This window comes from Sulfitobacter sp. W002 (genome assembly GCF_025142135.1).
Classification (GTDB): Bacteria; Pseudomonadota; Alphaproteobacteria; order Rhodobacterales; family Rhodobacteraceae; genus Sulfitobacter; species Sulfitobacter profundi.
Genome location: NZ_CP081126.1, coordinates 2,561,150 through 2,615,664 on the forward strand (window position 1 = coordinate 2,561,150; position 54,515 = coordinate 2,615,664).

General features: G+C 62.6%; 58 protein-coding genes and 1 other RNA gene (1 of these 59 cut by a window edge). 24 read left to right on the forward strand and 35 right to left on the reverse strand.

The window, feature by feature from the left end:
• The 4 genes in view from K3758_RS12575 to scpA are tightly spaced (at most 51 nt apart) and all read right to left on the reverse strand, a layout consistent with a single transcriptional unit that may run on beyond the window.
• A protein-coding gene (locus tag K3758_RS12575; RefSeq protein ID WP_259945470.1) for an endonuclease/exonuclease/phosphatase family protein crosses the window boundary here: on the reverse strand, window positions 1–307 show its 5' end (the start). The gene continues 695 nt to the left of window position 1, outside the view; 307 of the gene's 1,002 nt are visible here — the first part of the coding sequence; the start codon lies at window positions 305–307; the stop codon falls past the left edge of the window.
• On the reverse strand, window positions 307–987 hold the full coding sequence (locus K3758_RS12580) for a molecular chaperone DjiA (protein WP_120351538.1): 681 nt from the start codon (window positions 985–987) through the stop codon (window positions 307–309). Before K3758_RS12580 ends, K3758_RS12575 begins: the two co-directional genes overlap by 1 nt.
• A 51-nt stretch (window positions 988–1,038) precedes the next feature.
• Window positions 1,039–1,560: a GNAT family N-acetyltransferase gene (locus K3758_RS12585; RefSeq protein WP_259950088.1), complete on the reverse strand. Its 522-nt coding sequence runs from the start codon at window positions 1,558–1,560 to the stop codon at window positions 1,039–1,041.
• Window positions 1,560–3,701 carry a methylmalonyl-CoA mutase gene (gene scpA / locus K3758_RS12590; RefSeq protein ID WP_259945473.1) on the reverse strand — a complete coding sequence of 714 codons (2,142 nt, stop codon included), beginning with the start codon at window positions 3,699–3,701 and terminating at the stop codon, window positions 1,560–1,562. The genes K3758_RS12585 and scpA overlap by 1 nt, the downstream gene beginning before the upstream one ends.
• A 165-nt stretch (window positions 3,702–3,866) precedes the next feature.
• On the opposite strand from scpA, the gene K3758_RS12595 reads away from it, so the two are divergent.
• Window positions 3,867–4,322 (forward strand): DUF4174 domain-containing protein, encoded by a 456-nt coding sequence (locus tag K3758_RS12595; RefSeq protein WP_259945476.1) that lies wholly within the window; start codon window positions 3,867–3,869, stop codon window positions 4,320–4,322.
• 42 nt (window positions 4,323–4,364) lie between these two features.
• On the opposite strand, the gene K3758_RS12600 is transcribed toward K3758_RS12595, so the two are convergent.
• From K3758_RS12600 to K3758_RS12630, 7 genes are all read right to left on the reverse strand, one after another.
• The gene (locus K3758_RS12600; protein ID WP_259945478.1) at window positions 4,365–6,410 is read right to left on the reverse strand and encodes an acetyl/propionyl/methylcrotonyl-CoA carboxylase subunit alpha; all 2,046 of its coding nucleotides are present in this window, start codon (window positions 6,408–6,410) and stop codon (window positions 4,365–4,367) included.
• Window positions 6,411–6,548: 138 nt separating this feature from the next.
• Window positions 6,549–6,755, reverse strand: a complete 207-nt coding sequence (locus tag K3758_RS12605) for a hypothetical protein (RefSeq protein WP_067630227.1) — start codon at window positions 6,753–6,755, stop codon at window positions 6,549–6,551.
• Between the two features lie 322 nt (window positions 6,756–7,077).
• Window positions 7,078–7,425: a hypothetical protein gene (locus K3758_RS12610; protein ID WP_067941107.1), complete on the reverse strand. Its 348-nt coding sequence runs from the start codon at window positions 7,423–7,425 to the stop codon at window positions 7,078–7,080.
• 81 nt (window positions 7,426–7,506) lie between these two features.
• Entirely contained in the window at window positions 7,507–7,647 is a 141-nt protein-coding gene (locus K3758_RS12615; protein WP_162931863.1) for a hypothetical protein, read from the reverse strand.
• 214 nt (window positions 7,648–7,861) lie between these two features.
• Window positions 7,862–8,227 carry a DUF6497 family protein gene (locus K3758_RS12620; protein ID WP_259945484.1) on the reverse strand — a complete coding sequence of 122 codons (366 nt, stop codon included), beginning with the start codon at window positions 8,225–8,227 and terminating at the stop codon, window positions 7,862–7,864.
• A gap of 32 nt (window positions 8,228–8,259) precedes the next feature.
• A complete protein-coding gene (locus K3758_RS12625; RefSeq protein WP_067630224.1) occupies window positions 8,260–8,514 on the reverse strand; it encodes a Rho termination factor in 255 nt (84 codons plus the stop codon).
• A 105-nt stretch (window positions 8,515–8,619) separates the two neighbouring features.
• On the reverse strand, window positions 8,620–10,152 hold the full coding sequence (locus K3758_RS12630) for an acyl-CoA carboxylase subunit beta (RefSeq protein ID WP_259945486.1): 1,533 nt from the start codon (window positions 10,150–10,152) through the stop codon (window positions 8,620–8,622).
• A 169-nt stretch (window positions 10,153–10,321) separates the two neighbouring features.
• On the opposite strand from K3758_RS12630, the gene K3758_RS12635 reads away from it, so the two are divergent.
• On the forward strand, window positions 10,322–11,536 hold the full coding sequence (locus K3758_RS12635) for a multidrug effflux MFS transporter (RefSeq protein ID WP_259950097.1): 1,215 nt from the start codon (window positions 10,322–10,324) through the stop codon (window positions 11,534–11,536).
• Window positions 11,537–11,621: 85 nt separating this feature from the next.
• The gene (locus K3758_RS12640; RefSeq protein WP_259945488.1) at window positions 11,622–13,022 is read left to right on the forward strand and encodes a short-chain fatty acyl-CoA regulator family protein; all 1,401 of its coding nucleotides are present in this window, start codon (window positions 11,622–11,624) and stop codon (window positions 13,020–13,022) included.
• Here the strand turns inward: K3758_RS12640 and K3758_RS12645 are convergent, their stop codons facing one another.
• The 6 genes from K3758_RS12645 to K3758_RS12670 form a co-directional block, all read right to left on the reverse strand.
• On the reverse strand, window positions 13,023–13,697 hold the full coding sequence (locus K3758_RS12645; RefSeq protein ID WP_259945490.1) for a thermonuclease family protein: 675 nt from the start codon (window positions 13,695–13,697) through the stop codon (window positions 13,023–13,025).
• Window positions 13,698–13,758: 61 nt separating this feature from the next.
• Window positions 13,759–15,417: a choline dehydrogenase gene (gene betA / locus K3758_RS12650; protein WP_259945492.1), complete on the reverse strand. Its 1,659-nt coding sequence runs from the start codon at window positions 15,415–15,417 to the stop codon at window positions 13,759–13,761.
• Window positions 15,418–15,503: 86 nt separating this feature from the next.
• Window positions 15,504–16,961: a betaine-aldehyde dehydrogenase gene (gene betB, locus K3758_RS12655; protein ID WP_259945494.1), complete on the reverse strand. Its 1,458-nt coding sequence runs from the start codon at window positions 16,959–16,961 to the stop codon at window positions 15,504–15,506.
• A 76-nt stretch (window positions 16,962–17,037) separates the two neighbouring features.
• The gene (gene betI / locus K3758_RS12660; protein ID WP_093926810.1) at window positions 17,038–17,613 is read right to left on the reverse strand and encodes a choline-responsive transcriptional repressor BetI; all 576 of its coding nucleotides are present in this window, start codon (window positions 17,611–17,613) and stop codon (window positions 17,038–17,040) included.
• A gap of 92 nt (window positions 17,614–17,705) precedes the next feature.
• A complete protein-coding gene (locus K3758_RS12665) occupies window positions 17,706–18,635 on the reverse strand; it encodes a DMT family transporter (RefSeq protein WP_120351551.1) in 930 nt (309 codons plus the stop codon).
• A 55-nt stretch (window positions 18,636–18,690) separates the two neighbouring features.
• A complete protein-coding gene (locus tag K3758_RS12670; protein WP_067936692.1) occupies window positions 18,691–19,290 on the reverse strand; it encodes a LysE/ArgO family amino acid transporter in 600 nt (199 codons plus the stop codon).
• 89 nt (window positions 19,291–19,379) lie between these two features.
• Between K3758_RS12670 and K3758_RS12675 the strand changes: the two genes are divergently transcribed.
• Window positions 19,380–20,261 carry a LysR family transcriptional regulator ArgP gene (locus K3758_RS12675; protein WP_259945502.1) on the forward strand — a complete coding sequence of 294 codons (882 nt, stop codon included), beginning with the start codon at window positions 19,380–19,382 and terminating at the stop codon, window positions 20,259–20,261.
• On the opposite strand, the gene K3758_RS12680 is transcribed toward K3758_RS12675, so the two are convergent.
• Window positions 20,258–20,998, reverse strand: a complete 741-nt coding sequence (locus K3758_RS12680) for a YebC/PmpR family DNA-binding transcriptional regulator (protein ID WP_259945504.1) — start codon at window positions 20,996–20,998, stop codon at window positions 20,258–20,260. The genes K3758_RS12675 and K3758_RS12680 overlap by 4 nt on opposite strands.
• Before the next feature lie 119 nt (window positions 20,999–21,117).
• Between K3758_RS12680 and K3758_RS12685 the strand changes: the two genes are divergently transcribed.
• Together K3758_RS12685 and K3758_RS12690 are read left to right on the forward strand one after the other, a co-directional pair.
• A complete protein-coding gene (locus tag K3758_RS12685; protein WP_259945506.1) occupies window positions 21,118–22,890 on the forward strand; it encodes an SLC13 family permease in 1,773 nt (590 codons plus the stop codon).
• A gap of 79 nt (window positions 22,891–22,969) precedes the next feature.
• Complete coding sequence (locus K3758_RS12690; RefSeq protein WP_259945508.1) at window positions 22,970–23,827, forward strand: bile acid:sodium symporter family protein; 858 nt, start codon at window positions 22,970–22,972, stop codon at window positions 23,825–23,827.
• 70 nt (window positions 23,828–23,897) lie between these two features.
• Here the strand turns inward: K3758_RS12690 and K3758_RS12695 are convergent, their stop codons facing one another.
• Entirely contained in the window at window positions 23,898–25,655 is a 1,758-nt protein-coding gene (locus K3758_RS12695) for a hypothetical protein (protein WP_259945510.1), read from the reverse strand.
• A 319-nt stretch (window positions 25,656–25,974) separates the two neighbouring features.
• On the opposite strand from K3758_RS12695, the gene K3758_RS12700 reads away from it, so the two are divergent.
• A complete protein-coding gene (locus K3758_RS12700; RefSeq protein WP_259945514.1) occupies window positions 25,975–27,009 on the forward strand; it encodes a hypothetical protein in 1,035 nt (344 codons plus the stop codon).
• A gap of 1 nt (window position 27,010) precedes the next feature.
• Here K3758_RS12700 and K3758_RS12705 read toward each other — a convergent pair whose 3' ends face one another.
• From K3758_RS12705 to mgtE, 4 genes are all read right to left on the reverse strand, one after another.
• Window positions 27,011–28,783 carry an SLC13 family permease gene (locus K3758_RS12705; protein WP_259945517.1) on the reverse strand — a complete coding sequence of 591 codons (1,773 nt, stop codon included), beginning with the start codon at window positions 28,781–28,783 and terminating at the stop codon, window positions 27,011–27,013.
• Between the two features lie 94 nt (window positions 28,784–28,877).
• On the reverse strand, window positions 28,878–29,690 hold the full coding sequence (locus K3758_RS12710; RefSeq protein ID WP_093926816.1) for a TIGR00282 family metallophosphoesterase: 813 nt from the start codon (window positions 29,688–29,690) through the stop codon (window positions 28,878–28,880).
• 108 nt (window positions 29,691–29,798) lie between these two features.
• On the reverse strand, window positions 29,799–30,365 hold the full coding sequence (locus K3758_RS12715) for a 5-formyltetrahydrofolate cyclo-ligase (protein ID WP_259945521.1): 567 nt from the start codon (window positions 30,363–30,365) through the stop codon (window positions 29,799–29,801).
• A complete protein-coding gene (gene mgtE / locus K3758_RS12720; protein WP_093926818.1) occupies window positions 30,362–31,765 on the reverse strand; it encodes a magnesium transporter in 1,404 nt (467 codons plus the stop codon). The genes K3758_RS12715 and mgtE overlap by 4 nt, the downstream gene beginning before the upstream one ends.
• A 121-nt stretch (window positions 31,766–31,886) precedes the next feature.
• Between mgtE and guaD the strand changes: the two genes are divergently transcribed.
• Window positions 31,887–33,188 (forward strand): guanine deaminase, encoded by a 1,302-nt coding sequence (gene guaD / locus K3758_RS12725; RefSeq protein ID WP_259945524.1) that lies wholly within the window; start codon window positions 31,887–31,889, stop codon window positions 33,186–33,188.
• A gap of 24 nt (window positions 33,189–33,212) precedes the next feature.
• Here the strand turns inward: guaD and K3758_RS12730 are convergent, their stop codons facing one another.
• The 4 genes from K3758_RS12730 to K3758_RS12745 form a co-directional block, all read right to left on the reverse strand.
• Complete coding sequence (locus K3758_RS12730) at window positions 33,213–33,632, reverse strand: CAP domain-containing protein (protein WP_120351562.1); 420 nt, start codon at window positions 33,630–33,632, stop codon at window positions 33,213–33,215.
• Complete coding sequence (locus tag K3758_RS12735; protein ID WP_259945527.1) at window positions 33,629–34,963, reverse strand: 8-oxoguanine deaminase; 1,335 nt, start codon at window positions 34,961–34,963, stop codon at window positions 33,629–33,631. Before K3758_RS12735 ends, K3758_RS12730 begins: the two co-directional genes overlap by 4 nt.
• Before the next feature lie 133 nt (window positions 34,964–35,096).
• A complete protein-coding gene (gene hisN / locus K3758_RS12740; protein ID WP_259945529.1) occupies window positions 35,097–35,897 on the reverse strand; it encodes a histidinol-phosphatase in 801 nt (266 codons plus the stop codon).
• Window positions 35,898–36,012: 115 nt separating this feature from the next.
• Window positions 36,013–36,387 (reverse strand): helix-turn-helix domain-containing protein, encoded by a 375-nt coding sequence (locus K3758_RS12745; RefSeq protein ID WP_120351565.1) that lies wholly within the window; start codon window positions 36,385–36,387, stop codon window positions 36,013–36,015.
• Window positions 36,388–37,012: 625 nt separating this feature from the next.
• Between K3758_RS12745 and K3758_RS12750 the strand changes: the two genes are divergently transcribed.
• Entirely contained in the window at window positions 37,013–37,789 is a 777-nt protein-coding gene (locus K3758_RS12750; RefSeq protein WP_067627480.1) for a Bax inhibitor-1/YccA family protein, read from the forward strand.
• Window positions 37,790–37,867: 78 nt separating this feature from the next.
• On the opposite strand, the gene K3758_RS12755 is transcribed toward K3758_RS12750, so the two are convergent.
• The 3 genes from K3758_RS12755 to K3758_RS12765 all read right to left on the reverse strand — a co-directional run bounded on the left by K3758_RS12755 (window position 37,868) and on the right by K3758_RS12765 (window position 39,496).
• Window positions 37,868–38,557, reverse strand: coding sequence for a VIT family protein (locus K3758_RS12755; protein ID WP_259945533.1), 690 nt, complete (start codon window positions 38,555–38,557; stop codon window positions 37,868–37,870).
• Between the two features lie 16 nt (window positions 38,558–38,573).
• Entirely contained in the window at window positions 38,574–38,732 is a 159-nt protein-coding gene (locus K3758_RS12760) for a hypothetical protein (RefSeq protein WP_165935557.1), read from the reverse strand.
• A gap of 71 nt (window positions 38,733–38,803) precedes the next feature.
• Window positions 38,804–39,496 (reverse strand): metal-dependent hydrolase, encoded by a 693-nt coding sequence (locus K3758_RS12765; protein WP_259945537.1) that lies wholly within the window; start codon window positions 39,494–39,496, stop codon window positions 38,804–38,806.
• Between the two features lie 325 nt (window positions 39,497–39,821).
• On the opposite strand from K3758_RS12765, the gene gatC reads away from it, so the two are divergent.
• From gatC to rpmG, 6 genes are all read left to right on the forward strand, one after another.
• Window positions 39,822–40,109 carry an Asp-tRNA(Asn)/Glu-tRNA(Gln) amidotransferase subunit GatC gene (gene gatC, locus K3758_RS12770; RefSeq protein WP_067627510.1) on the forward strand — a complete coding sequence of 96 codons (288 nt, stop codon included), beginning with the start codon at window positions 39,822–39,824 and terminating at the stop codon, window positions 40,107–40,109.
• Complete coding sequence (gene gatA / locus K3758_RS12775) at window positions 40,109–41,596, forward strand: Asp-tRNA(Asn)/Glu-tRNA(Gln) amidotransferase subunit GatA (protein ID WP_259945539.1); 1,488 nt, start codon at window positions 40,109–40,111, stop codon at window positions 41,594–41,596. The genes gatC and gatA overlap by 1 nt, the downstream gene beginning before the upstream one ends.
• A 37-nt stretch (window positions 41,597–41,633) precedes the next feature.
• Entirely contained in the window at window positions 41,634–42,389 is a 756-nt protein-coding gene (locus K3758_RS12780; protein ID WP_259945541.1) for a hypothetical protein, read from the forward strand.
• A gap of 3 nt (window positions 42,390–42,392) precedes the next feature.
• Window positions 42,393–43,082, forward strand: a complete 690-nt coding sequence (locus K3758_RS12785) for an N-acetylmuramoyl-L-alanine amidase (RefSeq protein WP_259945543.1) — start codon at window positions 42,393–42,395, stop codon at window positions 43,080–43,082.
• A gap of 11 nt (window positions 43,083–43,093) precedes the next feature.
• An RNA gene (gene rnpB / locus K3758_RS12790) (RNase P RNA component class A) lies at window positions 43,094–43,573 on the forward strand.
• 159 nt (window positions 43,574–43,732) lie between these two features.
• Window positions 43,733–43,900: a 50S ribosomal protein L33 gene (rpmG, locus tag K3758_RS12795; protein ID WP_007119221.1), complete on the forward strand. Its 168-nt coding sequence runs from the start codon at window positions 43,733–43,735 to the stop codon at window positions 43,898–43,900.
• A gap of 147 nt (window positions 43,901–44,047) precedes the next feature.
• Here the strand turns inward: rpmG and K3758_RS12800 are convergent, their stop codons facing one another.
• The 3 genes from K3758_RS12800 to K3758_RS12810 are packed head-to-tail and all read right to left on the reverse strand — an operon-like array spanning window position 44,048 to window position 45,531.
• Complete coding sequence (locus K3758_RS12800) at window positions 44,048–44,455, reverse strand: hypothetical protein (protein ID WP_259945569.1); 408 nt, start codon at window positions 44,453–44,455, stop codon at window positions 44,048–44,050.
• On the reverse strand, window positions 44,452–45,072 hold the full coding sequence (locus K3758_RS12805; RefSeq protein ID WP_259945571.1) for a DUF5671 domain-containing protein: 621 nt from the start codon (window positions 45,070–45,072) through the stop codon (window positions 44,452–44,454). The genes K3758_RS12800 and K3758_RS12805 overlap by 4 nt, the downstream gene beginning before the upstream one ends.
• A gap of 3 nt (window positions 45,073–45,075) precedes the next feature.
• Entirely contained in the window at window positions 45,076–45,531 is a 456-nt protein-coding gene (locus tag K3758_RS12810) for a nucleoside deaminase (protein ID WP_120351572.1), read from the reverse strand.
• 62 nt (window positions 45,532–45,593) lie between these two features.
• Between K3758_RS12810 and K3758_RS12815 the strand changes: the two genes are divergently transcribed.
• The 9 genes from K3758_RS12815 (at window position 45,594) to dtd (ending at window position 53,635) form a co-directional block, all read left to right on the forward strand.
• On the forward strand, window positions 45,594–46,688 hold the full coding sequence (locus tag K3758_RS12815) for a pseudouridine synthase (protein ID WP_259945573.1): 1,095 nt from the start codon (window positions 45,594–45,596) through the stop codon (window positions 46,686–46,688).
• Between the two features lie 112 nt (window positions 46,689–46,800).
• Window positions 46,801–47,031 carry a hypothetical protein gene (locus K3758_RS12820; RefSeq protein ID WP_067627501.1) on the forward strand — a complete coding sequence of 77 codons (231 nt, stop codon included), beginning with the start codon at window positions 46,801–46,803 and terminating at the stop codon, window positions 47,029–47,031.
• Window positions 47,032–47,034: 3 nt separating this feature from the next.
• Window positions 47,035–47,949, forward strand: coding sequence for a 5-bromo-4-chloroindolyl phosphate hydrolysis family protein (locus K3758_RS12825; RefSeq protein WP_259945577.1), 915 nt, complete (start codon window positions 47,035–47,037; stop codon window positions 47,947–47,949).
• Entirely contained in the window at window positions 47,949–49,145 is a 1,197-nt protein-coding gene (locus K3758_RS12830) for a toxic anion resistance protein (RefSeq protein WP_259945579.1), read from the forward strand. The genes K3758_RS12825 and K3758_RS12830 overlap by 1 nt, the downstream gene beginning before the upstream one ends.
• Window positions 49,146–49,167: 22 nt before the next feature.
• Window positions 49,168–50,130, forward strand: coding sequence for a DUF2927 domain-containing protein (locus tag K3758_RS12835; RefSeq protein ID WP_120351576.1), 963 nt, complete (start codon window positions 49,168–49,170; stop codon window positions 50,128–50,130).
• Window positions 50,131–50,165: 35 nt separating this feature from the next.
• A complete protein-coding gene (locus K3758_RS12840) occupies window positions 50,166–51,281 on the forward strand; it encodes an SPFH domain-containing protein (RefSeq protein ID WP_259945582.1) in 1,116 nt (371 codons plus the stop codon).
• A 119-nt stretch (window positions 51,282–51,400) separates the two neighbouring features.
• A complete protein-coding gene (locus K3758_RS12845; protein WP_120351578.1) occupies window positions 51,401–52,513 on the forward strand; it encodes a TFIIB-type zinc finger domain-containing protein in 1,113 nt (370 codons plus the stop codon).
• The gene (locus K3758_RS12850; RefSeq protein WP_259945587.1) at window positions 52,510–53,187 is read left to right on the forward strand and encodes a nitroreductase; all 678 of its coding nucleotides are present in this window, start codon (window positions 52,510–52,512) and stop codon (window positions 53,185–53,187) included. The genes K3758_RS12845 and K3758_RS12850 overlap by 4 nt, the downstream gene beginning before the upstream one ends.
• A 1-nt stretch (window position 53,188) precedes the next feature.
• Window positions 53,189–53,635 carry a D-aminoacyl-tRNA deacylase gene (dtd, locus tag K3758_RS12855; RefSeq protein ID WP_259945590.1) on the forward strand — a complete coding sequence of 149 codons (447 nt, stop codon included), beginning with the start codon at window positions 53,189–53,191 and terminating at the stop codon, window positions 53,633–53,635.
• 193 nt (window positions 53,636–53,828) lie between these two features.
• On the opposite strand, the gene K3758_RS12860 is transcribed toward dtd, so the two are convergent.
• Window positions 53,829–54,089 carry a hypothetical protein gene (locus tag K3758_RS12860; RefSeq protein ID WP_120351580.1) on the reverse strand — a complete coding sequence of 87 codons (261 nt, stop codon included), beginning with the start codon at window positions 54,087–54,089 and terminating at the stop codon, window positions 53,829–53,831.
• A complete protein-coding gene (locus tag K3758_RS12865; protein ID WP_240791579.1) occupies window positions 54,079–54,321 on the reverse strand; it encodes a DUF1127 domain-containing protein in 243 nt (80 codons plus the stop codon). The genes K3758_RS12860 and K3758_RS12865 overlap by 11 nt, the downstream gene beginning before the upstream one ends.
• Window positions 54,322–54,515: the final 194 nt, after the last annotated feature.

Consider the following 54,515-nt stretch of genomic DNA (forward strand, 5'->3'; position numbering starts at 1 on the left):
CATAGAGCAGAGCAATCTCTTGCTCTGTATCGTTGGAAAACCCCATGACGGCCTCCCGCGTGCGCAGGGAAAACCGCGCGGCGAAATGCTTTAACGCTGCCACGGTGGACTGCCGCCGCCCGTGGTTCGGCGCTTCAATCACCATCACCGCATCAGCATCCAGCGCACTGAAAACCAGCCCCAAAGCCGCCGCCTGCTGCGCACGGGTCACCTGATAGCGCGAAGACCATTCACCGTCGTCGTAGAGCTGATTGTCATCGTCAAAAAGGCTCGCGAACCACTCAACATTGTAGGTCGCGATGCGCATCAAGCGTGTTTGCCCGAGATCGTTTCCCACGCGCGGTTGATGTCGATCATGCGTTTCTCGGCCATTTTGATGGCCTCTTGCGGCAAGCCACGCGCCACCAACGCATCGGGGTGGTTCTCCCGCACCAGCCGCCGCCATGCCTTACGGGCTTCTTCGAGCGTGGCATGGGGGCCGATGCCCAGAACCGTGCGCGGCAAGGGCGAGCTGTCGGGCACGAACCGCGCTTTGAGCGAGGCAAAGGCCTCCTCTCCCATGCCAAAGATCGCGGCGACATCTTCGAGAAAGGCGTTTTCATTCGGGTGATAGACGCCATCGGCCATGGCAATGTGAAACAGCCCCTCCATCAGATCATGCAGCATCTCGGGCTGGTCGTTGAACATGCTGGCGATGCGTTTGGCGTATTCCTCAAACCCGGTGACATCCTGCCGCGCAAGGTTAAAGACCCGCGCAGCGCCGTCCTGATCCCCTTCCGCAATTTGGAAGACCTCGCGAAAGGCCGTTACCTCATCGCGGGTCACCAGCCCATCGGCCTTGGCCATCTTCGCGCCCAAGGCGATGACTGCTATGGTAAAGGCGACCGAGCGTTCAGGCGGGCTGCGCAGACGGTCAAAGACAGCCGACAGCCCCTCGCCCGCGGTGAGGGCTGACAAAGCTTCGGAAATGCGCGTCCAGATCGACATGGGCTGACCCTTTGGTATTCGGCCCCAGCTTAACCGCTGGCACCGGGGAAGTCAGGATGCTGACAGGGTTTTTTGCATCAAGATCAGATCAAGCCATTGCCCGTGTTTGCGCCCGACTTCGGGCATCCGGCCCACCTGCGCAAAGCCCAGTTTTTCATGGAAAGTCACAGCCCCCGGATTGGCGCTGCTGATCGCGGCAACCATCACATGATGGCCCTGCCCCGCAGCCGCCTCCCCCGCCCGCGTCATCAAGCCGCGGCCCAGTCCCTGCCCCTGTGCCGCGTCCGCCATCACGATGCTATGTTCGACCGTCGCGCCGTAGCCCGGCCCGCCGCGAAAGCTGCCGTAGGTGACAAAACCCATGACTTGCCCTGCGTCTTCGGCCACCCAAAAGGCCTCGGCGCGGGTGGCGATCAGCGCGGTAATATCCTCTGCCGTCTTTTCGTCGGTGGTAAAGGTCGACAGGCTGTCGCGGATCATGCCGTTCCATAGGCCCGCCACGGCAGCGGCATCGCGCCGCTCTGCGTGGCGGAACGCGCGGCCCGTTTGGACCGCGCCGGTTTCAGCCTGCATCACTTCCGGGTCTCGCGGATCAGCTTGAGGATATCCTGCGCAGCCGTCGGGATATTCGTCCCCGGGCCAAAGATCGCCTTGACGCCCGCGTCCTCCAAGAACTTGTAATCCTGTTGCGGAATGACCCCGCCACAGATCACCAGAATATCTTCTGCCCCCGCATCTTTAAGCGCCTGAATAAGCTGCGGTGCCAATGTCTTATGCCCCGCCGCTTGGCTGGAGATGCCGACGACATGCACGTCGTTGTCCACCGCGTCCTGCGCCGCTTCGGCAGGGGTCTGGAACAGCGGGCCAACGTCCACGTCAAAGCCGATGTCGGCAAAAGCCGTGGCGATCACCTTGGCCCCGCGGTCGTGCCCATCTTGGCCCATTTTGACCACCAGCATGCGCGGGCGGCGGCCCTCGGCCTCGGCGAACTCGTCGACCGTTTTCTGGATGTCGGCAAAGCCCGCGTCGCCCTCATAGGCCGCGCCATAGACGCCAGAAAGCGTTTTGACCTCGGCCCGGTGCCGCCCGAATTCTTTTTCCATCGCCATGCTGATCTCTCCCACTGTGGCGCGCGCGCGGGCAGCTTCGACCGCCGCGTCGAGCAGGTTGCCGCCCTCGGCGGACCGCCGTGTCAGTTCCGCCAAGGCGGCAGTGCAGGCGTCCTCGTCCCGCTCGGCCCGGATACGCTCCAGCCGCGCCACCTGACCAGCGCGGACCTTGACGTTGTCGACATCCAAGATGTCGATCGGCTCTTCCTTGTCGCGGCGGTATTTGTTCACGCCGACGATCACCTCGGTGCCGCGGTCGATGCCCGCCTGACGCTGCGCCGCGGCTTCCTCGATACGCAGTTTCGGCATGCCAGAGGCCACGGCCTTGGTCATGCCGCCCATCTCTTCGACTTCTTCGATCAGCTGCCACGCGGCCTCGGCCAGATCGGCGGTCAGCTTTTCGACGTAGTAGCTGCCCGCGAGCGGATCGACGACGTTAGTGATGCCGGTCTCTTCCTGCAGGATCAGCTGGGTGTTGCGGGCGATACGGGCGGAGTGTTCCGTGGGCAGGCCAATGGCCTCGTCCAGCGAGTTGGTGTGCAGCGACTGGGTGCCGCCCAGCACCGCCGAAAGCGCCTCATAGGCCGTGCGCACCACGTTGTTATAGGGGTCCTGTTCGGCAAGGCTTACGCCCGACGTCTGGCAATGGGTCCGCAGCATCGATGACTTGGGGTTCTTTGGCTCAAATTCCGCCATGACCCGCGACCAAAGCAGGCGCGCGGCGCGCAGCTTGGCGGCTTCCATGAAGAAGTTCATGCCGATGGCAAAGAAGAAGCTCAGGCGCGGCGCAAAACGGTCCACATCCATGCCCGCTGCAATCGCCGTGCGCACATATTCGCGCCCATCGGCGATGGTAAAGGCCAGCTCCTGCACCAGGTTCGCGCCCGCCTCTTGCATGTGGTAGCCCGAGATCGAAATCGAGTTGAACTTGGGCATATGATCCGAGGTATATTCGATGATGTCCCCGATGATCCGCATCGACGGTTCCGGCGGATAGACATAGGTGTTGCGCACCATGAATTCCTTGAGGATGTCGTTCTGGATCGTGCCCGAAAGCTTGGCGCGGTCATGGCCCTGCTCTTCGCCCGCGACGATGAAATTGGCGAGGATCGGGATCACCGCGCCGTTCATCGTCATGGAGACCGAGACCTGATCGAGCGGAATACCGTCGAAGAGAATTTTCATATCCTCGACCGAGTCGATGGCCACACCGGCCTTGCCGACATCGCCCTCGACCCGCGGGTGGTCGCTGTCATAGCCCCGGTGCGTTGCCAGATCAAAGGCCACCGAAACACCCTGCTGCCCGGCGGCCAGCGCGCGGCGGTAAAAGGCGTTGGATTCCTCAGCCGTCGAAAAACCTGCATATTGCCGGATCGTCCAAGGACGGCCCGCATACATCGTCGCCTTCACGCCGCGCGTAAACGGCGCTTCGCCGGGAATGCTGCCGAGATGGTCCAGCCCGTCCACGTCGTCGGCGGTATAGAGCGGTTGTACGTCGATCCCCTCCAACGTCTTCCACGTCAGATCATCAAGGCTGCGTCCGCGCAATTCGCCCGTGGCCAGTTCCTGCCAGCGTGTCTTGGCGTCCTTTTGGTCGGATGTCATATGCTTGTCCTTCTCCCTTAACGCCGGGCGGCAGGCATGGGCCTGCGCATCACCGGCGGCTGAATTGTCACGGGGCGCGCCCTTACAGGGATAAATGCCCCCTGCGGCGCTTTGCCCTTCGCAAAATGGTACAGGCCCCCTATATCTGAAGGGACAGGAGCCTTGATGAAACGTTTGATCTCACTAGTTTTTGCAGGATTGATCGCCAGCACAGCGATTGCCCAAGGGGCCGATACCCCGATGGAGGATCCGCTGTTCCTGCCCGCCGATATGGCCGATCTCAGCGCCTTCCAATGGAAAAAGCGGCCCGTTCTGGTCTTTGCCAATTCCGAGAACGATCCGGCATATGTCGCGCAGATGGAATACCTCCGCGACCGCGAGGAAGAGTTGCGCCTGCGCGATGTGGTGGTGCTGACCGATACCGACCCTGCCGCGCGCAGCGCGCTCAGGCTGCGAATGCGCCCGCGGGGCTTCATGCTGGTGCTGGTCGACAAGGAAGGCCAAATCGAGCTGCGCAAACCCTTTCCATGGGACGTGCGCGAGATCACCCGCAGCATCGACAAGATGCCGCTGCGCCAGCGTGAAATCAGAGAGGCAAAGGAGCGCGACGTCAGCCGTTGATGCCCCGCGCCCTGCCCGCCCTGATCGCCAGCGCATCGCACCCTATTCGAACTCCATGATGACATCGTCCACCGCAAGGCTGTCGCCCGCGCCAGCGTTGACCTTGCTCACCACGCCCTTCTTCTCGGCGCGCAGGATGTTCTCCATTTTCATCGCCTCAATGGTGCAGAGCGCTTGGCCCTCTTGGACCTCATCGCCCACTTCGACGTCGAGTTTCACCACCAGACCCGGCATCGGGCAGAGCAGCATCTTGGAGGTGTCGGGTGGCAGCTTCTCGGGCATGAGGGCCGCCAGTTCCGCCTGACGCGGAGTGCGGACATGCACCTTGAGATCCGCGCCGCGGGTGCGGATGCGGAAGCCGCCAGAGATTTTGCCAACCTTCAGCACCAAAGGCGCGCCATCGACAGTCATTTCGGCCAGTTGGTCGCCCGGTGTCCAATCGCCGCTGACGCGCATTTCGCCGCCGTCGCCAAAGGCCACCGTCGCCCCTTCGGGATCGGCCTTGGTGACCACGTCGAAACTCTCGCCCTGCAGCTTTACGTTCCAATCGCTGCCGACTTTGCGCTCGTGGTTGTCCATCCGGCCCGAGACACGGGCGCGGCGAATTTCGCCTACGCGGTGCATCGCAGCGCAGGCCGCAGTGATGCGGCGCAGCTCGCCCTCAGGCAGGGTCACACCCTCGAAACCTTCGGGATATTCCTCGGCGATGAAAGCGGTGGTCATCTCGCCCGAGACGAATTTCGGGTGATCCATCACGGCAGAGAGAAACGGCAGGTTATGCCCGATGCCCTCAACCTCGAAACTGTCGAGCGCGACGCGCATCTTCTCAATCGCCTCTTCGCGGGTCGGGGCCCATGTGCAAAGCTTGGCGATCATCGGGTCGTAATACATCGAGATTTCGCCGCCCTCAAAGACGCCGGTATCGTTGCGCACAGCCATCTCGCCGCTCGGTGCATCGCCCTGCCAAGTGCCCTGCTCCAGCAGCGGCCCGGCGGCCACTTCCTGCGGCGGGCGGTAGCGGGTCAGACGGCCAATGGAGGGCAGGAAACCACGGTAAGGGTCTTCGGCGTAGAGCCGGTTTTCGATGGCCCAGCCTATCAGGGTCACGTCATCTTGTGTGATCGACAGTTTCTCGCCATTGGCCACGCGGATCATCTGCTCGACCAGATCAACACCGGTGATCAGTTCGGTGACCGGGTGTTCCACCTGAAGGCGGGTGTTCATCTCAAGGAAGTAGAAGTTCTTGTCGCCATCAACGATGAATTCCACCGTGCCCGCGCTGGTGTAGCCCACGGCCTGCGCCAGAGCGACAGCCTGCTCGCCCATCGCCTTTCGGGTCTCTTCGTCAAGGAAGGGGCTCGGTGCCTCTTCGACGACCTTTTGGTTGCGGCGCTGGATCGAACACTCCCGCTCGCCCAGATAGATACCATTGCCATGCGCGTCGCAGAGCACCTGAATTTCAATGTGGCGGGGCTGGGTGACGAATTTCTCGATGAAAATCCGATCATCCCCAAAGGAGTTTGCCGCTTCGTTCTTGGACGATTGGAAACCTTCGCGGGCCTCTTCGTCGTTCCATGCGATACGCATGCCCTTGCCGCCGCCGCCAGCCGAGGCTTTGAGCATCACCGGGTAGCCGATCTCGTTCGAGATTTTCACGGCCTCTTCTGCGTCTTCGATCAGACCCATATAGCCCGGTACGGTCGAGACACCCGCTTCCTGCGCGATCTTTTTGGAGGTGATCTTATCGCCCATCTTTTCAATGGCGCCAACGGGCGGGCCGACGAAAGCCACGCCAACAGCGTCAAGCGCCTCGGCAAACTTGCTGTTTTCGCTGAGAAAACCATAGCCCGGATGGACCGCCTGCGCGCCGGATTGCTTCACGGCCTCCATCACCTTGTCGATGACGATATAGGACTGGTTCGCGGGGGGCGGGCCGATGTGAATGGCCTCATCCGCCATTTCCACATGCAGCGCCTGCGCATCCGCATCGGAATAGATCGCCACGGTGGTCAGACCCATCTTTTTGGCGGTCTTGATCACGCGGCAGGCGATTTCGCCCCGGTTGGCAATGAGGATCTTGTCAAACATCAGCAGTTCCTTTGACGGTAACAGGCCACGCAAAATGCCGCGTCAGCCAAAGCTGCGCGGGTGCCTGTAGAGATAAAGATGGAGGGGGAAACCGCCCTGCCCGCGCCAATGGCAGGCAAAGCGGTTAATGGGGCGAGATCAGTTACATTTGCCGGGGTTAAGCTGGCAATAACCGACGTTGGCTGCGGCGCCGATGGCTGCGCCCTGCGCCAGCGACCCACCTGTGACAGCTGCCGCACCTGCGCCGACGGCTGCGCCGCCCAGACCCTGTTCGCCGATGGTGTTGCCACATGCGGCAAGACCGGCTGTCGCGCCAAGCGCGAGAATGATGTTACGAATTGACATGTGCCTGTTCCTTCACTGCTATCTACTGTCCGACCAACGCCCTGCCGTTTGACAAGTTCCCGGTCAGTTTTCCGGCCCGTTGCCCTGTGGCGCGAAAACCACCCCGCCGAAAAGTCGGGCAGCGCGGCGCGGTGGCGCAGCGGCTGCCCGATAGAGGAAGGGGTATGGTCTTCACGTCCGGCGGCACGAAGAGCAAAAGACGCGCCGCCAGCCACGCAAAACCTGCCCCAAGCCTGCGCCAGCGCCAAGCACGCCCTTTGAGGCGGCCGGACTTCGGCAAGGCTGTGCTGATCTGCGTAGAGGCGGGGCGACATCATGCCAATCAACCCTCGAAAGCTTCGGGGAAGGCGGCACGGGCTGCGGCCACGTCGAGCACGAGCAAAGCTTCGTAATCGGCGGGATCAAAGGGATCGGTAGCCGGCAGCACCTCGCGGCCAAAGAGCCACGACAGACGGCCCGCATCCAGATTGCCACGCTCGAAAGGATGCTCGCCAAAGGCTTCCCACAGGGCTTTGACAAAGGCGGCATCGGCGCGGCGGTCAGGCGCGCGGCGGTCAGGGCGACGCTCACGCCGGGTGATGGGCGTGACCCCCTTGGGATTCGGACGGCGAATTGTGAACTGGAAATCGGTGCCGGGCAGTCGCCCGGGGAACCCGCGGTGTTTTAGCATATAGGCGGGCATCAGACACCCCTCCCGGTTGCAGGGGTGGCTGGGATCAGGGCAGGCGCAAACGCCTGCCCTGCAACGGCATTATTTGTACTTGCCGGTGTAGACGGGCTCGACCGAGATGGGCTCGGGCTCAACCACGACGAACTCTTCTTCTTGCTGTGCGCAGGCCGAAACAGCTGCGACGAAACCGATAGCTGCCAGCAACTTGATGCTCTTGGACATGTATATCTCCTATTAATGTTAAATGAACCTGACGCGACAACATGCCGGCCAAGCCCGGGTTCTGAGGTAAGGGATACGTGGGTATTCCTTAACCGCATCATATGCGATTCACATAGCAATGGATACGGTTGCAAGCGCAATCGGTCGCGTTGTGACTCCAAAGCATCATTCCAATTGGAGGATCGGCGGATTCTTGCAAGATCTTGCCTGCGCATCACAAACCCTCCCAGATGCAAGCGTCATCTTGGGCACGGAAAGCTTCGAAATATTGGGTCGCTTCGGGGTCGGCCGCGCCGAATTCCACCGGGCGGTCAGCAAGGGAGACGACGATCACCTGCCCCTCAAGCGCATGTTCGGTCATGTAAGGGAGGGCGACCACCGCGCAGAGATGCTCCATGTCTGGAGCGGCGAGGTCATAGGCGATGGCCTCCGGCCCTTTGGCGATCTGCGGCGCAATGAACCGAAAGCGAAGCCAAGTCTCACCGCCCAATTCCTCGACAAGAACCTCTTGCAAGTCAATAACTTGCCCCGAGGGAACGTCAATCGCCCGTGCCGGAGACGCGAGCCCCCCCGCCAGCAAAGCTGGCAGGCAAGCTCGGCGCAGCAGAGCGCCTAGTGATTGCGCAAAGCGTCGATCAGCGCGTCCTTGTCCATATCCGAACGCCCCTCGATCCCGAGTTCCTGCGCCCGGTCGTAGAGGTCGTCTTTGGTCCAATCCTCGTAGGGCGGCTGTTTGCCCCCCTTCTTGCCGGGATGCTGGCTGTCGTTGGCCTGCGCATTGGCGATGCGGGCGGCTTTCTCCTTGCTCGCCCCATCCTCGCGCAGGGACTTGTAGGTCTCTTCGTCCTTGATTGATGAATTCGGCATGATCCGGCCCTCCTTTGCAAGGAAAACCACCCAGCCCGCCGAGGGTTCCGCGCGCGGCCTCGGTGGGATCGGTATTTAAGAAAGGATGAAGCTGCATGATGGTGCTCAGAGCGGGATGTTGTCGTGCTTCTTCCACGGGGTCTGCACTTTTTTGTTGCGCAGTGACGCGAAGGCACGGGCGACCCGTTTGCGGGTGCTGCGGGGCTGAATCACCTCGTCGATGAAACCGCGTTCGGCGGCGACGAAGGGGTTGGCGAAACGGTCTTCGTAATCCTTCGTGTGTTTGGCGATCTTTTCGGGATCGTTCAGATCCTTGCGGTGGATGATCTCTGTCGCGCCTTTGGCCCCCATTACGGCGACTTCGGCGGTGGGCCATGCGTAGTTGAAATCCGAACGGAGGTGTTTGGAAGCCATCACGTCATAGGCGCCGCCATAGGCTTTGCGCGTGATGACGGTGACCATCGGCACGGTCGCCTCGCCATAGGCGAAGAGCAGTTTCGCGCCGTGTTTGATGACGCCGCCGAATTCCTGACCGGTGCCGGGCAGGAAGCCGGGCACGTCCACAAGGGTCAGAATCGGGATTTCGAAAGCATCGCAGAACCGCACGAAACGGGCCGCTTTGCGCGAGCTATCAATGTCGAGGCAGCCCGCCAGCACCATCGGCTGGTTGGCGACCACGCCGACGGTACGGCCTTCGAGACGGATGAAACCGGTGATGATGTTCTTGGCGAATTCCTCTTGGATTTCGTAAAAGTCGCCCTCATCCGCCAGTTTGAGGATCAGTTCCTTCATGTCATAGGGGGTGTTGGCATTCGACGGCACCAGCGTGTCGAGCGAGGGTTCGATCCGGTTGGGATCGTCGAAGAAGGGGCGGACCGGGGGTTTCTCGCGGTTGTTGGCGGGCAGCAGATCCACGAGGCGGCGCACTTCGGCCAGCGCCTCTACGTCATTCTCGAACGCCGCATCGGCGACCGAGGATTTGCGCGTGTGGGTCGAGGCGCCGCCCAATTCCTCGGCGGTGACGACTTCGTTGGTGACGGTTTTCACCACGTCGGGGCCGGTGACGAACATGTAAGAACTGTCTTTGACCATGAAGATGAAATCGGTCATCGCGGGCGAATAGACCGCGCCGCCCGCGCAGGGACCCATGATGACGCTGATCTGCGGGATCACACCGGAGGCTTCGATGTTGCGCTGGAAAACCTCGGCATAGCCCGCGAGGCTTGCCACGCCTTCTTGGATACGTGCGCCGCCGGAATCGTTAATGCCGATCACGGGCGCGCCGTTCTGCACCGCCATGTCCATAATCTTGCAGATTTTCTGGGCGTGGGTTTCCGAAAGGGAACCGCCGAAGACGGTGAAGTCCTGACTGAAGAGATAGACGAGGCGGCCGTTGATCGTGCCCCAACCGGTGACCACGCCATCGCCTGCGGGCTTTTGATCCTGCATGCCAAAATCGGTGCAGCGGTGGGTGACGAACATGTCGAATTCCTCGAACGAGCCTCCGTCGAGCAGCAGATCGACACGCTCCCGTGCGGTAAGCTTGCCGCGACCGTGCTGCGCATCGATCCGCGCCTGTCCGCCGCCCAAACGCGCATCTTCGCGGCGCCGCTCCAGTTGTTCGAGAATGTCTTTCATGACGCACCCCTATTGTGATTTCGGCCAGTCTATCGGAGGAGCGCAACTGACCAAAGAGCAATTTTGCAAATTTGCAAAATCAATACAGGCGCGCCCAAGCAAAATGAAAAGTTGCAAAACAATCTAGTTAACATGGACATTTCCCATGCCCACGACTACTTGCATTTGCATGAGCGATATCCCCAAAGTCCGGTATCTAGATCGGACGACCCCGCCCCATATATCAACGCTGATCCTGCTGGCCGGGCTTTCGGCCATGGTGATGAACATCTTTCTGCCCAGCCTGCCGAAGATGGCAGAGCATTTTGGCACGGATTACGCGGTGATTCAGCTTTCGGTGCCGCTTTACCTGTTCTTCAGTGGCATACTGCAGATTTTCATTGGGCCGATATCCGACAACCTCGGGCGGCGGCGCGTGATGCTTTGGGGGCTGGGCATCTTTTCCCTGGCCACGATCGGTTGCTTGCTTGCCCCGAACATCGCCGTGTTCCTCGTCTTTCGTATGGCTCAGGCCGTCATCGCCACGGGCATGGTGCTGAGCCGTGCGGTGATCCGCGACCTTTATACCCAAGACGAATCGGCCTCCATGATCGGCTATGTCACCATGGGCATGGCGCTGGTGCCGATGATTAGCCCGGCCTTGGGCGGCTTGTTGGAGCAGGGGTTTGGCTGGCAGGCCTCCTTTTGGGCGATGCTGATCCTCGGCGGGCTGGTGTTCTGGGTGGCTTGGGCGGATTTGGGCGAAACCGCCCGCGCCAGTGGCAAATCGCTGGGCCAGCAGTTCGGCGAATACCCTGAACTGCTCCGCTCGCCGCGGTTCTGGGGCTATGCGCTTGCGACGGGCTTCTGCTCGGGCGCTTTCTTTGCCTATCTTGGCGGCGCGCCCTTCGTGGGCACCGTGGTTTTCGGGATGGAGCCTGCGGTGCTGGGCCTTTATTTCGGCGCGCCCGCGATCGGTTACTTCATCGGCAACTTCATCACCGCGCGCACCGCGACCCGTTTCGGCGTCAATACGCTGGTGCTCTGGGGCTGCATCTCAAATGCCGTGGGGGGCACGGTGTCGCTGCTGATATTCCTTGCGGGATACGGCTCCCCGCTCAGCTTTTTCGGGCTGATGACGCTGGTGGGGCTGGGCAATGGCCTGTGCATTCCCAACGCCACGGCCGGGATGCTGTCGGTGCGCCCGCATCTGGCGGGCACGGCCTCTGGGCTTGGCGGGGCGATCATGATCGTCGGCGGCGCTGCGCTGAGCGCGCTGGCCGGGGCCCTTCTCACGCCAGAGACCGGAGCCTATCCGCTATTGTGGTTGATGCTGCTGACCGCCATCGCCTCGGTCGCCTCCATCTGGGTGGTGATCCGGCGCGAGAAAGCCTTGGGGCTTTAACCTAGCAGTACCCCCGCCTCGGGCTTGCGAGCGGGGGTTTGCAAAGCTACGCTGCCGCGAAATGCAAATTTGCAAAGGTGCGCGGATGGCGATCCAGAAACTCTATGCCGGTGTAAAACTGCGAGAGACCCGCACCCGTGCGGGGCTGACGCAGAAAGACTTTGCCGCCCGGCTTGGCGTCTCCTTGCCCTATCTCAACCAAATGGAAAACAACAACCGACCCGTCAGCACCAATGTGGTGCTGGCGCTGGCGTCGGAATTCAGGCTCGACGTGACCGAGCTTTCCAGCGGTGATGGAGAGCGATTGGTGAGCGATCTGCGCGAGGCGCTGGCCGATCCGATCTTCGCCGGAAAGACACCCCCGGTGGCCGATCTGCGCCTCACCGCCTCTAACGCGCCGGGGCTGGCCCATGCGTTTCTCGCCCTGCACCAAAGCTACCGGCAGGTGCATGAACGACTGGCCTCGCTGGACGAAGCCTTGGGCCGCGAGGACGCTCGGGCGATGCCCTCCCCTTGGGAGGAGGTGCGGGATTTCTTTCACTATTGCGACAATTACATTGATGCCGTCGACCGCGCGGCAGAGCATTTCGCCACCCGCGAGGGCACCGGTAACGATACACGGGCGACCGCGGCAACCGCGCTTGAACGCGCTGGCGTGACCGTGATCTTTGAGGATGACGACCGCCTGCGTGCCTATGATCCCGCCCGAGAAACGCTGCATCTGTCGGCCCGTGCAGCCCCTGAGACGCAGACCTTTCAAATGTTGCTCCAGGTGGCGCTGACCCAGCAGGACGCGCTGTTGGAGGCAACACTTGATCTTGCACGGTTCCACAGCGCCGCCGCCCGGGATATCGCCAAGATCGGGTTGGCCAATTATTTTGCCGGGGCGGCGCTGCTGCCTTACGGGCGATTCCTGCAAAAGGCGCAGGACTGCCGCCATGATCTTGAGGTGCTGGCTGGGCATTTCGGCGCCTCGATTGAGCAGGTGGCGCACAGGCTTTCGACGCTCCAGCGGCCCGGTGCAAAGGGGGTGCCCTTTTTCTTTGTGCGGGTCGATCAGGCGGGCACGATCACCAAGCGCCATTCTGCCACCCGGTTGCAATTCGCGCGTTTTGGCGGGGCCTGTCCGCTGTGGAATGTCCACCGCGCGTTTGAAACGCCGGGAAGGTTCTTGCGCCAGTTGGCCGAAACGCCGGACGGGGTGCGCTATATCAGTCTGGCGCGGGACATCTCGAAGCCGGCGGGGCGGTTTGGCGCGCCGGTGCGGCGTTATGCGATCTCACTGGGGTGCGAGGTGCGCCATGCGGCGGCACTCGTCTATGCCGATGGGCTGGATGTCACCCGCAGCGATGCCTTTGAACCGATTGGCATTTCGTGCCGCATTTGTGAGCGCCGGGATTGCCACCAACGCTCCGTCCCGCCGCTAGAGCGGCAGTTGGTCGTCGACCCGCATCTGCGCGATACTCTGCCCTACCGGGTGGAGTGATCAGCGCCGCGCCCGCCGCCAGCCCGCACCGCGGGCTTCTGCTTCGGAGCAGAACCAACGCTCTCCCTTGCGGGTGCTGATGCGGGTGCGGCTATAGAATTCCTGCCCCGGCATATGGTAAATCTTGGTCCCTTTGGCGCTGATATTGCCCTTGATCTGGCAGCTCCCCTCAGGCCTAGCCGGTTCTGAACCGCTGCGGCGGGTCACGCGGTAGCGGGCCGGAGAGATGGTCTTGAACCCATGAATGCCACGCCCTGCGACAAAGGCTGCCTTTTCCTCCAGATCATAGTCCATCGAATATTTGCGATAGGCAAAGGCCAGCCCCTCTTGCACAAGCGCCTGCCCTACGTCGACACCGCCGACATGGCAGCGGGCGACGATGCGATCATATCGGTCACGGTCCAGCGCTTCACAGCGCGCTTCGGCCCCTTGGTATCTGTCGCGCACCTCTCTCGTTGTCCAATCGCCGCAGGCCCAAGCCTGCCCGCCATCGGTTTCGCAGGTCTGGCTTGCCTCAAGCGCGTCGATACCGTGTAAGCGGATGCGCGTGCCGCCAAGATCGAAGGTATCCCCATCAATCACGCGCACCACACCCGACACGGTCTGCGCCCCAGCCGATACTGCTGCGAAACTCAGCGTGAGACTGAGGGCGAAAAGTGAACAAATCTTTAACATGGGGCAGGTATGACGCCCTGCCCCGCCAGCTTCAAGGGAGGAGATTAAGACAGGTTAATGATCAGCGCTGCGCCACCTGCCAATTGGGGTGCAGCCAAGGTTCGTCATTCGCCCGAGGCAGCGGATCACGGCCCAAAAGCAGGTCCGAGACCTTTTCCCCCACCATGATCGAGGGCGCGTTAAGGTTGCCATTGGTGATGCGCGGAAAGATCGAACTGTCGGCCACCCGCAGCCCTTCAACCCCAATCACCCGCGCCTGCGGGTCGACCACGGCGTTCGGATCGTCGGCCGCGCCCATGCGGCAGGTGCCACAGGGATGATAGGCGCTTTCCGCATGTTCGGCGATGAAACTGTCTAGCTCCGCATCCGATTGCAGCGCGTCGCCGGGTTGGATCTCATGTTTGACGAAAGGCTTGAAAGCCTCCTGCGCGAAAATCTCACGTGTGAGGCGGATGCAGGTGCGGAATTCCTCCCAATCGTCGGGATGCGACATGTAGTTAAAGCGGATTTTCGGCGCATCTGCCGGGTCGGCTGACCGCAGGGTGATGTCGCCCCGCGACTTAGAGCGCATTGGCCCTGTATGAGCTTGAAACCCGTGCCCCTCCGCTGCCGCCTGCCCGTCGTAACGCACGGCGATGGGCAGGAAATGGTATTGAATATCAGGGTATTCCACGCCGGGCTTCGAGCGGATGAAGGCCGCGGATTCAAACTGATTAGAGGCGCCCATACCGGTCTTGGTAAAGAGCCACTGCGCGCCGATGACAGCCTTCGACAGCAAGTTCCAATGTTTATAGAGCGTGATCGGCTGGCTGGAGGCCATCTGAATATAAAGCTCCAGATGGTCTTGTAGGTTCTGCCCCACGCCGGGGCGGTCTGCGACGACATTGATGCCGTGCTGCGCCAGATGGCCCGCCGGGCCGATCCCCGACAGCATCAGCAGTTTCGGCGAGTTGATCGATGACGCGGCCAGCACTACTTCGCTCTGCGCACGGATGACCTCTGTGCGGTTGCCGCGCTTGACCTCGACCCCCACGGCGCGGCCCTCTTCGATCACCACGCGCTGCGCCAGCGCGCGGATCAGCGTCACATTCCCGGTTTTCTGTGCAGGCCGCAGGTAGGCATTGGCCGCCGACCAGCGGCGCCCGTTCCAGACCGTCTGCTCCATCGGGCCAAAGCCCTCTTGTTTCTCGCCGTTGTAATCTTCGGTCATCTGGTAACCGGCCTGCGAGCCCGCCTGTACGAAAGCGTCAAACAGCGGGTTCTCCCGCGGGCCGCGGCTGACGTGCAGCGGGCCATCTGTGCCGCGCCACGCCGCATCGCCGCCATGGCCGTTCTCGTGCCAGGTCTCCATGCGTTTGTAATAGGGCAGCACGTCAGCATAGCCCCAGCCCTGCGCGCCGCTTTCTTCCCAATGGTCGAAATCCTTGGCATGGCCGCGCACATAGACCATTCCATTGATTGAGGAGCTGCCGCCGATCACCTTGCCGCGCGGGCAGACCAATTCCCGCCCGTTCAGATGCGGCTCGGGCTCGGATTTATAGCCCCAGTCATAGCGCGGCATGTTCATCGGATAGCTGAGTGCCGCGGGCATCTGGATAAACGGCCCCGCGTCGCTGCCGCCATGTTCAATGACGATCACCTTACGCCCCGCCTCGGCCAGACGGTAGGCCATGGCGCAGCCCGCAGACCCCGCCCCGACGATTACAAATTCAGCTTCCATTCCACTTACCTTCCGCAAATCCGCACGGGTGCGGGGCAGCGCCCGACGGTGTCGGCTTTATGCGCTGCGGCCTAATTTTCCGTTGCTTAGAACGGCGCTTCGACATCGCCCATGCGGACGTAGACCGACTTCAACTGGCTATAATGGTTGATCGCCGCCTTAGAGTTTTCGCGGCCCACGCCGGAGTTCTTCATGCCCCCAAAGGGCGCTTCGACCGGCGCGTCATTATAGGTATTGATGTAGCAGGTCCCCGCCTCGAACCCGGCAGCCACGCGATGTGCGCGGGTCAGGTTTTGGGTAAAGACACCGGCGGCGAGGCCGAATTCCGTGGCATTGGCACGGGCCATGACCTCGGCCTCATCCTCAAAATCGAGCACGGCCATGACGGGGCCGAAAATCTCTTCGCGGGCGATCACCATGTCGTCTTTGACATCCGCGAAAACGGTGGGCTGCATGTAGAAACCGTCGCACTCGATCCGTTTGCCGCCATAGACCAGGCGCGCGCCCTCGGCCTCACCCTTTGCCACATAGTCCAGCGCGATCTGCATCTGGCGGTCGCTTACCATGGGGCCAAAGCTGGTGTCGGGGTCCATCGGGTCACCGATCACGGCGTTTTCCAACCGCTCAGACAGCCGCGCAAGAAACGCCTCCTTGATGTCGCGGTGCACAAAGACCCGCGTGCCGTTCGAACAAATCTGGCCGGAGCTATAGAAGTTGCCCAAGATCGCGCCGCTCACGGCATTGTCGATATCGGCATCCTCAAAGACGATCATGGGGGATTTGCCGCCCAACTCCATCGTGACATGTTTGATGCCCTCGGCGGCGGCGGCATAGACTTTGCGGCCCGTCGGGACGGATCCGGTCAGCGACACCTTGTCGACGCGGCTGTCGGTGACCAGCGATTGCCCCACCTCGCCCATGCCCTGCACCACGTTGAACAGGCCCGCGGGCAACCCGGCCTCAATGAGTATCTCAGCTACTTTCAGCGCACAGAGCGGTGTTGTCTCGGACGGTTTGAAGATCATTGCATTGCCGCAGGCGAGCGCTGGCGCGGCTTTCCAGCAGGCGATCTGCGTCGGGTAGTTCCACGCGCCGATGCCCACGCACAGGCCAAGCGCCTCGCGGCGGGTATAGACCCAATCTTCGCCCAGTTGGATATGCTCGCCCGTCAGGCTGCCCGCCAGACCGCCGAAATACTCCAGCGCGTCGGCCCCGCTGGTGGCATCGGCAACAGAGGTTTCTTGGTAAGGTTTGCCGGTGTCATAGGTCTCCAGCACCGACAGGTCGTGGTTGCGCTCGCGGATCATGTCGGCGGCGCGGCGCAGGATGCGGCCCCGCTCGGTGCCTGTCATCGCAGCCCATGCGGCCTGCGCCTTGCGAGCCGAGGTGATGGCTTGTTCAACGATCGCAGGCGTGGCGGCATAGAGCGTGGCGATCGTCTCGCCCGTGGCGGGATAGATCACCGGGATCGGCGTGCCCTCTGTGTCTTCGACATAGGCGCCGTCGATGAAATGGCTGGCTGTGGGCTGGGGATCATAGGACATCAAAGATACTTTCTTGCCTGAGGGGCGGAGTGTTCGAGGAGGCGGAGCGCGGCAATGCCGCCCTTCTCCGCAGTGTTCAGCGGCCCGCTTTCAGCAGCAGGTCGAGGGTATAGAGCGCGCGGGTCATTGCTTCGGCGGCGCTGACATTGTCCGACAGCGCGGCGCGCAGATAGAGCCCATCAATCAGCGCCGCCAATGTGTCGGCGTCGCCTTCAGGTTGGGGGCTGATCGGGCGCAGCGCATGGGTGAGGTTCGAGCGCAGACGGCTTTGATAAGCCGTCAGCAGCCGACGCGTTTCGGGATTGGTGCGGGCATGGGCGTAAAGCGTCATCCACGCGCTAATCGTGCCAGGATGAAAGCCGGTGTCGTCGAAACTGGCGACAATGATCGCCGCCGCCCGGTCATGCGGCGTGCGGGCCGTGGCCAGCCGTTCGCGCACCCCTGCCGCATATTCCGACAGGATATGCCGCATCGCGGCGAGGAAGATCTGATTCTTGCCGCCGAAATAGTGATGCGCCAAAGCGCTGGACATGCCTGCCCGCTTGGCGATCTGGCTCACCGTCACATCCAGCGACTGAGCTTCGCCAATCTCGGCGATGGTGGCTTTGACCAGCGCAGAGCGGCGAATGGGTTCCATTCCGACTTTGGGCATTGGATTCGGGTCCTTGGGGCAGTGTTGACCGCCTCAGGATAGGGGAATCTTTATTGACTCGTCAATCAAGTACCGCCCGCGGGGGTGGTACGTCAGAATTTCGTGGCGTGGGAGGGCGGCGTGACCTGCCGTTTCAGCATCGCTTCGCGCCATGTGATAAAGGTGACCGAGCCCAAAATCACGGCGCCGCCCAGCACGACCCAGATGTCCACCGGCTCGGCAAAGACCACCACGCCGAGGATCGTGGCCCAGACCAGTTGCAGGAATGTCACCGGCTGCGTCACCGTCACGGGGGCGGCGGCGAATGCCAGCGTCATGGTGAAATGCCCCGCCGTGGCGAAAAAGGCGACGCCGGCGAGGATCAGCAACTCCTGCGCGGTGGGCGTGATCCAAACGGTGAAGGCGAAGGGCGCAAGGCCGATGGTCACGAAGATCGACAGCATGGTGACGATCATCACAGGCCGCGCTTCATCCGCCAGCACTTTGGCCAAGAGGTAGGAACCCGCGAAAACCACCGCCGCCAGCAGCATCGCCAGATGCCCGGTTGAAACTTCGCGAAAGCCGGGCCGCAGGATGATCGCCGCCCCTGCCAGCCCCAGACAAACGGCCACAATACGCCGCGCCGCGAGCTTTTCGCCGAGAAAAATCGCAGCGCCGACAGTGACATAGATTGGCGCGAGGTAGTTCATCGCCGTGACCTCGGCAATCGGCAGGCGGGTCATGGCGTAGAACCACAAGATCACCCCGCCCGCATGAAAGAACCCGCGCAGACCGAAAAGCCCCCACTGGCGCTTGCTAACGGGGGTCGACAAAAGCGACCGCAGGATCGGCAGGACAAAGACCAGCCCCATGGCGTAGCGCAGGAATGCCGCCTCTGCCGAGGGCAGGCGTGGCCCCATGTATTTGACCAGCGCAGTCACGCCGATGAAACACGCCCCCGTCACCAGCATCCAAAAGACCCCGACAAGCGGGCGATTGGCGGGAACGGGGATGTCGGGGGTGGTTGCGGGGTTTTGTGTCATGCCGCGACCCTTTCCCAAACTGCTGCCAAGGGCAAGATGGGCGCGGCACTTTTATTCACATCGCAAGCAATTTGATCGCAATCCCCCACATGGTCACGGCGATGACGGCGTCCAAAATCTGCCAACTGCGCGGCTTGGCGAAAAGCGGCGCAAGCAGCCGCGCGCCATAGCCGAGGGCAAAGAAGAACACGAAACTCGCCAACGCTGCGCCGATCCCAAAGCTCAGGCGGTCGGGATACTGCGCCGAGATTGAACCAAGCAGCACCAATGTGTCGAGATAAACATGCGGGTTCAGCCAGGTCAGGGCCAGCAGGGTTAGGACCGCCTTGCCCAAGCTGCGGGTGGCCTGCCCTTCGGCCTCCAACCCCTCACCGCCGCGCCATGCCGACACGGCATTGCGCCAACCGTACCACAGCAGGAAGGCCGCGCCGCCGTAGCGCATCAGGGGCCCGAACCACGGTGCCGCTTCGGCCAGCGCGCCAAAACCGGCCACACCAGCAGTGATCAAGATCGCATCCGAAGTGGCGCAGACCAACACCACCACCAGCACATGCTCACGCCGCAGCCCTTGGCGCAGGACAAAGGCGTTCTGCGCGCCGATGGCCATGATGAGAGTGAGGCTGAGAGCGAAGCCGGGGAGGAATGAGGTCAGCATTGGGGGCGTCCTGTCTTGGGTTGCTTTTGCCTACCGCGGCGGTACAGATTACTCAAATTCAATAGTCTTCGCTTGGATTAGAGAAACTTATGCAGCTCGATAGTGCCCAACTGACCGCTTTGGCGAGCATCCTGCGACTTGGCAGCTTTGACGCGGCGGCGGCGGCGCTCGGGGTCACCCCCTCCGCCATCTCGCAGCGGGTGAAGGCGCTTGAGGATCGGGTCGGCACCACGCTGGTCTTGCGCGGCCAACCCTGTACCGGCACGCCGACGGGCCAGCGGCTGGCGAAACATGCCGAAGACGTGGCCCTGCTCGAAGCGCAGGCATTGGGCGTCAGCGGCAACACGTCCCCGCCCCGGCTGCGGCTGGCGGTGCCTGCGGATGTTCTGGCGACATGGCTTATCCCAGCCTTGGCGCAGATACCGGATATGCTGTTTGATCTGGTGATCGACGATCAAGACACCTCCGCCGATTGGCTGCGGCGTGGAGAGGTCAGCGCGGCTGTGACCGGACAAGCCCGCGCCGCACCGGGCTGTGATCTGCGGCCCTTGGGCGCGCTGCGTTATCACCCCACAGCCAGCCCCGCCTATATGAAGAAATGGTTCACCCAAGGCGTCACCACCGAGACACTGGGCCAAGCGCCGATGCTGACCTTTAACCGCAAGGATCAACTGCAGGGGCGCTGGCTGATGCAAAAAACCGGGCAGCGATTGACCCCGCCCAGCCACCACCTGCCCTCAAGTCACGGCTTCGTGGCGGCGGCGCGCGAAGGCTTGGGCTGGGGCATGAACCCTGCGCCTCTGGTGGCTGAGGATATGGAGAAAGGCCGCCTCGTCTCGCTCGACGAAGCATTGCCATTGGATGTGCCGCTTTACTGGCAGGTCGCGCGGATCATGGCGCCCGCGCTTGCCCCGCTCACCGCCGCCATAAAGGCTGCGGCGCGCGAGGCGCTGGTGCAAGGGGCGCGTTAAAGCTGCGCCATAACCTCGTCGGAGGCTTCGAAATTGGTGGTGACGCGCTGCACGTCGTCGTCTTCCTCAAGCGCATCGACCAGCTTCATCAGCTTTTCCATGGCCTCAAGATCCATCTCGGTGGTGGTGGTCGGACGCCAGATCAGTTTAGTCGATTCCGACTCGCCCAGTTCCGCCTCAAGCGCGGTGGAGACATCGTTAAGATCGGTATCCGTGCAATAGATGACGTGCCCATCTTCGGAGCTTTCCACATCCTCGGCCCCGGCCTCAATCGCCGCCATCATCACAGTGTCCGCGTCGCCGACGGCGGCGGGGTAGATCACCTCGCCCTTGCGCTCAAACATAAAGCCGACCGAACCGGTTTCGCCCAGATTGCCGCCGTTCTTAGTAAAGGTCGAGCGCACGGTCGAGGCGGTGCGGTTGCGGTTGTCGGTCATCGCTTCCACGATCACTGCCACGCCGTTCGGACCATAGCCCTCATAGCGGATTTCTTCGTAATCCTCGCCCTCACCGCCCACGGCCTTCTTGATGGCGCGTTCGATGTTGTCCTTGGGCATGGACTGGCCCTTGGCCTCTTTCACGGCCATGCGTAGGCGCGGGTTCTTTTCCGGGTCGGGGTCGCCCATCTTGGCCGCGATGGTGATTTCCTTGGAAAGTTTGGAAAACACCTTGGCGCGCAGCTTGTCCTGACGGCCCTTGCGATGCTGGATGTTTGCCCATTTGGAGTGACCGGCCATGAATACCTCGTTCTGGCAATGCGTTTGCGCCACTCTATATGCCAGCATCACCGCTGGAACAAGCCACCCGGCCTGTGCTTAGCTTTCCTCCTTTGGGGCAACCACGTTAGACCGGATATATGACCACAGATCAGATCATTCTCTTTACCCTCTTTGGCGCGGTCTTTGGCCTGCTGCTCTGGGGTCGCTTTCGCTATGACATCGTGGCCTTTGGCGCACTGATGGCCGGGGTGGTGCTGGGGGTGGTGCCCACGGAAAACGCCTTTGACGGCTTTGGCCATCCGGCGACGTTGATCGTGGCGCTGGTGCTGGTGGTTTCCGCCGGGCTGGTGCGCTCGGGCGCGGTGATGTTGATCACCCGCACGCTGGTGGACAGTTCGCGCAGCTTGGGCGCGCATATTTCGATCATGGGGGCCGTCGGTGGGGTGCTCTCGGCCTTTATGAACAACGTGGCGGCCTTGGCGCTTTTGATGCCGGTCGACATTCAGACCGCGCGCAAAGCGGGCCGCGCGCCGGGGCTGAGCCTCATGCCGCTGAGTTTTGCCACCATCCTTGGCGGGATGGCAACGCTGATCGGCACACCCCCCAATATTATCATCGCGTCGATCCGGCAGGAATCGCTGGGCGCGCCGTTCAAGATGTTCGACTTTGCCCCGGTGGGCGGTTTGGCCGCCATTGCCGGGCTGATCTTTGTGGCGCTGATCGGCTGGCGTTTGATCCCCGCCCGCGAAGACGCGATGATCGAGCCCGAGGATATCGCGGAATATATCGCAGAGCTGACCGTGCCCGAGGGCAATAAGCAGATCGGCAAGCGCCTGGCAGAGCTACAGGAAGAAGCACATCAAGCCGATGTGGCGATCCTTGGGCTGATGCGGGACGGCAAACGTCGCTATGGCACCGCGCGCAATGTGGTGCTGCAGGCCGGGGACGCGATCGTGCTGGAAGCCACGCCCGATGCGCTGGACGAATTTCGCAGCACGCTGAACCTCGCGCTGGCGGACAGTGACCGTGAAGACCTGCTGCTGGCCGATGGCGACGGGGTCGAGATTGTCGAGGTCGTGGTGACCGAAGCCTCGCGCCTCAATGGTCGCACGGCGCAGGCGGTGGGCCTCTCGTGGCGCCAGCGCACGGTGCTGCTGGGTCTGTCGCGGCAAGGCCGCAAGATCACCTCGCAGCTGCGCACGACCGAGTTGAAACCCGGTGACATCCTCTTGCTGCTGGTGCCGCGCGACACGGTGGCCCATGTCACCGACTGGCTGGGCGTGCTGCCCTTGGCCGACCGTGGCCTTGCCGTGACCCAAGACAGCAAGACGTGGCTTGCCATCGGCATGTTCGCAGGTGCGGTGGCGGCGGCCTCCTTTGGGTTGATCTATCTGCCCATTGCGCTTGGGCTGGTAGTTGTGGGCTATGTGCTGGCCAAGATCGTGCCGCTGTCGGAACTCTATACCCATATCGAATGGCCGGTGATCGTGCTTTTGGGCTCCATGATCCCGCTGGGCGCGGCGCTGGAAACCTCGGGCGGGACCGAGTTGATCGCGGGTGCGCTGGTGGGGCTGACCGAAGGGCTGCCCGCATGGGTCGTGCTGACGGTGCTGATGGTGGTGACCATGTCGCTGTCGGATGTGCTGAACAACACGGCGACGACAATCGTCGCCGCCCCGGTGGGCATCCAGATGGCGCAGACGCTCGAGGTGTCGCCCGACCCCTTTCTGATGGCGGTGGCGGTGGCGGCCTCTTCGGCGTTCCTCACGCCGATTGGACATAAGAACAATACCCTGATCCTTGGCCCCGGCGGCTATTCCTTTGGCGACTATTGGCGCATGGGGCTGCCGCTAGAGATCATCGTCGTCGCGGTGTCGATCCCCGCGATCCTCGTCTTTTGGCCACTCTGACGTCGCGCCCCCGGCGCGCGTCAGGCTTGCCAGATCGCATTAGCCGCCCCTAGGCTAATTTTAGCTTTAGGGGGGACAAATGGATATTCTAATCAACGTCGTACTGCCGCTGTCTTTGGCGATTATCATGCTGTCGCTGGGGGTGGGCCTCACGGTCCAAGACTTCACCCGCGTCGCAAAATACCCGCGCGCTTTCGGGTTGGGCGCGCTGTGCCAAGTGGTGCTGGTGCCCGCCGCCGCTTGGACCGTGGCCACGGCCTTTGGCCTCAGCGGAGAGCTGGCCGTGGGGCTGATGATCCTGTCCTTCTGCCCCGGCGGGGTGACCTCGAACATGATCAGCAAATTCGCGCGGGGCGATGTGGCGCTGTCGGTGACTTTGACGGCGGTCGTCTCGCTCCTGAGCATTCTGACCGTGCCGATCTTCACCGCCATCGCCGTGCGGCATTTCATGGGCGATGCGGCCCCGGATGTGTCGGTCGCAACACTTGCCATGGCGATGTTTCTGATCACCACCCTGCCCGTCGCGCTTGGGCTGCTGCTGCGCCACGGCGCCCCTGCCTTGGCCCTGCGGATCGAGCCGGGTCTCTCCGCCCTCGCCGCGCTGCTTTTTGTGCTGATCGTGCTGGCCGCTTTGGCCGGGAACTGGAGCCTTTTTGCCGAGAACCTTGCCAGCCTCGGGCCTGCGCTCATCAGCTTTAACGTTGTTTTAATGCTGCTGGGGCTGGGCATCACCGGGGCCGCAGGACTGGCGTGGCAGACACGCAAGACGATTTCGATTGAGGTCGGCATTCAGAACGCCACGCTGGGCATCACCCTCGCCGCTTTGATATCGGGCCAAGCCTCGGGGTTCAGCGCCTACGCCCTGCCCTCGGCGGTCTATGGTATTACCATGTATCTGGTGGCCCTGCCCTTCGTGCTTTGGTTTCGCAAGCGCTGAGAGTGGGGGGACCGCACAAACAAAAGGCGCGCCCCGAGGGACGCGCCTTTCTTGTTTAAGGGACGGGCCATCAGGCCATGTCGAAAGCGTCGTCCTCACAGAGGTCGGGCTCTTCGTCTTCCTCCGAAGGCATGGAGGCAAGGCTGAGCGCGTCCATAAGAGCGGTCGCGCCGTCGGATGTGTCGGCGGCGTCGGGGTCGGCATCCAGCGGGTCAACACCTCCGGTGACGCCCAACACATCACCATCTCCGCTTTCATCAACATCGACGACGACACGCATACCGGCCAAGTCGATATCCTCGAAGGAAAGCGGCCCATCCTCTGAAGAGAGTGTGAAGTCGGTGGCCTTAACCCCATTCGGATCATCAGCTGCCGGGTCAAACTTCAGCCCTACATCAAAGGTGCCCCCGGCGCCGTTCACCCCATCATCCGCGGCCTGAATATCACTCACATCGCGACTACCCACTGTTGGGTAGAAATCGAGCGTCTCTACTCCGCTGCCATCCGTCAGGCTAAAGTAGACTTCATCAATCTCCGCTTCGTTTCCATCGAATTGGACCTGCGACAACGTGAAGAACAGCGTTCCGGTGTCGGTTTCAGTAACGGATACGTTGATCTCCGCAGGGTCGCCCACCGTGAAGTTCAGCGTCGTCTTGTCGTCACCACCTGTATCTGTGCCTTGCGTGCCACCCGAGCCAGAACCTTTAGTGCCGCAAGAGCCGGAACCCTTGGTGCCGCCAGTGCCGGAGCCCTTCGTACCGCCAGAACCGGAACCCTTCGTGCCGCCAGAACCGGAGCCCTTCGTGCCGCCAGAACCGGAGCCCTTCGTAACGCCAGAACCGGAGCCCTTCGTGCCACCCGAGCCGGAGCCCTTCGTACCGCCAGAACCGGAGCCCTTCGTACCGCCAGAACCGGAGCCCTTCGTGCCACCCGAGCCGGAGCCCTTCGTACCGCCAGAACCGGAGCCCTTCGTGCCACCCGAGCCGGAACCCTTCGTACCGCCAGAACCGGAGCCCTTCGTACCGCCAGAACCGGAGCCCTTCGTACCGCCAGAACCGGAACCCTTCGTACCGCCAGAGCCGGAGCCCTTCGTACCGCCAGAGCCAGTGCCCTTCGTGCCGCCAGAGCCGGAACCCTTCGTACCGCCAGAACCGGAGCCCTTCGTACCGCCAGAACCGGAGCCCTTCGTACCGCCAGAACCGGAACCCTTCGTACCGCCAGAGCCGGAGCCCTTCGTACCGCCAGAGCCAGTGCCCTTCGTGCCGCCAGAGCCGGAACCCTTCGTACCACCAGAACCGGAGCCCTTCGTGCCGCCCGAGCCGGAACCCTTCGTGCCGCCAGAGCCGGTACCCTTCGTACCACCAGAACCGGAGCCCTTCGTGCCGCCAGAACCGGAGCCCTTCGTGCCGCCAGAGCCGGTGCCCTTCGTGCCGCCAGAGCCAGTGCCCTTCGTGCCGCCAGAGCCGGTGCCCTTCGTGCCGCCAGAGCCAGTGCCCTTCGTGCCGCCAGAGCCGGTGCCCTTCGTGCCGCCAGAGCCGGTGCCCTTCGTGCCGCCAGAGCCGGTGCCTTTGGTACCACCAGAGCCGGAACCCTTGGTGCCACCCGAACCAGAACCCTTGGTGCCGCCAGAACCAGAACCCTTGCCGTCATCGCTCCCGTCGAACTTCCCGGCCAGGTTTTCGTCATACCATTTCGCGAAGGAGGATCCCTCTACCCCGCCGTTGTGATAGGACTTCGTTCCGCTGGCGTCGCAACCGCTGCCCGCCGCACCATCGGTGGACCAGCTATCGTCTTCGCTGTTCCAACCTTTAGAGAATCTGTAACCCATGACACCAATCCCTCATATACTTTTGCAGTCGCGACCGCTTTGCAGCGCCACGTCCCCCACAGACTTGCGAAACTAACAGGCGCAATTCTCTTTCGGCAAATTCTTTCCATTTTTTCGATGAATGAGGCCAGATGTCGACATAATCTCGAAACAGTAACGCGCCGCGCAGACGCATTGTCCCTTGGTATAGGCCAAACATACCGAATGGCGGCGAATCACTCCGGCCGGATAGGCTGAAATTGCCTTTGTTTTGCCCAAAACCCGCCGTACCCTCGACCGTCAAAACGCCTAGACAGACGGAAACACCAGCGGAGGCCCCATGGCACGACCCAAGGAACAAAGCGCTCAGGCACAGATCGTCGCAGCGGCGCGCAAGCATTTTGGCCAAGACGTGGCACGGGTATCGGCCCCCGGTGGTGAGAACCGGTCAAGTTTCCGGCTGCACCTGACCGATCGCACCGTCATCGCAACCCTGCGCCCGAACTTTCGCCGCACCCATTTAGAAGCCCATGTGCTGACCGAACTTGGCCGCCATTGCAGCGACCTGCCCGAATGTCTGGGTGTGGTGGGTGAGATCATGTTCCAATCCGATGTCGGCAAACGCCGCCTCAATGTCGAGGTCGCGCAGGTCGCGCCAGCGGTACAGCTTGATCTGGCGGGAGAGGCCGTATCGGCCATTTTCCGTATCCATGGCGCCGCGCGCCAGACCGAGTTGAACGCCATCATGCCGCATCTGGGCAACAACCGCGATTGGGTGCTGAACTTCGTTGATGCAGTGGACTTTCTAAAGGACCTCGGGGGCGGCATTTCAGACCAGTTCGACCGCACCGCCGCCTATGAACGTATCAACGCCCCGGCGCGGCAATTCGTGAAATGGGACTGCCGTTCGGGCAATGCCGCGATTGGCCGGGACGACAAATTGCGCTGGTTCGATTTTGAATATGCCGGGCTGCGCCATGGCGCCGAAGACATCGCTTGGCTGATCGGGGATGAGGCGTGGCCCGTCGCCCCGCAGGACATGGTCGACGTGGTGATCGACGCCTTCGATCCCACCTGCGGCATTTCCCTGCCCGACTACCTCGATTACCTTTCGGTTTACCTGACCTTCCATGCCGTGCAGCGGCTTAAGCTGATCAGCAAGGAGGCCAAGAAGCGTGGCTGGCTGAGCAAAGATCGCATTCGGCGCTATGATGACGCGGGCGTACACCCCGAATTCGCGGCGCATATCTGCCGGGTTGGGGCCTATTTCTCAGACCAATCCGAACTGACCGCGCCGCTGACCCGCAACTTCCTTGAGGCGCAGGCAGGCTTTGACGCGATCGTCGCTCAGACCGAAAAACAGCGCAGCGCCTGACCTACCAAAACAGCGGGATCACCGCGCTCACCAGCAGCGACATGCTCAGGTTCAGCGGGATCCCGATGCGCATGAAATCGGTGAATTTATACCCCCCCGGCCCGTAAACCAGCGTGTTGGTCTGATAGCCGATGGGCGTGGCAAAGGCGCAGGAGGCCGCGATCATCACCGCCACGACCAGCGGGCGTGGGTCCATGCCAAGGGCAGCGCTAAGGCTGATGGCGATGGGTGTCATGATAACGGCCACGGCATTGTTGCTGACGATCTCGGTCAGGGTCGTGGTCAATAAGAACACCGCCCAGATGATGAAAAACGGCGGCAGTTGAGCCAATCCCGGCGCGATATTGTCGACGATCAGCGCAATCGCCCCTGAGTTCTGCAGGGCAGCGCCAACGGCCAGCATGGCAAAGATCAGCGCCAACAAGCGCCCCTCAACGAAAGAGAATGCCTCCTCCGCGTCGATACAGCCGGTCACCAGCACCACGGCCACGGCGATCACGGCCAAGGCCAAGATCGGCGCGACGTTGAAGGCCGCTAGTGTGACGATGCCCACCAGCGCTGCGATGGCAATCGGCGCATGGCCCCGTCGAAACGCACGGGCCGAGGGTTGGGTCACGTCAACGAGGTTCATCTCGCTGGCCAGACGCTGAATATCTTCGGCTGCGCCTTCCAGCAGCAGCGTGTCCCCCACTTTGACGATCAATTGGTCAAGCTGTTGGCCGATGTTCTGGTTCCGCCGATGCACCGCCAGCGGATAGACGCCATAGCGCCGCCGCAGCCGCATGGAGCCCAAGCTGCGCCCCACCATCCGGCAACCGGGGGTGATCAGCACTTCTACGGTCGTGGTCTCCACCGCCGAAAGCTGGTCGACCCGGCGCAGTTCTTTGTTGTTTTGCAGGCTCAACAGCTCGGTCATCTGGGTCCGCAGCACCACGCGGTCCCCGACCTGAAGCTCAACGCCTTTGAGGTTGCGGCGCAAAGAGTCGTCGCCTCGCACCACGTCGATCAGCCGCACGCCCTCGCGCTTGAACAGCTGCACATCCAGCACTTCGCGGCCAATCAAGTTGCTTTCAGGGGGGATCACCGCCTCGGTAAAGAACTTCATCTTGGAGCGGTCCGAGAGCATATTCGCCATGCTGTCGCGCGCGGGCAGGAGTTTGTCGGCGAAGAACAGCATGTAGATCAGGCCCCACGCGCAGACCACAAGGCCCACGGGGAGGATCTCGAAGATCCCGAAAGGCGCCATCCCCTGCGACCGTGCCACACCATCGACCAGAAGGTTGGTCGAGGTGCCGATCAACGTGAGAGAACCACCCATGATCGCGGCATAACTTAGTGGGATCAGCAACTTAGACGCTTTGGTATTGAGCGTGCGCGTCAGCTGTACCACCACCGGGATCATCACCACGACGACGGGCGTGTTGTTCATGATAGCACTCGCCGCCATGACCGACAGGATCACCCCCGCCACCGCCGTCTTGGGGTGGGTCTTGGCCGAGCGTTCGGCCAGCCGGGTCAGCACATCCAAAGCCCCGGTTCGCACCAAGGCCCCCATGATGATGAACATGGCCGCAATGGTCCAAGGCGCGGGGTTCGACAGCACCGCCAGCGCATCGTCATAGGGCAAGACGCCGATGGCCAGCAAAAGCGCCGCACCGGCGATGGCAACCACTTCGGTGGGGAAAGCTTCGCGCAGGAAAAGCACGAACATCATGCCGACGACCACGAGGGTGAGCACCGCCGTCTCCATCGGAGAGAAGCTGAAAAATTCCATCAAGAACCTGTCATTCGGGCAAAAGGCCGTTGTCCAGTTACGCCGATTGCCGCGCCCTGCGCAAGCCTGACGCATGGGTCGGCAGTGTCAGACCTCAGGGCGTGCTGGTCTGGAGGGCACCGCCCTCGCGCACCGGCACGATCCGCGTGGCACGGCCCGTGCGGTCATCCGTTTCGATATAGACGCCAGACAGCGTCGCCTCGCCATTGGCGGGGGTGAAACGTTCACGCGGCATGCCGGTGATGAAACGGCGCAGGGGCTCGGCCTTGTCCATGCCGATGACCGAATGGTAATCGCCACACATGCCCGCATCGCTGAGGTAGGCCGTCCCGCCCGGCAGGATCATCGCATCCGCGGTCGGCACATGGGTATGGGTGCCGACGACAAGGCTCGCCCGCCCGTCGCACCAATGGCCCATGGCCATCTTCTCGCTCGTGGCTTCGCAGTGCATATCGACGATGATTGCCTGCGCCATGCCACCCAATGGATGGGTTTTCAGCACCGGTTCCAGCGCCGAAAAGGGATCATCAAAGGGCCGTTTCATAAAGACTTGGCCAAGCGCTTGGGTGACCAGAACCTTTTTGCCGTTTTGCGCCGTGAACAGTTTGGCCCCTTTGCCCGGCGCGGATTTGGAGAAGTTCAGCGGGCGGATCACGCGGGGCTCTTGCTCAATAAAACTCAGCATGTCTTTCTGGTCGAAAGCGTGATCGCCAAGGGTCAGACAATCGGCCCCTGCATCCAGCAAAGTCTTGGCATGCGCGCCCGACAGGCCCATGCCCCCGGTGGCATTCTCGCCATTCACCACAATAAAATCGAGCTTCCAGTCGCGCCGCAGCCGCGCCAGATTTTCGGTGATCGCCCGCCGTCCGGCCCGGCCCATCACATCGCCAAGAAACAAAATCTTCATAACTTATGGACTAGGACGCGCGCGGCTTGGCGGCAACCCTTATTCCGCTTGGGGCCTTATTCCGCGTAGGGCCTTGTTTCATTTGGGGCCTTATTCCGCGTGGGCCGGTTAACGTCCCGCCACCTCGATCACCGCGGCCTCTGTCACGATCAGGTCCAGCGGCTCATCGGTGTCTTCCAACGGAACGTCGTCGCTCTCCTGCCCGGCAAAGGCGAAACCGATTGCCATGGTGGCCCGGCGCGCGCGCAGCATCGCCAGTGTCCGATCATAAAATCCGCCGCCATAGCCCAGCCGCGCGCCTGCGCGGTTAAAGGCCAGCAGCGGAACGATCACGATCTCTGGCTCGAAAAAATCGTTATGTTCGGGGATCATCGCGCCGAAAGTGCCCGCCACCATCGGCGCCTCGGGTGTCCAGCGCGAAAAGGACAGCGGGTGGTCGGGCCACATGATCACCGGCACGCCGACCGGGCCGTGGGCGCAGGCTTCGGCCATGGCCGGGCGGGGGTCGATTTCGGTGCGAATGGGCATGAAGCCTGAAAGCGGCACGCCGCGATAGCCTGCCAAAACTTCAGACAGATACCCAGCCTGCGCGGCATTCGCCTGTTCAAACAACGGCTTGCGGCGGGCAAAGGCGGCCTTGCGCGCCGCGGCCTTACGCGCTGCAGCCTCGCTCACAAAAGCACCAGCGCCGCGAGACCGAGGAAGGCAAAGAAGCCGACAACATCCGTCACCGTGGTCACAAAGGCCCCCGAGGCGAGCGCCGGGTCAATCCCGAACCGCTCCAGCAAAATCGGGATACCGGTGCCCGCAAGCCCCGCCACCACAAGGTTAATAACCATCGCGGTCGCGATCACATAGCCAAGCGCCGGAGAGCCGAACCAGATCACCCCGACGATCCCCATGATCACCGCAAAGATCAGCCCGTTCACCAGCCCCACCAGAACCTCCCGCCGGATCACACGCCAGACGTTCGAGCCGGTAAGGTCTTTCGTCGCAATCGCACGCACCGCGACGGTCAGGCTCTGCGTGCCCGCATTGCCGCCCATGGAGGCGACGATCGGCATCAGCACCGCCAGCGCCACGATCTGCGCAATCGCGGCTTCGAACTGAGAAATCACCATCGATGCGGCAATCGCAGTCACAAGGTTCACCGCGAGCCATGGCAGGCGCTGCTTGGTCGTTTCCGCCACCCGGTCGGAAAGGGAGCCCTCGCCCACACCCGCCAGTCGCAGGATGTCTTCTTCGTGTTCTTCGTCGAGCACCGCCATGGCGTCGTCGATGGTGATGACCCCGATTAACCGCCCCTCTTCATCAACCACCGGGGCCGAGATCAGGTGGTACTGGTTAAACGCATAGGCCACATCGCCCTCATCCCGCATCGCGGGGATGATCTGGAAGGTTTCCTCCAAAATATCCGCCAGCCGCGTCTCGCGGCGCGAGCGCATCAGCTTGCCCAGCGTCACGTTACCCACCGGGTGCAGGCGCGGGTCGACCATGACGATGTGATAAAACTGGTCTGGCAGGTCTTCTTCCTTGGTGGCGCGCAGATGGTCGATGGTCTGGCCCACCGTCCAATGCTCGGGCGCCATCACAACCTCGCGCTGCATCAGACGACCGGCGGAGTATTCTGGCCAGTTCAGCGCCTGTTCAACGGCGACCCGGTCGGTTTCCTCCAGCGCGTCGAGGATGGTTTCCTGCTGCGCGTCTTCCAGATCTTCGATCAGGTCGACGACATCATCGCTGTCCAGTTCACGCACCGCTTGGGTCAGAACCTGCGGCGTCAGGATGGAGATGACTTCTTCGCGGATCGACTCGTCGAGTTCCGACAGAATCTCGCCGTCGAACTCCTGCCCGTAAAGCCGGATTAGTGCTGCGCGGTCATCCTCGTCGATCTGCTCCAAAAGGTCAGCGATATCCGCCGCGTGCAGCGGTTCCATCAACTGGGTCAGATGAGCTTGATCGTTGGCCTCTACGGTCTCAAGGATCGCGGCAACGGCCTTGCGGTCCAGCATATAGGCTTCGGCATTCTCCTCAGAGGGTACCGCCGGATCCAGCTCTTCGATCTGCTCTGCCATCCGCGTTCTCCGTGCCTGTGCTGCGCTTTGGGCCGACAATATGCAAGCGCCCGCAGAGGCACAATGCCGCCCGCGACGCTTCGGTATTGTTCCCTGTCTCGCCCTCACCTAAACCACTGGCATGACAAATCAACGACTCCTTTTGGCCGCGACGCTCACCTATTCCGGCAACCCGATGCAAAGCGCGTGGGAGGATGCCGTGAAGATCGACACCGAAGGCGGTGTTTTGATCGAAGACGGTCGCATTGCCGCCGTGGGCAATGGCGAACGCCTGCGCGCCGCGCATCCGCAGGCCGAGGTGACGCGCTATGGCGAGGCGCTGATTTGTCCGGGGTTTGTCGATGCCCATGTGCATTATCCGCAGACCGCGATCATCGCGTCATGGGGCAAGCGGCTGATTGATTGGCTGAATAGTTATACCTTCCCCGAAGAGATGCGACTCTCGGATCCCGCCTATGCGGGCGACATCGCCGCGCGCTATTTGGACCTGACGCTGGCCCATGGCACCACCACAGTTGCATCTTACTGCACGATCCACCCCCACAGCGCCGATGCGCTGTTTCAGGCGGCAGAGAATCGCGGCCAGCGGATCGTCGCGGGCAAGACCTGCATGGACCGCAACGCCCCCGAAGGGCTGCGCGACACGGTGCAATCGGCCTATGACGACAGCAAAGCGCTGATCGAGCGTTGGCACGGCAAGGGCCGCGCGACATATGCGATCACGCCGCGTTTCTCTCCCACCTCGACGCCCGAGCAACTCTCGGCCCTCGGTGCGCTTTGGGCAGAGCATCCGACCTGCCTGATGCAGACCCACCTCAGCGAACAAACGGATGAGATCGAATGGGTGCGCGGCCTGTTCCCAGAGGCGCGCGATTACCTTGATACCTATGAGGCCCATGGGCTGCTGGGCGAGCGCGGGCTCTACGGCCATGCGATCCACCTAGAGCCGCGTGAGATTGACCGGCTGGCAGAGACAGGCGGGGCGCTGGTGCATTGCCCCACCTCCAACACGTTTATCGGTTCGGGGCTGTTTGACATGACCGGCCTTGCGGCGCGGGGCATTCCGCTGGCGCTGGCAACGGATACCGGGGGCGGCTCGTCCTTTTCGATGCTCCGCACCATGGCGGCGGCCTATGAAGTCGGCCAGCTGCGCGGCACCCCGCTGCATGCGGCGCAGCTGATCTGGCTCGCCACCGCAGGCTCGGCCCGCAGTCTGCATTTGCAGGATCACGTCGGCAGTCTGGCCGAGGGGATGGAAGCGGATATTACCGTGCTATCGCTCAACTCCACCCCCGCCATCGCGCAGCGTCACGCGGCGGCCAAGGATATCTGGGAAAGCCTTTTCGCCACCATCATGATGGGCGATGATCGGGCGATTGCAGATGTTTGGGTTGCGGGTGCGCGTCGGGGTGGCACGGCGTAGCGCGCCACCCGTGACTGGGTCGCCTCAGCAGGGCGCGCCCAGCACCATCACCCAAACTTCACTATCGGCCTGCACCAGCCCCATCTCCTCGGCACGGCTGTCGACCATATTGCGGTAATGCCCCGGCGAGTTGGTCCAGCCCGTCATGACCTCATCCAATGACTGCTGCCCCTTAGCGATATTCTCGGCCACAAAACACCATTGATAACCCGCCATCGCGGCACGACGGCCTACATCTGTGCCATCGCGGCCTTTGTGGCTGAAATAGTCGTGCTCTGCCATATCGCTGGCATGGGTTTGCGCCGCCTGCGCCAAACGGCCATCATAGACGAGAGGTTTGAGCCCCTGCACATCCCGCAACGCATTTACGCGCTCCAACCCCATGGGGTCGGCCAATGCCGGCATGCCCGCCAGCATCAGGATCGATAGAAAAAATGGCCTCATTCAGCCAAGCCTTTCGCCAATTCTTTTTGCCGCGCCACCTGTGCGGCCAAGTCAATCGTGGTGACGCGACCATCGCGCACCACCTGACGGCCTTCAACGAAAAGGTCGCGCACCGCCGTCGGACCGGCAAGAAGCAGCGCAGCCGGATCCCAACTGCCCGCACTATGCACGCCGGAAACATCCCAGATTGCCACATCGGCGCGTTTGCCGGGCATCAGCCGCCCGCAATCAGGGCGCCCCAACACATCCGCCCCGCCGCGTGTGGCCATTTCCAAGGCGGCGCGGGGGCTCATCGCATCAGCGCCGCGCGCCACGCGCTGCAACAACATCGCCTGCCGCGCCTCGGCTGCCAGATTGCCGCTGTCGTTGCTGGCCGATCCATCGACCCCCAGCCCCAGCGGCACGCCTGCATCCAGCATCGCCCGTACCGGCGCGATGCCTGACCCAAGGCGGCAATTGGAACAAGGGCAATGCGCGACCCCGGTGCCTGTGCGCGCGAAAAGGTCAATCTCCGCCCCGTCCAACTGCACGCAATGGGCATGCCAGACGTCATCGCCCAGCCAACCAAGGCTTTCGGCATATTCTCCGGGGCGGCAGCCGAATTTCTCCAGCGAATAGGCCACATCCTCGGCGTTTTCGGCCAGATGGGTGTGCAGCATCACGCCCTTGTCGCGTGCCAGAAGCGCCGTGTCGCGCATCAACTCGCGACTGACCGAGAAAGGTGAACAAGGTGCCAATCCGACACGACACATCGACCCTTCGGCAGGATCATGGAAGGCGTCGACCACGCGGATGCAATCTTCCAAGATCGCCGCTTCCCGCTCCACCAGCGCATCGGGCGGCAGGCCACCATCGCTTTCACCGATGCTCATCGAGCCGCGCGTGGGGTGAAACCGCAGGCCCAGTTCGGCGGCGGCATGGATCGTATCCTCCAGCCGCACGCCGTTGGGGTAGAGGTAAAGGTGATCCGAGCTCAGGCTACAGCCCGACAGCGCCAGTTCCGCCAACCCAATCTGAGCTGAGGTGAACATATGCTCCGGCCCCATGCGCGCCCAGATCGGATAGAGCCGCTGCAACCAGCCAAAGAGCAGCGCATCCTGCGCGCCCGGCACGGCGCGGGTCATGCTTTGGTAAAGATGGTGATGCGTGTTCACGAGTCCCGGCGTGACGACGCAACCCTTCGCCTCGACAATCTCACCACTGGTCCGCAAACCCTGCCCGATCTCGGCAATCACCCCGTCGCGCAGCAACAGGTCTGCACCGGCAAGCTCGCGCCGGGTATCGTCCATCGTGATGAGGTAATCCGCGCCGCGGATGAGGGTCTCTGCCATAGGTCACACTTTTCGCTATGCCCGTCTCATGCAAAGTGTGTGTGGCCGATGGAAAACGGGCGAGAGAACCGACCTTTACGGCATTTATCGCATCCCGCCGGGGCCGGTCAATCCGCGGGTTTCGACAATTGGATCAATATGCGGAAAGGACCGCAAGCGCCTGCGCGTGGATTTCGCGGTTGGCCGCCGCAAGCGCCCTGCCCCCTTCATGCACCGGGTTGCCCTGCCAATCGGTGACGATACCCCCCGCCGCTTGGATCACCGCGATGGGCGCTTGAATGTCATAGGCGTTCAACCCTGCCTCAATCACCAGATCGACCTGCCCGGCCGCGACCAGCGCATAGGCGTAGCAATCCATGCCATAACGCGTGAGCAGCGCCTGCGACGCCACCGCCCGAAAGGCGCTGGCCTCATCGGTGCTGCCAACCTCGGGGAATGTGGTGTAAACGATGGCCTGCTGCAGGTCACGCGCCGCGCGGGCCTGCAAAGGGCGACTTCCATGCGGCCCGGTCATCAGCGCCCCGTCCGGTGCGCCCTCGAACCGCTCGCCGATATAGGGCTGGTCAATGATGCCGTAGAACGGCCCCGACGCATCGCTGACCGCGATCAGCACGCCCCAAGTCGGCGTACCGCTGAGAAACCCGCGCGTGCCGTCAATCGGGTCAAGCACCCATGTCAGCCCCGACGTGCCGGGCTGCGCGCCATATTCCTCGCCCAAAATGCCATCGGCGGGCCGTTCCGCCGCCAAGATATCGCGCATTGCCCGTTCGGCGGCGCGATCCGCCTCGGTCACGGGGTCAAAACCCGTACCGAGCTTATTGTCGGCCTGCAAATCAAGGCTGCGGAAATAGGGCAGGATCACCTGACGCGCCGCATCCGCCATCAGGTGGGCGACGCGGCGAATATCAGGATCAAAATCAGTGGCGTTCATCATGACGAAGACCTGACAGTTTGCGCGGGTTTGCGCAAGCCTGCCAATGCTTTAGAAAGTCGGGCCCTAGAAAGCTAGCCCTTGAAAGACGGGGCCAAGAAAGACGACCCGGATGGGATCAGGCCACATCGCTCAGCACGCGAGCCAGTTCGAACAACCGGCGGCGCTGATTCTCGGGGATGGCATAGTAAGAACGGACCAGCTCCATCGCCTCTTTGTCGGCCATCAGATCGGCTGGCAGCCCATCCACTGCCGGGCCATCTGCGACCTCTTCATCTTTCAATCCTTCAAAGAAGAAAGACACAGGCACGCCAAGCGCATCCGCGATATCCCAAAGCCGCGAGGCGCTGACGCGGTTCGCGCCGGTTTCGTATTTCTGTATCTGTTGGAATTTGATCCCGACAAGTTCCGCCAGTTTCTGTTGGGTCATCCCCGTCAGCCAGCGCCGCTGCCTGATACGTTTACCCACATGTACATCTACCACATGCACCATATTCTTTAATCCTTATAGGGCACATGCGACCGTGCCAATCTCTGTTCCAAACAAGGACGAAGTGTGCCGTTGCTTCACGCAATACCGCAGGAGTTGCGTGAAGGTCCTACCTCCTATCATAGCGGTTGCGTTGAATTCGGCAAAGAAATTTCACGCGACGGTAAAATTCTGTTCCGTTTCGACTGCAACCTCAGGCGGTGCACTGCCCCTCTCTCTCTTCGACCGGCGAGCGTTAAATCTCCAAGTATCCTTGGCTGTAGTGGTTTCCCGCTCGGCAACCATTGGATGAACGCGAAGAATATCAATCGGTTCCCCCCGGAATAGTTCAAATGCCGTTTTTCTGGCTCTCGGGTGGTTCACGTCACCGTTACCCGCGCCCCGCCGCGCCGCCGAAGCATCGGTGCTTTTCCGCCGATCACCGCACCTTGGGCGACCCGCCCGCCCGAAATAGAGGTCTTACCGACCCTCAGCGCGCGCCCCTGACAAATTCGGGGCGAAACCCGCGATTATTGCCGTGATATCAGGCGGCAAGACACTTGAAATTCGCCCCTTCAGGCCCGATATTCAAAGCCAAGAACGTGTCGGCCGAGTTTCGACACGCAACTTTGCCAATGGGAGTCACTAAATGGCTGACGTCAATTCAATTCGCTCTGCTGCCGGGTCGCGCGTCGCCGCGATCGACGAGGGTCTGCGCGCTCATATGAACAAGGTGTATGGCACCATGTCGATCGGCATGCTCATCACCTTCGCCGCGGCCTGGGCCATTTCTGGGCTGTCGGTTACCTCCGACCCCTCCGCCGCCGTGGCGCAGCTTAGCCAAGATAAGTACCTGACGCAGTTGGGCTACGCGCTCTATGCCTCGCCGCTGAAATGGGTCGTGATGTTCGCGCCGCTCGCTTTTGTCTTTGGCTTTAGCGCGATGATCAACAAAATGTCGGCGGCCACGGCGCAGGTCGTGTTCTACGCCTTCGCTGCCGTCATGGGCATCTCGATCAGCTCGATCTTTCTGGTCTTCACCGGGTACTCCATCGCGCAGGTCTTTTTGATCACGTCGATCGCCTTTGCCGGTCTGTCGCTCTGGGGCTACACCACCAAGAAGGACATCTCCGGCTGGGGCAGCTTCCTGATCATGGGCGTGATCGGTCTGGTCGTCGCGTCGATCGTAAATATCTTCCTCGCCTCTTCGGCGCTGATGTTCGCGATTTCGGCCATCGGTGTTCTGATCTTCGCGGGTCTGACCGCCTATGACACCCAGAAGATCAAGACCGAGTATCTGGCCCACGCCCATCACGGCGATACCGAGTGGCTGGGCAAGGCCGCGATCATGGGCGCGCTGAGCCTCTATCTGGACTTCATCAACATGTTCATGATGTTGCTGTCGCTCTTCGGCAACCGCGAATAATCGCTGAACCATCTGATGCGGAAGGCCGGCCCTGAAAGGGGTCGGCCTTTTTCTTTGGCGGCATCTCAGGTCAAAGCGTCAGCCAATCGCTCCGAAAAGATGGCCGACCCCGGCGGTCACGGCCATGGCCAAACCGCCCCAGAAAACGACACGCCTGATGGCGGGACCTTTCGGCGCACCGCCCAATTGTGCCCCGCCCGCGCCAAGCAGCACCAGCGCCAGCAACGCAACCAAAGCGATCGTCAGGCCACGCGCCCCCGCAGGGGCCAGAACAGCCGCCAGCAAGGGCAGCCCGCCGCCCAAGGCAAAGGCCAGCGCCGAGGCGCCCGCCGCCTGCAGCGGATCGGCCTGACCGGCAAGGCCGAACATGCCCAACTCTTCGCGTGCGTGGGCGCCCAAGGCGTCATGGTCGGTCATCTGTGCTGCGACTTCCAAGGCGAGGTCACTTTCCACGCCGCGGTTCTCCAGCCCTTCGGCAAGTTCGCTCAGCTCGTAATCCGGGTCTTCGATCAGGGCCACGCGCTCGCGCTCTAAATCGGCCTTCTCAACGTCCGCCTGTGCAGAGACCGAAACATACTCCCCTGCCGCCATTGACAGCGCCCCGGCGGTGAGCCCCGCAAGCCCGGTCAGCAGGACATTGCCCTGCGCCATGCCAGCCGCGCTCACCCCCACCAGCAGGCTGGCGGAGGAAACGATCCCATCGTTGGCCCCCAAAACGGCGGCGCGCAGCCAGTTGCTGCGGTTGATGAAGTGACCTTCTTTGGGCATCTCAGCCGCCTTACGTCTATTGCGGCTGGTACACCAAAAGATGCGCCGGGAAGATGACTGGCCGGTCACCGCCCACGCCGGTAAAGCCGACACTGCCGGTAGGCTCGGCCCGGTCCAGCGGGGCGCAGGCCCCCAGCGTCAGTAACAAGATCACGGCAGTCGTTTTGGCAAACATGGCATTTCCCCGGTGGTTCATTCAGGTATCCCCCGTTCCGCCTCGGCGCGCAAGGCGGTCGGGGCAGTTGGTCAGACGGTGATCGGCTGCATCACCTGCGGCTCCACCACATCAACGCCCGGAAGGCCATCGGTCAACGCCTGCGCCGACTGCTCCAGCGCGTCGAAGGTGCGGTAGTGGCAGGGAATAACCGTCTTGAAATTAAAATAGCGTTTCGCGGCATAGGCGGCCTGGGCCATGTCCATCGTGAAATGCCCGCCCGCGGAGAGAATGCCGATGTCGGGTTCGTGATAGTCGCCCATCCAATCCATATCCGCCATGATCGCCGTGTCGCCGGAATGATAGATCGTATGCCCCTCACCCGAGATCATGAACCCCGTCTCCATCCCGGTGTAGATCGGCCCGTTGTCGCCTTCCACGGATGAGGAATGCGAGGCCGGGACCATGGTGATCGTCACCTCGCCCGCGCGGATCGTGCCGCCTTTGTTAAAGCCGGTGGTTTGTGCGACGCCTTTGCTTTCCAGCCAGCCCATCAGTTCGACCATCCCCGCCACCGGCGCATTGGTCCGGCTGGCGATGTCGGCGATGTCAGCCGTGTGGTCGAAATGGCCGTGGGTGACGAGGATGTGAGTCGCACCTTTGATCGCTTCGGCGTGGTGCTCCTCAGGCAGCATCGGGTTGTCTTTGAGCCAAGGGTCGATCAGCAGCACTTGGTCTTCGATCTCGATGCGGAATGAGCCGTGGCCGAGCCAGATGATGTTCATGGGGGGTCTCCTGAGTGATGTGGGTTTTACGTCAGATTTGACCCTCCGAAGCGCGGAATCAAGTAAACGCCTCCGCATGCCACCAGCCCGGAATCAAGGGGCATGCCCGCCCGGCAGCGCCAGACCGGCCCAACGGACGGGCGCTTCTGCAAGCCGGACGCCATCTCGCCATCATCCAATATCGCCGCAGCCATAAATTGCCCAACTGCTTCGAAGCAGGCGCCATCCCCCGGTCTGGCGCTGCCCGGCTCCGCTTCGCCCCTCCCAAACCCTTGCGAGGCCCGCCCCCAAACGGTAGAGGAGCCACAAAGAGATGGAGATGTTCATGTCGATCGACGAAAACACCGCCGCACGCGTGGCGAAACTGGCCCGGATCAAGGTTGAACCCGAGGCGCTTCCAGCGCTGGCGGAAGAGTTCAACAACATCCTCGGCTTTATCGAGCAGCTGTCCGAGGTGGATGTCGACGGCGTCGAGCCGATGACCTCCGTGACCCCGCAGCGCCTGAAACGGCGCGAGGACGTGGTCACCGATGGTGACCAGCAGGACCGCGTGCTGGCAAATGCCCCCGATGCCCGTGAAGGGTTCTTTGCCGTGCCGAAGGTGGTGGAATAATGACCGATCTGAACAAACTGAGCCTTGCCGAAGCCCGCGACGCGCTGCGCAAGGGAGAGACCTCCTCGAAAGACCTGACCGAAGCCTGCCTCAAAGCCATCGACGGCGCAGGCGCGCTGAACGCCTTCGTGCACCGCACCCCCGAGATCGCGATGGCGCAAGCCGCCGAGGCCGACGCCCGCATCAAACAGGGTGATGCGCCTGCCATGTGCGGCCTGCCCATCGGCATCAAAGACCTCTTCTGCACCAAAGGCGTGCCGAGCCAAGCGGGCAGCCGCATCCTCGAAGGGTTCCTGCCCGAATATGAAAGCACCGTCAGCCAAAAGCTGAAAGACAGCGGCGCGGTGATGCTGGGCAAGCTCAACATGGACGAGTTTGCCATGGGCTCGTCGAACGAGACCTCCGTCTACGGCAACGCGGTGAACCCGTGGCGCCGCGCGGGCGACACGGCGGACCTGACACCGGGCGGTTCCTCGGGCGGCTCCGCCGCTGCCGTGGCGGCTGACCTCTGCCTTGCCGCGACCGGCACCGACACCGGCGGCTCGATCCGCCAGCCTGCGGCCTTTACCGGCACTGTGGGCATCAAGCCGACCTATGGCCGCTGCTCGCGTTGGGGCATCGTCGCCTTCGCCTCCTCGCTCGATCAGGCCGGGCCGATGACCAAGACGGTACGCGACGCCGCAATCATGCTGGAGGCGATGTGCGGCCATGACGCCAAGGACAGCACCAGCGCCGATCTGGCCGTGCCGGACTTCGAGGCGGCGCTGACCGGCGACATCCGCGGCAAGAAGATCGGCATTCCGCGCGAATACCGCATGGATGGCATGCCCGAGGAGATCGAGAAGCTCTGGCAAGACGGCATTGCGATGATGAAAGACGCGGGCGCCGAGATCGTCGACATCTCGCTTCCTCACACGAAATACGCCCTGCCTGCCTATTACGTCATCGCCCCCGCCGAGGCCTCCTCGAACCTCGCGCGTTATGACGGCGTGCGCTTTGGCCACCGCGCCAAGCTCGACCATGGCGACGGCATTACCGAGATGTACGAGAAAACCCGCGCCGAGGGCTTCGGCCACGAAGTCCAGCGCCGCGTGATGGTCGGCACCTATGTGCTCTCCGCAGGCTTCTACGACGCGTACTACAACCGCGCCCGCAAGGTGCGCACGCTGATCAAGAAAGACTTCGAAGACGTCTTTGCCCAAGGCATCGACAGCATCCTGACCCCAGCCACACCTTCGGCGGCCTTTGGTCTGGGCGAGATGAAGGACGCCGATCCGGTGGCGATGTATCTCAACGATGTCTTCACCGTGACGGTGAACCTCGCCGGACTGCCCGGCGTGGCGCTGCCCACGGGGCAAAGCAGCACGGGTCTGCCGCTGGGTCTGCAACTGATCGGGCGCCCGTGGGAAGAGGCCGAGTTGCTGTCCTCCGCCTATGCGCTGGAGAAGGCGGCCGGTTTTGTGGCCAAGCCCGAGAAATGGTGGTAAGCCGCAGGGCGGTGAATAAGAGGCGAGAGCGGGTCAGATGATCACACGGACACTTCTAGCGATGACGGCGGGCGGTCTTTTGGCAGCCTGCCAACCGGCGATCCCCGATTCCGGGAACATCAACAGCGGGCGCGGCGTCGGCTTTGGCGACAGCAATTTCGAAGCCGAGCAGCGCGCACGCGATGCGGCGCTGGCAGGCGACGGCAGCTTCACCTCGGACGTGACCGCCCAGCCTCTGGACGACGGCTCCCCCGAAGCGACAGCGGCGGAAACTGCCCGCGTTCTGGCGGCGACCCGTCCGGGCGGGGCAAGCAACGGCCTTGGCAATGATGCCGCGACTAACTCGGGCGTCGCCCCGGTGAACGCCAGCCCGTCGAACCCGCCCCCCGCCGCGGTCAACGCCGTTGGCATCTCGAACGAGAACAACTTTGACGCGGTATCGGGCCAGCGCAGCATTCAAGACGACGCGGCCCGTGTGGCCGCCAACCGCGCCCAATATCAGGTGGTTCAGCCCGAAGCACTGCCAGAGCGTCGGAACGTCGGCCCGAACATCGTCGCCTATGCGCTGCAATCCAACCAATCGGTCGGTCAGCAGGTCTATAGCCGTATCGGCTTTAACAAGGCCCGCAAGTTTGAACGTGCCTGCGCGCAGTACAGCCACGCCGACCAAGCGCAGATTGCTTTCCTTGAGGCCGGTGGCCCAGAAAAGGACCGCGAGGGCATGGACCCCGATGGCGATGGCTTCGCCTGCAACTGGGATCCCACCCCCTTCCGCCGGGCTGCGCAGGGCTGAGAGATGCCTGTCGCGCCTGACGTGACGGCGCATCCCTCGCCCAATTGCGGCCCGCGACGCGGCGGGCTGCGGCCCCGGCTTATCGTCCTCCACCACACAGCCATGACCAGCGCCCGAGCGGCGCTGGAGCGTCTCTGCGACCCCTCTGCGGCTGTCTCTGCGCATTATCTGATCTGTGGCAACGGGCGCATCCTGCAATTGGTTGAAGAAGATCAGCGCGCTTGGCACGCGGGCGTCGGCGAATGGGCGGGTCAGGACGACATCAACTCCCGCTCCATCGGGATCGAGTTGGACAACCGCGGCGATCACCCCTTCTCAGAACCACAGATGCGCGCGCTCGAAACCCTCCTGCCCGGCATCATGGAGCGTCATGGCATCCCGCCCGACGGGATAATCGGCCACTCCTGCATGGCACCGGGCCGAAAGGTCGACCCCGGCCCCCGATTCGATTGGGCACGGCTGGCGCGGCGGGGGCTGGCCCTGCCTGCGGGCGACGGCGTTGCGCCAAAGACCGCCACGGCCGATACTTTCCGCGCCGCCGCGCAAGCTGCAGGCTTCACCGCGCCCTGCGATGATGCCACGCTGCTAGAGACCGTGCGGATGCGTTTCCGTCCCCACGGGCGCGGCCCTCTCACCCCCGCAGACCTTGCCGCCCTGCCCGCCCCCATTGACGCGCCACGCGGCGGCGTCTAGGGCGGGGATGCGCGGAAGGCTGGATGGCCGCTGCGTCGACTCGCGTCGCATGACCGACGACCACTCCCGTCACACGCATGTGTGACATCCGTGGCGTCGCTTTTGCGGGGCAAAAGCGACGTAGAGGAAAGTCCGGACTCCAAGAAGAAACGGTGCCGGGTAACGCCCGGGCGGGGCAACCCGACGGAAAGCGCCACAGAAATGAAACCGCCCCTTGGTCCGGCTTGCCGGAACCCCCAAGGGGTAAGGGTGAAACGGTGGGGTAAGAGCCCACCGCGGGGCTGGCAACAGCTCTGGCACGGCAAGCCCCACCGGGAGCAATGCCAAATAGGGACCGCGCGCCGATGATCTTCGGGTCAAAGGCGGGGCTCTTCTGCCCCAGCAGGTCCGGGTTGGCAGCTATAGCTGCATCGGCAACGGTGCAGTCAGAGGAATGGTCATCGCCTGTTTTCGGACAGGTACAAAATCCGGCTTACAGGTCTTCCGCGCATATTCCTGCCCTTTCAGGTCCGAAAGGCAGGTTTTTCGACGAAACCGGCGTCTTTCGGCATCGGACGGGCAAATAGCGGTTGACTCGGGCGCGGGTCTGACTAGAACCCGAAATTCAGAATTCACGCACGCCTGCGCGGCCGTGCAGCAGGAGAAGACACATGGCGAAGCCAACCACGATCAAGATCCGCCTGAACTCGTCCGCGGGCACAGGCCATTTCTACGTGACCAAGAAGAACGCACGCACCATGACCGAGAAGATGGTCATCAAAAAGTACGACCCCGTTGCGCGCAAGCACGTGGAATACAAAGAAGGCAAGATCAAGTAAGATCGCCTGCTTTGAACGGTTTCAAAAGGCCACGCGGTTTGCGCGTGGCCTTTTGCGTTGTGGAGCCGGGTAAGGCGCGCTTAGCGCAGCTTCAACCGACCTAGGCCGCCGGGCAGCGGCAGCCCGTCAATCGCACCCCTCCCCCGCTTAAGGCGCCTGCACCACCCATTGCCGCGAAGATGGGACGCGCCGATAGCGCAGGCATCCCACCCCCCCGTCGAAATGCAGCCGCTCCCGCCCAGAGGCGACCGCTTTCTCTTGCGGCACCTCAAAAGTCGCGCAGACCGCGAGGCTCTCAGCCCCTTGCGTCACCTCATAGGCGGCGCCGGTCAGCGGATCGTGGAGGCTCTGCTCTGTGCTGCGACAGGCGCGAGAAAACGCAGCCTGCTCTGCAGTCTCGCAAATAAGCGCATCGGCGAGGTGCCGCAGGTCTGCCAGACGGGTCTGGTCACGGCTTTCGGCGCGCGCATGGCTCGGCCCACCGACCACGGCGAAACCGGCAAGAAGCGCGGCCAAGACCACAGCCACGGCACCGCCAAAGAACAGCCGGTTCACCCGGCCGCCCCCTGCCGCCCATCGCGGCGGTAGTAGCCAAAGATGCCCCCGGCGATTCCCGCCACCGCCAGCGCCTTCAACGCGAATTGCACTGTCAGATCGCCACTGAGGAAGGCATAGATCACCGCCACCAGATCGCCCAACAGGACCGCAGCGGCGAAAAGCAGGGTCACGTAGGTCATCCAACTGCGAATGGCCGAGCGCGCCAGCGCCGGATCAGCGGCCAACCGCCTGTTTTCGCGCGTGGCCAGCCACAGGTACAGCGGCAGCGTCACGATCAGCACCGCCATGGCCCAGCGGATGCGATAGGTCGCCCCGCCACCCTCTGAGGAAATGAAGTGATCGATCAAAGCATGCAGCAGCCCCACCAGATACCCCGCGCCAAAAAGCAGCGCCCCGAACATCAGCGCATAGACGAAAAAATCCCGCGCCGTGACCACGGGGCGCGGACGTGGCACCGGCGGGGCAAAGGGCACATCCGCCCAGCCTTCCAATGCGTCGCTGACCTCTTGCGCCGACCAGCCCGCTTGGCCCAACACTGCGGCGATCTCCACGCGGCTTTTGCCTACGCTGAGCGCATCCCGCACGAATTGCGCCAAATCCCTATTGCCTGCCATGGGTTACCCCCCTCTTTTGGCTTGGAAAAATGCAGTTAGAAGCTGCTCTGAGTCCCGCGCGGCGATACCGTCAAAAACCTGCGGCGCGTGATGGCATTGGGGATGCGAGAACACCCGCGCGCCCTGCGCCACGCCGCCTGATTTGGGGTCTGCCGCACCATAAAACAAGCGCTCCAGCCGCGCGGCGGCAATGGCCCCGGCGCACATCGCGCAGGGCTCCAACGTGACGTAGAGCGCGTGACCGATCAGCCGTTCTGAGCCAACAGCCGCACAGGCCGCACGCAGGGCCAGCATCTCGGCATGGGCGGTGGGATCGTTGCGCGCGCGGGTTTCGTTGCCTGCCGTCGCGACGATCTGCCCTTCGGGTGAGACGACAACCGCCCCCACCGGCACCTCGCCCCGCGCGGCAGCGGCGCGGGCCTCGGCCAGCGCCTGACCCATATATGAGCGAAACTCCATTCCGTCACATGGCCGCAAACGCCACCCTTTCGCAAGCCCGTGAAACAGGGTAAGCGCAGTGTATGAACGCAAAAACGCCCCCCTCCGGCTCCGGCCCGCAAAACACCGACACCGATGCTGACGCCAGCACATCCAAGGGCGACCGTATCGCCAAGGTGCTGTCGCGCGCCGGTATTGCCTCACGCCGCGAGGCCGAGCGCATGATCGAAGCAGGCCGCGTGCGCGTGAACGGAGAGCAGATCACCTCGCCCGCGCTGAACGTCACGCCTGAGGATAAGATCACCGTCGACAACACCCCCGTCGGCGCGCCTGAACCGCCGCGCATCTGGCTTTATCACAAGCCCACCGGGCTGGTGACGACAAACTCTGACGAAAAGGGCCGCGAGACGATCTTTGATGCCCTGCCCGAGGACATGCCCCGCGTGATGACCGTAGGCCGGCTTGACCTCAATTCCGAAGGGCTTTTGCTGCTGACCAACGATGGCGGTGTGAAACGCAAACTGGAACTGCCCAGCACCGGCTGGCTGCGCCGCTACCGCGCGCGGGTGAATGGCCGCCCCACGGATGAAATGCTGGAGCCTCTGCGCCGCGGCATCACCGTGGAGGGCGAAAATTTCCAGCCGATGGACGTGACGCTGGACCGCCAGCAAGGCGCGAATGCTTGGCTGACCATCGGCCTACGCGAAGGCCGCAACCGCGAGATTCGGCGCGCGATGGAGGCCGTGGGCCTGACTGTGAACCGACTGATCCGCATCTCTTACGGCCCGTTCCAATTGGGCGAGCTGAAGATCGGTGAAGTGGAAGAACTGCGTCGCAAGGTCGTGCGCGATCAATTGGGGTTCGAGTTGGAAGACCCCAGCGGCACCGCTGTGAAAAAGCCCACGGGTCTGCGCCGCCCGCCACGCCGCAAACCCGGCGGTTTCGGGGGCGCGGGCCAGCCCGGTCTGCCCGTACAACCCGGCGAAGATGACGAACCGCCGCCCCGCCGTGGTGGCGGCAAGGCGAAGAACGCACCGCGTGGCAAGGCTGCCCAAGGCAGGCCCAGTGGTAAACCCAGCGGCAAACCGGGGGCGCGTCCCGCAGGGCGCCCCAATGCGAAACCGGACGGTAAACCGGGGCCAAAGCCCGGTGGCCGGGGGCCAAAACCCCGCCGCTGACCGGCGCTGCCCCAAGTTGCCCTGCGCGTTTCCGGAACGCTGCCGACCTGCGTGCGTTGAATAGAGAACGGCAGGCAAGATCAGCGCGAAACCGCTGGCAGAAAAGGGCAATATGTTGCGAATAGTGATGTTTTTGGTGGCCTTGGCCGCGCTCGTGGTTATCATCCTCGGCGCGGCCTCGCTCTTGGGGCGCGCGGCTGACAGTGCCGGCACGGCGCTGCGCCCGATCTGGGGCGGCGAGAGGGGAAACATGATGGCGCCAACGACCTTTCAGAAAATCGCCTTTGGGGCGTTGCTGGTTTTGCTGCTTGGGCTGACCAGCGGTTTTCTCGGGGGGCTTTGATCCATGGCGCAGCGCTTTGGCGGAAAATATAGCCCCGACACGGACGCCACCCCCGGCAGCACACCGCGCAAGACCCGCCGCCTGCGGGTCGATCCTGTGGGCGGGCGGGTGAACCTGATGTTCCTGCCCCCGGTCCTGCTGGCTGGAACCTCGCTTATCGGTGGCGCGGGCACGCTGGTCCTTGGCCTTGGCGGGGCGTTTTTATTGGCCTCGGGCGTCTGGCTACTGCGCGACGGACTGCTGGCCGAGGCGGAATACCACGAACGCAAAGTTGCCCGCCGCCCGGTCCTGCCGCGCAAAATTCTGGCCGCAGTATTGGCGGGCGCTGGCGCGGCCCTTGCCGCTTACAGCAATGACCCGAGCCTTATCGCAGCCCTGCTCTACGGCGTCGCGGCCACCGCCCTGCACCTTGCGGCATTTGGCATTGATCCCTTGCAGAACAAAGGCATGGAGGGGATCGACACCTTCCAGCAAGACCGCGTTGCCCGCGTGGTGGATGAGGCCGAAAAGCTGCTCTCGGGCATGAGCCAAGCGATCTTGCGTGCAGGCGACCGACGGGCCGAAGCACGGCTGGCCGAGTTCCAAGAAACCGCCCGCCATTTGATCCGCACCGTCGAAGAAGACCCCCGCGACCTGACCGCCGCCCGCAAATACCTTGTCGTCTATCTGCGCGGCGCGCATGATGCGACGGTGAAATTCGCCGACCTCTATGCCCGCAATCAAGACGCGCAAGCCCGCGACGACTACCTCGCTTTGCTCGACGATCTGGATCAGAACTTTGCCGCCCGCACAGCGAAGTCCCTGCTGGACGACCGCAGCGATCTGAACGTGGAAATCGACGTGCTGCGTGAACGCCTCTCCCGCGAGGGGGTCCGACTGGAACAGCCCGCCCCTGCAAATACCAAGGAAGATCAGTGATGACCGATGCCCTCCGTGAAAAAGCTGCCCAATCGCAAGGGTTGGTGGAAGAAGTGAACGCAACCGTTTTGCCCGAACCGGCGGATGCCAATGCCATCGTGCCATTGGCCAAAGCCGATGCCGCGCAGAGCGCGGAAATCCAAAAGCGTATGGGCGAGATCGACGTGACCGATACACAGTCCATCGTCAGCTTCGGCTCTGCCGCGCAGGCCGAGCTGCAAGAGATCAGCCAATCCATGCTGGCCGATGTGCGCAACAAGGATGTCGGGCCCGCGGGCGATAGTCTGCGCACCATGGTCAGCGCGATCCGCGGTTTCTCGGTCTCTGAGCTGGACGTGCGGCGCAAGCAAAGCTGGTGGGAAAAACTGCTGGGCCGCGCCACCCCATTCGCCAAATTCACCGCGCGTTTCGAAGAGGTACAAGGCCAGATCGACCGGATCACCGACAACCTGCTGGCGCATGAGCATACGCTGTTGAAAGATATCAAATCGCTCGACCTGCTTTATGAAAAGACGCTGCAATTCTACGACGAACTGGCGCTCTATATCTCGGCCGGTGAGGCCAAGATCGAAGAGTTGGATCACAAGACCATCCCCGCCAAACAGACCGCGCTGGATAAAGCGAACGAAGACGATCAGGTGATGCGGGCGCAGGAACTTCGTGATCTGCGTGCCGCCCGCGATGATCTGGAGCGTCGGGTACATGATCTGAAACTGACACGTCAGGTCACCATGCAATCCCTGCCTTCGATCCGTCTGGTGCAGGAGAACGACAAAAGCCTCGTGACCAAGATCAACTCGACCTTGGTGAACACCGTGCCGCTGTGGGAAACGCAACTGGCCCAAGCCGTCACCATCCAGCGCAGCGGTGACGCGGCCAATGCGGTGCGCGAGGCGAATGACCTGACCAACGAATTGCTCACCTCCAACGCCAAGAACCTGCGTGACAGCAACAAGGTGATCCGTCAGGAAATGGAGCGCGGCGTCTTCGACATCGAAGCAGTGAAACAGGCCAACGAAGACCTGATCGGCACCATCGAAGAATCCCTGCAGATCGCCGATGAAGGCAAGGCAAAACGCGCCAATGCCGAGAAGGAGTTGCAGGAAATGGAAGGCCGTCTGCGCGACACATTGGCCGCCGCCAAGGCCCGCGAAACGGGCTTGGGCGACACCACAGGCAACGCGGTGCCAAGCTAAGACCGACGTGAGGGAACAGGTAATGCAAGAACGTCTGCGCAGAAAACTGCGCGCCGGGGGAGCGCTGGCGCTGAGCATGCTATTGCTGGCCTGCGCCGAACCCGCGCCCGTCTTGCAACAGGTCGCCAAGCCGCAGGCCCGCCCTGCGGCAAAGCCCCCCTCTCCGGCTGTGGTGGCCAAACCCACTTCGCAAAAAAGCGCCATGCTGCGCAGCTATTTGCATCAGGTCGAGAAGGCGCAGTTGAGCCAGGATTTGCTGCGCCAAGACGGCGGCGGTGATGACACGCCCTTTACCAGCGAAATGCTGGTCCGCAACTTTGAGCAGATCGCCCTTTATAACGAATATGACGGCAATTTTTCCGGCCACGGTGGGGCCAGCCCCCTGCGCCGCTGGGAAGGGCCTGTACACATGCAGATCATCTTTGGTGATAGCATCCCCCCGTCGCAACGCCGCTCTGACACCACCAACATCAAGGCTTTCGCGCGACGCCTTGCCCGAGTTACCGGGCATCCGATTTCAACGACAGGCACGCCTAATTTCATAGTGGTTGTGGCTTCTGAAGATGACCGGGTCGATGCTTTGACCCATGCTGCGGAAAAGGTCGCAGGCGTTAGCCCATCGTCGCTCCGTGCGATGCGCAACATGCGCCGCGACACCTATTGCGCCGTGGCCGCCTATGCCGCAGGCGACAACCCGAATGTCTATACCGCCGCCGTGGCGGTGATCCGCTCGGAAAACCCCGGGTTGCTGCGGCTGTCGTGCATCCACGAAGAACTGGCCCAAGGCTTGGGTCTGGCCAATGACAGCCCCGCCGCGCGCCCGTCGATCTTTAACGATGACGACGAATTCGCTTTGCTGACCAAACACGACGAACTCCTGCTCAAGATGCTCTATGACAAGCGTCTGCGCCCCGGCATGACGGCAGAGCAGGTCAACCCGATCACCCGGATCATCGCACGCGAGTTGACGGACGGGCCGGTGTAACGCAGCTTTACGACGAAAGAATAAGGACCATCCCCATGGGCATTTTCGATTTCCTCTCCGGCCAGTTTATCGATGTCATTCACTGGACCGACGACACCCGTGACACCATGGTTTGGCGGTTCGAGCGTGAAGGTCATGAGATCAAATATGGCGCCAAGCTGACGGTGCGCGAGGGGCAAGCGGCGGTCTTTGTGCATGAGGGGCAGTTGGCGGATGTCTTCACCCCCGGTCTCTATATGCTTGAGACCAACAACATGCCGATCATGACCTCGCTTCAGCATTGGGATCATGGCTTCAAAAGCCCGTTCAAGTCCGAAATCTATTTCGTCAACACCACCCGGTTTAACGATCTGAAATGGGGTACCAAGAACCCGATCATCGCCCGCGATCCTGAGTTCGGCCCCGTGCGCCTGCGCGCCTATGGCACCTACTCCGTCCGCGTGAGCGACCCCGCGAAGTTCCTCACCGAGATTGTCGGCACCGATGGTGAATTCACCATGGATGAAATCTCTTACCAAATCCGCAACATCATCGTGCAGGCCTTTTCCCGCACGCTGGCCTCCTCTGGTATCCCGGTGCTCGACATGGCCGCCAACACGCGCGAGCTGGGCCAATTGGTCGGCAAGGATATCGCCGCCCAGATCGCCGAATACGGGCTGGCGATGCCCGAGCTCTACATCGAGAACATCTCCCTCCCGCCCGCGGTTGAGGCGGTGATGGACAAACGCACCTCCATGGGCGTGGTCGGAAACCTCAACGAATACATGCAGTTCCAAGCCGCCGAAGCGCTTGGCCGCGATGGCGCGGGCGGTGCGGCGATGCAAACCGGCCTTGGCGCGGGTCTGGGCATGAGCATGGCGCAGGCGGCCAGCGCACAGGCCGGCCCCTGGGGCGCGCGCCCTGTCCCCACCGCTGCGGCCCCCGTGCCGCCGCCCCCGCCGCCGGTCGAAAAGGTCTGGCATATCGCCAAGGATGGCGCGACCTCCGGGCCCTTCTCCAAGGCCGCGATGGGCCGCAAGGTGACCGAAGGCACCCTCGGGCGCGATGCTCTGGTCTGGACGCCGGGCCAAGATGGTTGGCAGCGGGCCGAGGATGTGGCCGAACTGGCGCAGCTCTTTACCGTGATGCCGCCGCCGCCACCGCCGGCCTGATCCGCTGGCGCGAGGGGTGACACCTTTGCGCGCAGACGGCCTGCCCCCCCCGTGGCCCCCTCTAGGGCGACGGCCACCCCCATCCGCTCCGCCGCGATTGACCTTGCAAAGCATCCCTTATGTCCGCCACCGATCTGCCCCCCGCCGCCCCGCTAGAAGAGCACCGTTTCCCCTGTGACACCTGCGGCTCTGACATGCGCTTTGATCCGGCGCAGTCGCTGCTGATCTGCGATCACTGCGGCAATGTGGAGCCTATTGACGGCACCGGCCGCCATGCCCATGCCATTGCCGAGCAAGACTTCCGCGCGGGGCTAGAGGCCGCCTTGCCCGACGCCGAGATGGAAGAGACCCGCGTCACCACTTGCCCCAATTGCGCGGCGCAGGTGGAGTTCGAGCCCGGCAAACACGCCGCCGAATGCCCCTTCTGCGCCACGCCCGTGGTGATCGACACCGGCACCAACCGCCATATCAAACCGCGCGCCGTGCTGCCCTTTGCCCTGCCCGAAGAAAGCGCCCGCGATGCGATGAAAGACTGGCTCGGCGGCCTTTGGTTTGCGCCCAATGGCCTGCAGCAATATGCCCGCAAGGGCCGCCGAATGCAGGGTATTTACGTGCCGTTCTGGACCTATGACGCGCAGACCGCCTCCAGCTATCGCGGGGAGCGGGGCACGGTCTATTACGTCACGCGCACCGTTATGCGCGATGGAAAGCGGGTGCAGCAACAGGTGCCGAAAATCCGTTGGCGGGCGGCGTCGGGCCGGGTTGCGCGGTTCTTTGACGATGTGCTGGTGCTTGCCTCGCGCTCTTTGCCCAAGAAACACACCGATGCGCTGCACCCATGGGACCTCTCGGCGCTGGAGCCCTATGCGCCCGAATACCTCGCCGGTTTCCGGGCCGAGGCTTACGGCATCACGCTGGAGGAAGGCTTTGTTCAGGCCCGCGCCCATATGGACCGGGTGATTGAACGCGACGTGAAATTCGACATCGGCGGGGACCGCCAGCGGGTGCATGACATCAACACCCAGATCAGCGATGTGACCTTCAAACATATCCTGCTGCCGGTCTGGCTGGCCGCGTATAAATACCGCGGCAAGACCTATCGCTTTGTGGTGAATGGCCACTCCGGCAAGGTGCAGGGCGAACGGCCCTATTCCGCGATCAAGATCACCTTCGCCGTGGTGCTGGGGCTGATCGCCGCCGCCATCGTCGGCTATTTCATGGCCCAGCAATGACCCAGACCTACGACCAATTCACCGACCTCTTGCAGGCCCGCTACTCCTGCCGCGCCTTTCTCTCTGACCCGCTGCCTGAGGAGACCATCACCCAGATCGTCAGCGCCGCGCGCCACGTGCCCTCATGGTGCAATGCGCAGCCATGGCAGGTGAGCGTAACGCGCGGCGCGGGCACCGACGCCTTTCGCGCCGCATTGCTTGAGGCCGCCAGCACAAACGCCCCGGTGGAGCCGGACCTGCCGTGGCCCACAGGCTATTCGGGCGCACATGCCGAGCGCCGCCGCACCTGTGGCTTCCAACTCTACGACGCGGTGGGCATCGCCAAATCCGACCGCGACGCGCGCAAGGCACAGATGCTGCGCAACTACGCGCTTTTTGACGCGCCCCATGTGGCCATCGTGACCGCCCCTGCCGAGCTTGGCCCCTATGGCGCGATGGACTGCGGCGGCTTCGTCACGGCCTTCACCCTCGCCGCGACGGCGCTTGGCGTGGCCAGCATCCCGCAGGCCGCCATCGCCGCCTATGCGCCCTTGGTGCGTGAGGTGCTTGATCTGCCCGAGGATCGGTTGGTGCTCTGCGCGATCTCATTCGGCTATGCCGATACCAAGCATCCGGCCAATGGCTTTCGCACCGAACGGGCGGCCCCCTCAGAGATTATCGATTGGAAAGACTGACATGCGCGCATTGCTGCAACGGGTGACCGAGGCGTCGGTCACGGTCGAGGGTGACATCATCGGAGAGATCGGCCCCGGCCTGCTGATCCTTGTTTGTGCCATGCCCGAAGACACGGAAGAAACCGCCGAGAAGCTCGCCCTGAAAATCTCTAAACTGCGCCTTTTCAAGGATGAAGGCGGCAAGATGAACCTGAGTCTTGCGCAAACCGGCGGCGCGGCTTTGGTGGTGAGCCAATTCACCCTCGCCGCCGACACCTCGCGCGGCAACCGCCCCGGCTTTTCCGGCGCGGCAAAGCCCGACATGGCCGAGGCGCTTTACGCGCATTTCGCCCGCAGCCTCGCCGCTCTGGACATTCCAGTTCAGACGGGACGGTTCAGCGCTGATATGTCGGTGGCGCTGGTCAATGACGGGCCGGTGACCCTCTGGCTCGACAGCGCAGCGCCTTGATATTGGGGTAGAAAGCATGGACCGGCAAGCTTGGGAGGAGGTAAGCTTGCCGGTCGGTATAACGGGTCCGGGAGGAGGAGGACCGTTAATATGCGGTGTCAGATCAACCCGGGAAGGAGGAGCGGGGTCCGGCACCTGACAATGCAGCGCGCAGGGCGCGACATTGATTGCTGAAGGTCATAAGCGCTGCGGCTTACAGACCGTCGTATTCTTCTGTCACCAGCGCTTGGGCGTGCTGCGGGATCTGGTTGCGGTCGATGCCCGCGCGCTCAAGCTGTGCGTCGCTCATGCTGTTGAGGACGGACTGCATACGCGAAATCTGCATTTGGGTGACGCCACGCGCCAGCAGGGTGCCGACTTTGCCAGCAGCGGTGCCAAGTGCACCGAATACCGGAGCGGTCGCGTCACGCAGGGAGAAACCGTGAGGGGCGGATAGGGTGTTGTCATACTTCATAGGTCTGTTCCTTCGAAAGTTCTTCCGACGCCACACGCCGGATGTCGTACCGCGCGATGCCGATGTCCGACAGTTCGCGATCACTCAGTACGTTAAGTTCTGTGAAAGTTCGGTTGTAAGCTGCGCGCCGGGCCTTGATCTGGGCCACACGACGGCGCATGCCGTCAAAGGTGTGATGAAGCCCATCGAGCGCGGAGCTCAGGGTGGTGCCACGTGAGATTGCCATCGTCATAAGCGCAACTCCTTTCAGAATGCTGCAGGTGCATTATCAATGCTGCAATGCAGAAGTAGTACGCTCTGACCCGATTTTGAACCCGCAGAATTTGCATAGGCGCTATGCCCGTCGCGAAAGCCGGGGGCTAACTATAGGTAAACAGCCTAAAATTTTTGCGCCGATACACAGGAAATGTGCATCGGCGCAACGCA

Excerpts from the sequence above, each read along its gene's own strand:
- K3758_RS12675 (WP_259945502.1), top strand. The coding sequence starts at position 19,380 with ATGCAGCTCGATAGTGCCCAACTGACCGCTTTGGCGAGCATCCTGCGA.
- K3758_RS12805 (WP_259945571.1), bottom strand. The coding sequence starts at position 45,072 with ATGGCAGGCAATAGGGATTTGGCGCAATTCGTGCGGGATGCGCTCAGC.
- K3758_RS12745 (WP_120351565.1), bottom strand. The coding sequence starts at position 36,387 with ATGGTGCATGTGGTAGATGTACATGTGGGTAAACGTATCAGGCAGCGG.
- K3758_RS12600 (WP_259945478.1), bottom strand. The coding sequence starts at position 6,410 with ATGTTTGACAAGATCCTCATTGCCAACCGGGGCGAAATCGCCTGCCGC.
- K3758_RS12625 (WP_067630224.1), bottom strand. The coding sequence starts at position 8,514 with ATGCCGAATTCATCAATCAAGGACGAAGAGACCTACAAGTCCCTGCGC.
- K3758_RS12580 (WP_120351538.1), bottom strand. The coding sequence starts at position 987 with ATGTCGATCTGGACGCGCATTTCCGAAGCTTTGTCAGCCCTCACCGCG.
- K3758_RS12615 (WP_162931863.1), bottom strand. The coding sequence starts at position 7,647 with ATGTCCAAGAGCATCAAGTTGCTGGCAGCTATCGGTTTCGTCGCAGCT.
- K3758_RS12680 (WP_259945504.1), bottom strand. The coding sequence starts at position 20,998 with ATGGCCGGTCACTCCAAATGGGCAAACATCCAGCATCGCAAGGGCCGT.
- K3758_RS12735 (WP_259945527.1), bottom strand. The coding sequence starts at position 34,963 with ATGGCAGAGACCCTCATCCGCGGCGCGGATTACCTCATCACGATGGAC.
- K3758_RS12845 (WP_120351578.1), top strand. The coding sequence starts at position 51,401 with ATGTCCGCCACCGATCTGCCCCCCGCCGCCCCGCTAGAAGAGCACCGT.
- mgtE (WP_093926818.1), bottom strand. The coding sequence starts at position 31,765 with ATGGCAGAGCAGATCGAAGAGCTGGATCCGGCGGTACCCTCTGAGGAG.
- guaD (WP_259945524.1), top strand. The coding sequence starts at position 31,887 with ATGACAAATCAACGACTCCTTTTGGCCGCGACGCTCACCTATTCCGGC.
- K3758_RS12850 (WP_259945587.1), top strand. The coding sequence starts at position 52,510 with ATGACCCAGACCTACGACCAATTCACCGACCTCTTGCAGGCCCGCTAC.
- K3758_RS12760 (WP_165935557.1), bottom strand. The coding sequence starts at position 38,732 with ATGTTTGCCAAAACGACTGCCGTGATCTTGTTACTGACGCTGGGGGCC.
- betA (WP_259945492.1), bottom strand. The coding sequence starts at position 15,417 with ATGGAAGCTGAATTTGTAATCGTCGGGGCGGGGTCTGCGGGCTGCGCC.
- K3758_RS12835 (WP_120351576.1), top strand. The coding sequence starts at position 49,168 with ATGCAAGAACGTCTGCGCAGAAAACTGCGCGCCGGGGGAGCGCTGGCG.
- K3758_RS12695 (WP_259945510.1), bottom strand. The coding sequence starts at position 25,655 with ATGGGTTACAGATTCTCTAAAGGTTGGAACAGCGAAGACGATAGCTGG.
- K3758_RS12840 (WP_259945582.1), top strand. The coding sequence starts at position 50,166 with ATGGGCATTTTCGATTTCCTCTCCGGCCAGTTTATCGATGTCATTCAC.
- K3758_RS12595 (WP_259945476.1), top strand. The coding sequence starts at position 3,867 with ATGAAACGTTTGATCTCACTAGTTTTTGCAGGATTGATCGCCAGCACA.
- K3758_RS12645 (WP_259945490.1), bottom strand. The coding sequence starts at position 13,697 with ATGTTAAAGATTTGTTCACTTTTCGCCCTCAGTCTCACGCTGAGTTTC.
- K3758_RS12640 (WP_259945488.1), top strand. The coding sequence starts at position 11,622 with ATGGCGATCCAGAAACTCTATGCCGGTGTAAAACTGCGAGAGACCCGC.
- hisN (WP_259945529.1), bottom strand. The coding sequence starts at position 35,897 with ATGATGAACGCCACTGATTTTGATCCTGATATTCGCCGCGTCGCCCAC.
- K3758_RS12700 (WP_259945514.1), top strand. The coding sequence starts at position 25,975 with ATGGCACGACCCAAGGAACAAAGCGCTCAGGCACAGATCGTCGCAGCG.
- K3758_RS12815 (WP_259945573.1), top strand. The coding sequence starts at position 45,594 with ATGAACGCAAAAACGCCCCCCTCCGGCTCCGGCCCGCAAAACACCGAC.
- K3758_RS12765 (WP_259945537.1), bottom strand. The coding sequence starts at position 39,496 with ATGAACATCATCTGGCTCGGCCACGGCTCATTCCGCATCGAGATCGAA.
- gatC (WP_067627510.1), top strand. The coding sequence starts at position 39,822 with ATGTCGATCGACGAAAACACCGCCGCACGCGTGGCGAAACTGGCCCGG.
- K3758_RS12665 (WP_120351551.1), bottom strand. The coding sequence starts at position 18,635 with ATGACACAAAACCCCGCAACCACCCCCGACATCCCCGTTCCCGCCAAT.
- K3758_RS12750 (WP_067627480.1), top strand. The coding sequence starts at position 37,013 with ATGGCTGACGTCAATTCAATTCGCTCTGCTGCCGGGTCGCGCGTCGCC.
- K3758_RS12820 (WP_067627501.1), top strand. The coding sequence starts at position 46,801 with ATGTTGCGAATAGTGATGTTTTTGGTGGCCTTGGCCGCGCTCGTGGTT.
- scpA (WP_259945473.1), bottom strand. The coding sequence starts at position 3,701 with ATGACATCCGACCAAAAGGACGCCAAGACACGCTGGCAGGAACTGGCC.
- K3758_RS12825 (WP_259945577.1), top strand. The coding sequence starts at position 47,035 with ATGGCGCAGCGCTTTGGCGGAAAATATAGCCCCGACACGGACGCCACC.
- gatA (WP_259945539.1), top strand. The coding sequence starts at position 40,109 with ATGACCGATCTGAACAAACTGAGCCTTGCCGAAGCCCGCGACGCGCTG.
- K3758_RS12755 (WP_259945533.1), bottom strand. The coding sequence starts at position 38,557 with ATGCCCAAAGAAGGTCACTTCATCAACCGCAGCAACTGGCTGCGCGCC.
- K3758_RS12610 (WP_067941107.1), bottom strand. The coding sequence starts at position 7,425 with ATGCTAAAACACCGCGGGTTCCCCGGGCGACTGCCCGGCACCGATTTC.
- K3758_RS12705 (WP_259945517.1), bottom strand. The coding sequence starts at position 28,783 with ATGGAATTTTTCAGCTTCTCTCCGATGGAGACGGCGGTGCTCACCCTC.
- K3758_RS12710 (WP_093926816.1), bottom strand. The coding sequence starts at position 29,690 with ATGAAGATTTTGTTTCTTGGCGATGTGATGGGCCGGGCCGGACGGCGG.
- K3758_RS12860 (WP_120351580.1), bottom strand. The coding sequence starts at position 54,089 with ATGAAGTATGACAACACCCTATCCGCCCCTCACGGTTTCTCCCTGCGT.
- K3758_RS12635 (WP_259950097.1), top strand. The coding sequence starts at position 10,322 with ATGAGCGATATCCCCAAAGTCCGGTATCTAGATCGGACGACCCCGCCC.
- K3758_RS12730 (WP_120351562.1), bottom strand. The coding sequence starts at position 33,632 with ATGAGGCCATTTTTTCTATCGATCCTGATGCTGGCGGGCATGCCGGCA.
- betI (WP_093926810.1), bottom strand. The coding sequence starts at position 17,613 with ATGCCCAAAGTCGGAATGGAACCCATTCGCCGCTCTGCGCTGGTCAAA.
- K3758_RS12865 (WP_240791579.1), bottom strand. The coding sequence starts at position 54,321 with ATGACGATGGCAATCTCACGTGGCACCACCCTGAGCTCCGCGCTCGAT.
- K3758_RS12830 (WP_259945579.1), top strand. The coding sequence starts at position 47,949 with ATGACCGATGCCCTCCGTGAAAAAGCTGCCCAATCGCAAGGGTTGGTG.
- K3758_RS12780 (WP_259945541.1), top strand. The coding sequence starts at position 41,634 with ATGATCACACGGACACTTCTAGCGATGACGGCGGGCGGTCTTTTGGCA.
- K3758_RS12670 (WP_067936692.1), bottom strand. The coding sequence starts at position 19,290 with ATGCTGACCTCATTCCTCCCCGGCTTCGCTCTCAGCCTCACTCTCATC.
- K3758_RS12630 (WP_259945486.1), bottom strand. The coding sequence starts at position 10,152 with ATGAAAGACATTCTCGAACAACTGGAGCGGCGCCGCGAAGATGCGCGT.
- K3758_RS12585 (WP_259950088.1), bottom strand. The coding sequence starts at position 1,560 with ATGCAGGCTGAAACCGGCGCGGTCCAAACGGGCCGCGCGTTCCGCCAC.
- dtd (WP_259945590.1), top strand. The coding sequence starts at position 53,189 with ATGCGCGCATTGCTGCAACGGGTGACCGAGGCGTCGGTCACGGTCGAG.
- K3758_RS12785 (WP_259945543.1), top strand. The coding sequence starts at position 42,393 with ATGCCTGTCGCGCCTGACGTGACGGCGCATCCCTCGCCCAATTGCGGC.
- rpmG (WP_007119221.1), top strand. The coding sequence starts at position 43,733 with ATGGCGAAGCCAACCACGATCAAGATCCGCCTGAACTCGTCCGCGGGC.
- K3758_RS12810 (WP_120351572.1), bottom strand. The coding sequence starts at position 45,531 with ATGGAGTTTCGCTCATATATGGGTCAGGCGCTGGCCGAGGCCCGCGCC.
- K3758_RS12685 (WP_259945506.1), top strand. The coding sequence starts at position 21,118 with ATGACCACAGATCAGATCATTCTCTTTACCCTCTTTGGCGCGGTCTTT.
- K3758_RS12690 (WP_259945508.1), top strand. The coding sequence starts at position 22,970 with ATGGATATTCTAATCAACGTCGTACTGCCGCTGTCTTTGGCGATTATC.
- K3758_RS12605 (WP_067630227.1), bottom strand. The coding sequence starts at position 6,755 with ATGTCAATTCGTAACATCATTCTCGCGCTTGGCGCGACAGCCGGTCTT.
- betB (WP_259945494.1), bottom strand. The coding sequence starts at position 16,961 with ATGTCCTATGATCCCCAGCCCACAGCCAGCCATTTCATCGACGGCGCC.